The following is a 44,084-nucleotide window of genomic DNA, read 5'->3' as shown; positions in this document are numbered from 1 at the left end:
TGAATGCAGCGATTGAAGCGGCACGCGCTGGCGAACAAGGACGTGGCTTTGCGGTTGTTGCGGATGAAGTGAGAAGCCTTGCCAGCCGCACTGCGGAATCCACCAATGAAATCCAGACCATGATCGATGATCTGCAGAAAGAAGCGCAATTTGCGGTTGAAGCGATGGAGAACAGTCAACAGCTGACTTTCCAAGGCGCGGATGCCTCACAGAATGCCTCTTCAGCGCTGATGCAAATCAACGAGCAAATCGTCCTGATTTCAGACATCAATACTCAGGTGGCGACAGCGACGGAAGAACAATCTACCGTTGTTGCAGACATCAATCGCAACATCGAAGACATTAACGAAACTACCCAGCAAACCGCAGATACTGCTGAGAACATGGCGCGTGCCAGCGATGAATTGCGCGAACTTTCGCATACACTCGATGAACTGGTAAAACGCTTTAAACTTTAAGCGTTGCCAACAAAAAGCAAAAAACGCCGCAATTGCGGCGTTTTTTTGTGCGTGAAAACTTAGACTCTGAAAGCGCCAACCACACTGTCGAGTTGTCGGCTTCTTTGCGCCAGATTCAGGCACACACCTTCCACTTCTTCCAGGTTATCGTGCACTTGCTTACCGTTTTCCACGATACCGTGAATGTTGCGGTTAATGTCTTCCGAGACTGTCTTTTGCTGAGAAGACGCTGCTGCAACCTGACTGTTCTGGTCATTGATGGTCACAATCATGGTGGATACCGCATCCAGGTATTCGGAGGTTTGCTGGATTTGAGAAACGGTCTTCTGACTCGCTTCGCTGCTCTCATCCATAGCTACCACGGCATTCTTGGTGCCTGTTTCAAGACGCTCAATCATTTCGCGGATCTCTTCCGTACTTTGCTGGGTCTTGTTCGCCAGCACACGCACTTCATCGGCAACAACGGCAAAACCTCTGCCCTGCTCTCCCGCACGTGCCGCTTCAATCGCTGCATTCAATGCCAGCAGGTTGGTTTGTTCCGCGATACCACGGATCACGTCGATGATTGACGCAATGCTGTCGACATCATTGTTCAAGGTACCAATGGTCGATTGTGACTGCTCAATACGCTCACGAAGAGACGCCATCGCGCTCACAGTGCTCGCAAGGCTATCCTGCGCTGCGCCCACTTCCTGCGTGGCAGTATGAGTCGCTTCTGCTGCTTCCGAAGCGTTTTCGCTGATCTGGAAGCTGCTGGCACTCATTTCCTGCACCGCAGCAGCGATCATGTCGCTTTCACGTTGCTGACTTTCTGTTTGCGTCACGCTGCTTCGCATCGCCGTTTCAATCTGCTCTGTTTGAGCACGGACATCATGAGAAGCATCAACAACCTGCTTAATACTGGTTTGTATCTTGCTGACAAATTCGTTAAATGCGTTGCCAAGTTGTCCAATCTCATCCTGCGATTGCACCGACAGTCGCTGAGTCAGGTCGCCGTCTCCTGAGGCAATATTTCTCAGTGCTTCCAACATTTCATTGATAGGTTTCATCAGCATTCGCGACAGCACTACACCGCCAACCAGAGCCAGAATAAGCGCAGCGAGCGTGCCACCAACAATCAAACGCTCAGCACTGATCGTGGACGCAGCAATCTCGCCGGATACGCGTTTGCTTGCTGATTCAATCGCTTTTTCAAGGATTTTTATGTCATTACGAAGGCTTGCGAAGTCACTTGAAAGCGCTTGGTGCTGTTGGGCATAGCGCGCTTTTACTGTTGAAGGATCACTGATGAGCAACTCAAGCTCATCTAGCCAACGCTCTGTATTCTGCGTTAGCCGATTGAGCACTGCCTGTAAGGAACGATCAACAATGCCCAAATCAATCAAAGATTGGAATGACTGCATCCGCTTTACTGCTAGCGGAGCATTTTCAAAAAATTCAAACTGTTGCGATTTAACGGTTTCTGGCGATACGCCTCGCGCCAGTAAGCCTTCTAAGCTTCCCATTGATTGGTAAAGATCTCGATAAGCATCTTCGATGTCAGTGAATGTGGGTTGAAGCTGCCCATTAAGCTCTTCGTTGAGCGTAATTTGCCTTTCAAATGTCTGATAGGACGCCACTAGGACGCCGGTAAAAATGGTACTGACAAACGCAAGCGGTATAAATAGCTTGGTCTTGAACGAGAGTTGGCTAAACGCAAACATGGGGACCTCAAACTGCAAAAACGGTTGATAGATATTGTTGATAAAGCAAAAAGTAGGGCTGACAGAAAAGCTGTATTGAACACAACTCTGTCAAAAAGGGGAGCCAAAAGGCTTACGCTAAATCAGACAAGCACACGATCAATGTCCGCAATATTATGCGTTTTTTCAATTATTCAGAAACATTATCAAACACTTCTTTGACCTAATCGAAATAAAAGTACACTGACCTTTTAAAAAGTTCAAGGCTGGTTCAAAAAGGACTAACATCAAGTTGTTACAGGTGCATAGTAATATCAACACAAAGCTTATGTTACTGTTCACTAAGAATAAAAAAAGCGCCTCCTAAGAGACGCTCTTCAATTCAAGAATCAGAAATTATTTTTTCTTCTTCACCGCTTTCGCGTTTGGCAGGTCAGTAATCGTACCTTCAAACACTTCCGCAGCCAGACCAACAGACTCGTGCAGAGTCGGGTGAGCGTGAATGGTCAGTGCGATGTCTTCAGCATCACAACCCATCTCGATAGCCAGACCGATTTCGCCCAGCAGTTCGCCGCCGTTGGTACCAACAATCGCACCACCGATAACACGGTGAGTGTCTTTGTCGAAGATCATCTTCGTCATACCGTCTGAGCAGTCAGACGCGATTGCACGGCCAGATGCAGCCCATGGGAAGGTAGCAACTTCGTAGTTGATGCCTTGTGCTTTCGCTTCTTTCTCAGTCAGACCAACCCAAGCCACTTCTGGCTCAGTGTACGCAATAGATGGAATCACTTTCGGGTCGAAGTAGTGCTTCTTACCAGCGATAACTTCAGCTGCTACGTGACCTTCATGAACACCTTTGTGAGCCAGCATTGGCTGACCTACGATGTCACCGATCGCGTAGATGTGCGGTACGTTAGTACGCATTTGCTTATCAACGTTGATGAAGCCACGCTCATCAACTTCAACGCCAGATTTCTCAGCGTCCAGCAGTTTACCGTTAGGTACACGGCCGATAGCAACCAGTACTGCATCGTAACGAGTCGGCTCAGCCGGTGCTTTCTTGCCTTCCATCGTTACATAGATGCCGTCTTCCTTCGCTTCAACCGCAGTCACTTTGGTTTCCAGCATCAGGTTGAACTTCTTGCTGATGCGCTTGGTGAAGACTTTAACGATGTCTTTATCTGCTGCTGGGATAACTTGGTCGAACATCTCAACCACGTCGATTTGAGAACCCAGCGAGTGATAAACAGTACCCATCTCCAGACCGATGATACCGCCACCCATAACCAGCATTTTCTCTGGAACTTCTTTCAGTTCCAGTGCATCGGTAGAGTCCCAGATACGTGGGTCTTCATGCGGGATAAATGGCAGTTCGATTGGGCGAGAACCCGCAGCGATGATTGCGTTGTCAAAATTAACAGTGGTCGCGCCATCTGCACCTTCAACCACTATGGTGTTAGGACCGGTAAACTTACCGTAGCCATTAACCACGTTCACTTTACGCATCTTAGCCATGCCGCCAAGACCGCCAGTCAGTTGGTTAACAACTTTCTCTTTCCATACGCGGATCTTGCTGATGTCTGTAGTTGGTTCACCAAATACAACGCCGTGGTCAGCCATCGCTTTTGCTTCTTCGATAACTTTCGCTACGTGCAGCAGTGCTTTCGATGGGATACAACCCACGTTCAGACACACACCACCCAGCGTGCTGTATTTTTCTACCAGAACGGTGTCCAGACCCAGGTCTGCACAGCGAAACGCCGCTGAATAACCTGCAGGACCCGAACCCAGTACGACGACTTGGGCTTTGATTTCTTTACTCATTCTGACCTCGTTGTAGTCTTATATCCCTGACTAAGAGTTTTATTATCTTGGACCATTTGTTTCACTGCGCGGTACATCTAGCCTCGCATTTGGCCTGACAGTTTACAGCCCTGTTAAAAAGCTGAAAAATAAAAACCTATAGCCTGTGAGCTGTACATCAAATCAGCGTTCGCCATATGCAGACAAACGCTGATCGGGGGAGTATTGCCTTACAGTACCAGACGGCGAATGTCTGACAGACACTCGTTCAGGTAAGTAATGAAACGTGCACCGTCTGCACCGTCGATAACGCGGTGATCATAAGATAGAGACAATGGCAGCTGCAGGCGAGGCGCAAATTCTTTGCCGTTCCATACAGGTTTCATTTCTGACTTAGACACACCCAGGATTGCAACTTCAGGTGCGTTCACGATTGGCGTGAATGCAGTACCACCGATGCCACCCAGGCTGGAAATAGTGAAACAGCCACCTTGCATGTCAGCTGCGGTCAGCTTGCCAGCACGTGCTTTCTTCGATACTTCCATCAGCTCAGAAGACAGCTCATAGATACCTTTCTTGTTCACATCTTTGAAGACTGGGACAACAAGGCCGTTTGGCGTGTCTACTGCGATACCAACGTTAACGAATTTCTTCAAGATCAGACTCTCACCGTCTTCAGACAGCGAAGAGTTGAACGTTGGGAATGCTTCTAGCGCTTTCGCAACAGCTTTCATGATGAACACCAGTGGGGTGATCTTCATGCCAGTGTCTTTCTTCGCTTCGATAGCATTTTGTTCTTTACGGAATGCTTCCAGCTCAGTGATATCAGCATTGTCCCACTGAGTCACATGAGGGATCATTACCCAGTTACGGTGCAGGTTCGCGCCAGAAATCTTCTTGATGCGAGACAGAGGTTGAACCTCAGTTTCACCGAACTTGCTGAAATCAACTTTCGGCCAAGGCAGAAGACCCAATGCTGCGCCATCACCTTTACCAGAAGCAGAAGCCGCCACACCAGATTCCAGACGCTTAAGCGCATCTTTCACATAGTTCTGAACGTCTTCTTTCAGGATACGGCTCTTACGACCAGTACCTTTCACTTTCGCCAGGTTAACGCCAAACTCACGAGCCAGACGACGAACAACTGGAGACGCGTGTGCGTACTCATTGTTTTCCTGGAAGTCACCAGCTGCTGCTGGCGTAGAAGCTACTGCAGGTGCCGCCGCAGGAGCCGCTGCAGGAGCAGATGTCGCTGGCGCTGCCGCCGCTGGTGCAGGTGCTGCACCAGCCACTTCAAAGACCATGATCAGCGAGCCAGTAGACACTTTGTCGCCTGCTGCTACTTTGATTTCTTTCAGTACACCTGCGAATGGTGCAGGAACTTCCATAGAAGCCTTGTCACCTTCAACAGTGATCAGTGACTGCTCTTCTTCGATACTGTCACCGATTGCTACCATGATTTCGGTCACTTCGACTTCGTCACCACCGATATCTGGAACGTGAACTTCTTTCACGCCGCCAGCGACTGGTGCTGCCGCAGGAGCTTCTGCTGCTGGAGCCGCTGCAACTGGTGCTGCTGCGCCTGAACCTGCAGTTTCGAAAACCATGATCAGTGAACCGGTAGACACTTTGTCACCCGCTGCTACTTTGATTTCTTTCAGAACACCAGCGAAAGGAGCTGGTACTTCCATTGATGCTTTGTCGCCTTCAACAGTGATCAGAGATTGCTCTTCTTCAATGCTGTCGCCAACCGCTACCATGATTTCAGTGACTTCTACTTCGTCGCCACCGATATCCGGTACGTGAACTTCTTTCAGTTCAGCCGCTGCTGCTGGAGCAGGTACCGCTGCTGGAGCGGCTTCTGCTGCAGGAGCAGGTGCAGCTTCAGCTGCACCTTCGGCTTCGAAAATCATGATCAAAGAGCCGGTAGAAACTTTGTCGCCTTCTGCGATTTTGATTTCTTTAACCACACCGGCCTGTGATGCAGGTACTTCCATCGACGCCTTGTCACCTTCAACGGTGATCAGCGACTGATCTTCTTCAACTTTGTCACCAACGCTAACGAGGATCTCAGTAACTTCAACCTCATCGGCACCGATGTCTGGTACGTTAATTTCGATTGCCATTTGATATATGCCTCTTACGCGTACAGTGGGTTCACTTTCTGAGTGTCGATACCGAACTTCTCAATGGCTTCAACAACCACTGATTTCTCGATGTCACCACGCTTCGCCAGTTCAGTCAGCGCAGCAACGACTACGTAGCCAGCGTTAACTTCGAAGTGACGACGCAGGTTCTCACGGCTGTCTGAACGACCGAAGCCGTCAGTACCCAGCACGCGGTAAGACTCAGCAGGAATGAACGCACGAACTTGGTCCGCGTAGTTCTTCATGTAGTCAGTCGCAACGATAGCAGGCTCAGTACCCATCACTTGTGCAATGTATGGGACTTGCGCGTCTGCCATTGGGTTCAGCATGTTCTGACGATCACACGCCTGGCCATCACGTGCCAGTTCGTTGAAAGACGTCACGCTGAATACGTCAGATGCGATGCCGTAATCTTTGCTCAGGATGTCAGCCGCTGCACGTACTTCGTTCAGGATGGTACCTGAGCCCATCAGCTGAACTTTCGCTTTGTCACCCGCATAAGCTTCCAGCTTGTAGATACCCTTACGGATACCTTCTTCAGCGCCTTCTGGCATTGCTGGCTGCGCGTAGTTTTCGTTCATCAGCGTCAGGTAGTAGAACACGTTCTCTTGCTCTGGACCGTACATGCGACGGATACCGTCTTGCATGATCACTGCAACTTCGTAAGCGAAAGTTGGGTCGTAAGAAATACAGTTAGGAACCGTACCCGCCATGATGTGTGAGTGACCATCTTCGTGCTGAAGACCTTCACCGTTCAGCGTTGTACGACCTGCAGTTGCACCCAGCAGGAAGCCACGTGCTTGTTGGTCGCCAGCCATCCACGCCATGTCGCCAACACGTTGGAAGCCGAACATTGAGTAGTAGATGTAGAACGGGATCATTGGCAGATCGTTGGTGCTGTATGACGTTGCCGCAGCAACCCATGAAGACATTGCACCCAGTTCGTTGATACCTTCTTGCAGTACCTGACCTGACGTTGCTTCTTTGTAGTAAGAAACGATGTCGCGGTCTTGTGGGGTGTAGTTCTGGCCGTGCGGGTTGTAGATACCGATTTGACGGAACAGACCTTCCATACCAAAGGTACGCGCTTCGTCCGCAATAATTGGAACGATGTTCTTGCCCACGCCTTTGTCTTTCAGCAGCACGTTCAGTGCACGTACGAAAGCCATGGTGGTAGAAATGTCACGCTTTTGCTCTTCCAGCAGAGGTTGGAACGCGTCCAGCTGTGGCAGAGTCAATTCTTCAGTGAAGTTAGGCAGACGCTTAGGCGTGTAACCTTTCAGCGCTTGACGACGAGCGTGCAGGTACTGGTGCTCCGCTGAACCTTCTTCCAGTTTCAGGTAAGGCAGTGCAGCAACGTCTTCGTCAGACAGCAGATCTTGCAGACCCAGGCGGTCACGCAGGTGCAGAACATGGGTCATATCCATTTTCTTAACCTGGTGCGCAATGTTCTTACCTTCAGCCGCTTCACCCATGCCGTAACCTTTAACGGTCTTAGCCAGGATTACTGTTGGGCGGTCTGAAGTTTCTTGTGCGCTCTTGAATGCAGCGTACAGCTTCGACGGCTCGTGACCACCACGCTTCAGCGCGAAGATCTCTTCGTCAGTCATGTCAGCAACCAGTGCTGCAGTCTCTGGGTATTTGCCGAAGAAGTGTTTACGAACGTAAGCACCGTCTTTTGCTTTGAACGTCTGGTAGTCACCGTCAACGGTTTCATTCATCAGTTGCAGCAGTTTACCGGTGGTGTCTTTCGCCAGCAGTTTGTCCCAACCGCTACCCCAAACAACCTTAACCACGTTCCAGCCAGCACCTTTGAACAGACCTTCCAGTTCTTGGATGATCTTGCCGTTACCCATTACTGGGCCGTCCAGACGCTGCAGGTTACAGTTGATCAGGAAGCACAGGTTATCCAGCTTCTCACGAGCTGCGAAAGAAATCGCGCCGCGTGATTCTGGCTCATCCATCTCACCATCACCCAGGAATGCGTATACGCGCTGGTTGGTAGTGTCTTTCAGACCACGACCGTTCAGGTACTTCAGGAAACGAGCTTGGTAGATAGCAGAGATTGGACCCAGACCCATAGATACAGTTGGGAACTGCCAGAACTCAGGCATCAGTTTAGGGTGTGGGTAAGAAGAGATACCTTTACCGTCTACTTCCTGACGGAAGTTATCCAGTTGCTCTTCAGTCAGACGACCTTCAACGAATGCACGCGAGTAGATACCCGGTGAAATATGACCTTGGTAGTAAACCAGATCACCACCGTCCACCTCGTTAGGTGCGCGGAAGAAATGGTTGAAACAGGTCTCGTAGAATGCAGCTGAAGATTGGAAAGACGCCATGTGGCCGCCCAGTTCCAGATCTTTCTTAGATGCGCGCAACACGATCATGATCGCGTTCCAACGAATGATAGAACGAATACGACGTTCCAGGTTTACATCACCCGGGTATGCAGGCTCTTTGTCTGCTGGGATGGTATTCACATAGTTGGTGGTGATGCCAGTTGGCATATCAACACCGTCAAGGCGCGCCTTTTCCATAACTTGCTCAAGCAGGAACTGGGCACGTTCTACACCTTCTTCACGAACGACTGATTCAAGAGCTGCTAGCCACTCTTGGGTCTCTAGTGCGTCCACGTCATTTTTCATGACTTCAGACATGGCGATCTATCCTTTCGTTGATTGACTCGTACAAAACTAATGTTGTCGCAGCTGAAAAAACGGTTCCTGACAACTCCTCAAAGCTGTCGGGATCCGCTATTCCAACTCGTCCTTGCGTTGCTGTATCCGGCGGAGAGAGCGTTCAATTCGACTCTCCTCACGGCCCAGATCCAGCAGGGTTTCCTCGATAAAGGCCAAATGTGCATGCGATGCCTGGCGGGCTTTTTCCGGCTCACCAGCGGTAATCGCCTGAACAATATTGGCTCTGTGCTTGGTTACCTTCGCGACGACATCTTCACGTCGGTTCAGTAACTCAAAGTTTTGCAAAATGTTTTGCTCCAGCAATGGCGCCAGACTGCGCATGATATGCAGCAGGACCACGTTATGTGATGCCTCGGTAACGGCAATCAGGTATTTCATAACGGCGGCGGCTTCAGCTTTTAAATCACCAAGCTGCTGGGCTTCGCGAATGCTGTCGTGGCATGCACACACTCGCTTTAAATCTTCATCAGTTCCACGTAACGCAGCGAAATAGGAGGAGATACCTTCCAGCGCATGACGGGATTCCAGCAAATCAAGCTGGCTTTCAGGGTGGTCAGCCAAAAGACCAATCAAAGGCTCTGAGAAACGCTGCCACAAGCGCTCACTCACAAAGGTGCCACCACCTTGTTTTCTATTAAGGAGTTTTTTGGCTTCTAATCGCTGAATTGCTTCTCGGACGGAGGGGCGGGAAACATCAAATTGTTTCGCCAACTCGCGCTCTGGCGGCAGTTTTTGCCCGGGCGAGAGGGTTCCTTCCAGAATTAGGCTTTCAAGCTCTTTCTCAATAACGTCAGATAGTTTGGGTTGACGAATCCGTTGTATAGCCATCGTTTTATTATTTATTTGGCGCCGGAGTTCCTGCGCGTCCTATCCCATTTCCTGGCCTTGTAAATTGGTAAGACCAATTACCAAACACATAAAAAGTTACCAGAATGCGGCTTTAGTGTCCACCGTAAACTTGATTTAAGTCATAGAAGTTACAATTAGATGTCGCGCATTTATTAATCAATGGAGATGTAATGGTCAGACCAATTATTTTGGTCACGGTTGGAATTCTGTGCGCTCAGTCTCAAAGTCGTTTCAGGTGGTGTAGCAAATCGTCAACACACCTTTACGCACATTCCCCCCACTTTTTGACCTAGAGGAGCGCTTTAAACTTCTTCCAATGAAATGCCTGACCGGGGTCGGTTTTTCTTCCTGGTGCAATGTTCTCATGGCCAGAAATACGCTCAGGAGTAATTGCGGGATAGTGCTTCATGATGGCGCGAGATATATCCGCTAATGAAACGTACTGCGCTTCTGTGTATGGCAAGTCATCTGTCCCTTCAAGCTCAATACCAATCGAAAAATCATTGCACTGCTCACGGCCTTCAAATGATGACACCCCAGCATGCCAAGCTCGTTGATTGAAAGGAACAAATTGCACCACCCTGCCATCACGTTTTATCAGGCAATGGGCTGAGACCTGAACATTGCGGATTTCATCAAAGAAGGGATGCGCTGTAGAGGTGAGTTTTCCCTGAAAGAAATCTTCGATATAGCTCCCACCAAATTCACCCGGCGGCAAGCTGATGTTATGTACCACCAGCAGCGAAATGTCTTCCTCGACCGGGCGCTCGTTAAAGTGAGGTGAAGGAACATAACTGGCACTATCCAACAAATGATTGGTGATGGTTAACATTGAAAACTCGCCAAAAACAGCAAACAAGAAACAGGTCTTTGACTATTTTAACTCGTCATCCGCCAAAACAGGCACAACTTTCTAACGAATCGACATACAGAGAACTCACCTCTTACCTCGCAAATTTCCCCTGCCGACGGTAAACTTGCATCCATCACTCAGGGCCAACCTGTATTAAACCGAACTCACTGTGATGGAACCACCATGTCCGATCTTTCAAATACTTCACGCGTCCACGATAGCCAAAGCCGTATCGCCTATCTCAAAACACACCTTGAAGAAGATGTGGTTCGCTGCGTTACCGATACCTTGAAAGAAGACTTGGGCGGTGAGATTAATGCGGACAATGATATTACAGCCAGCTTGATTGCTGCCGACACCCAAGGTGAAGCCACCATCATCACCCGTGAGGCTGGTGTATTTTGCGGCCGAGCATTCGCTGATGAAGTTTTCCGCCAGCTTGGCAGCACAGTCATTATCGACTGGAAAGTGGAAGACGGTGATAAGGTCGAGCCGAATCAGGTGCTTTGCGAACTGAAAGGCCCAGCCCGCACTCTGCTTACGGGCGAACGCAACGCGATGAACTTTATCCAGACACTCTCTGGCTGCGCAACAGAAACTGCCCGCTATGTAGCGAAAATTGCTGGTACGCAAACCCGCCTACTGGACACCCGTAAAACCATTCCAGGGCTTCGCAACGCGCTGAAATATGCCGTTTTCTGCGGCGGCGGCTTTAATCACCGCATCGGTGTTTACGATGCCTACCTGATTAAAGAAAACCACATCATTGCGTGCGGCGGTATTCAAGGTGCGGTAGAAACGGCTAAGAAGTTAAACCCAGGCAAGCCAGTTGAAGTGGAAACTGAATCGTTAGATGAGCTGCAGCAGGCGATTGATGCAGGAGCAGACATCGTGATGCTTGATAACTTCACCACCGAAATGATGCGCCAAGCTGTGGAGCTCAACAAAGGGAAAGTCGCGCTGGAGGTTTCCGGCAATGTTACCCTTAAAACCATCCGCGAGTATGCAGAAACAGGTGTGGACTACATTTCAGTCGGAGCACTGACCAAACATATTCGCGCCATGGATTTATCCATGCGCCTTAAGTAATCTATTAATATCAATAGATTAATTGATAGAAGCAGGCATAACGCCTGCTTTTTTATTTCGCGCTTCACATTAAAGTAATTGATTAACAGGTCAATTACAGAAAAGACAATCCACCACTCGAAACCCGAATTTTATCTGCTGTTTTCCCCTCTCCATCCGCCGTATCTTGGAACCACTTTAAGCGCACAGTTGCGTATATAAATTCATCGGAGAGTAATGGACATGAAAAAGCAAAAGGGTTTTAGCTTAATTGAGCTTCTGATTGTGGTTGGGATTATTGGTGCACTGACGGCGATTGCTGTGCCAGCTTACTCAGAATATAAACGTCAATCAGATGTAGCAGCTGCCGTAGCCTCAGTAAAAACCTTACTAACAAAAGCAGAAGAGCATTTATCTGATAAAGGTTCGAACACCCTTCAGACTTTCATCACAGCCAGTGCCGCGGACGGAGGCCTCGGTCAGACTGGAGGAACTTATTCTGTTGGCGAACTTGGTAACATTACCTCACCTACGGATTCCAATACTTTAGTATTCACGATGGGCGCGAATGTTTCATTTCCTGGTAAGAAAATCACTTACACGCGCAGCGATGTGATTTGGAGTTGCTCAATGGAAGCAGACATTTCCGGTGTAGAAGTTAAAGGTTGTAACGCAACCGCTGCAACGCCGGGTAGTTAATGAAATCTAACCTTGCTGTCGCCCTGCGCCGAGATGAATTCCTTTCCTCGGCGCAAGAACAAGAAGTCACAGCAAAAATCAAAGCCGAAGGTGTGAGCACACCTTCGGCTTTGCTCGCTTTAAAAATCCTATCCAGTGAAGAGCTGGCGAAAGCCGTCTCTGAGGTTTTTGGTGAGCCTCTGCAGGACATCAAACACTATCCTTGGGAAGCCACCAACACGACACTGAACCAAAAAGATTTGGTGCTCTCTTCCCAATGCCTCCCTTTAGAAATTCGCAACCAGCAACTGCTTTTAGGGGTTAGCGACCCCACCCGCATTGATATTCAGGACGATTTCCAGTTTTCCACGGGCCATTCCGTTAATCCCGTACTCTTGGAACATGCCCAAATTGAAGGGGCGATTCGACGGCTTTATGGTAAGAATGTCACGGAGAGAATTCGAACCAACAGTGTGACAGACTCTGAGTTAGAGGCGCTGAGTAACAGCATGGATGACATTGCTGAGAACGAAGATCTGTTTTCTGACGATGCCCCCGTCAGCCGTTACATTCAACAAGTCCTGATGGATGCTGTCCGTAAACAAGCTTCTGATATCCATTTCGAACCTTTCGAGCAAAGCTACCAAATCCGTTTCCGTTTGGACGGTATTTTACAAACCCACAGCACGCCACCTGTGGGGATCTCGCGCCGTCTTTCGACACGGTTAAAAATCATCGCCAAGCTGAACATCGCTGAACGCCGTCTTCCACAAGACGGACGGATTAAGCTGAACCTTTCGGAAGAGAAATCCATCGATATGCGGGTCTCTACTCTGCCAACGCTTTGGGGCGAAAAGGTGGTACTGCGGATCTTGGATGGTGGCAGTGTCGCACTGGATATCGACTCCCTCGGTTATAACGCCCAGCAAAAACAAGATTATTTAAATGCGCTGAATCGCCCACAAGGGATGATCTTGATGACAGGTCCTACAGGGAGCGGAAAAACCGTTTCTTTGTATACCGGCCTGAAGTATCTCAATACCGCTGATCGAAATATCTCCACCGCAGAAGACCCGGTTGAAATCAACCTGCCCGGGATCAATCAGGTCAACATCAATAACGATATCGGGTTGGACTTTACCAAGGCATTGCGCGCCTTTCTCCGTCAGGATCCTGATGTGGTGATGGTCGGCGAGATACGTGATTTAGAAACCGCTGAAATTGGTATCAAAGCGGCACAAACCGGTCACCTGGTGCTATCGACTTTGCACACCAACTCTGCCGCAGAAAGTGTCACCCGTTTGGCAAACATGGGCGTTGCTGCCTACAACCTGGCCGCTTCACTCACCTTGATTATCGCCCAGCGCTTGGGCCGTCGTCTTTGTCCACATTGTAAAGTGCCGCATGATGATGATGACCATCACCTCACGGCATTGACTCAACACTATCCTTCGCTCAAACCTGAGCTTGTTTATCAAGCCTCACCGGAAGGGTGCGATCACTGCAACCATGGCTATTTGGGGCGTGTGGGTATTTATGAAGTCATGCCAGTTAGCAGAGATTTGGCAGAAGCCATCGGTAACGGCGCGTCAGCTTCCCGCATTGAAACCCTTGCCATGGGCAATGGCATGTTAACGCTGCAATTATCTGGAATCGAAAAACTCAATGAAGGCATCACCAGCCTTGCAGAACTGCAACGCGTGATCAGTCTGTAAAAGGAAATATCATGGCCACCAGTCCCAATAAACTTTTCTCTTATCAGTGGCGCGGCGTCACCTCCAAAGGCGCCAAAGTAAAAGGTCAAACGCTGGCATTTTCAGAGCAAGAAGCCAGACAAGCCCTTCAGGAACAACACATCCGCTTGGAGAAAATCAAAAAGCGTTCGCCGTCCTCCTGGGTTCGTCGCAGAAACTCGGCGACGGCGAAAGATATCACCCTGTTTTCGCGCCAAATGGCAACCATGCTGGAAGCGGGTGTGCCACTGGGAGAAACGCTGAGACTGCTAAAAGCCAGCGCGAAGAAAGCGGAAATGAAGCTGATCATCAGCCAGATTTACAGCCACATTGAAGCGGGCTCCTCACTGGCGCAATCGATGAAAGCGAGCTCACCTCTTTTTGACCAGTTTTACTGCGATTTGGTTGCCACCGGTGAACAAACCGGTCGATTGGAGCAAATCTTTGCGCGTATTTGTGTCTATCGTGAAAAGAGCGAGGAAACGAGGGCGAAGGTGGTGAAAGCCATGATCTATCCTTCGATAGTCTGCGTTATCGCGATAGCCGTGACCATCGGCATGCTGATCTTCGTCATCCCAACTTTCAAAGATGTGTTTTCTTCATTCGGGGCAGAACTACCTTGGTTTACCCAAAAGGTGTTAAACGTGTCAGATGGGATTCGGGACTACGGGCTTTATATGCTGGTTGCGCTCATTCTGGCTGTTGCAGCCTTTAAGGGCTGCGTGAATAAAAGCTACAGTTTCCGCCTTAAAGTCAGCAAGTTATCACTGCATATTCCTGTGATTGGGGATGTATTGACCAAAGCCACCATTTCTCGTTTTACCCGTACGTTGGCGACCACGTTTAGTGCGGGTATTCCTCTCCTCAATGGGTTATCTGCCGCAGGGAAAACCGCCAATAACAGCCACTTTAAAAAAGTCATTGAGGAAGTACATAAGCAAACGTCTGGTGGCCGCCCACTTCACCGCTCCATCAAGGAAACCGGAGAGTTCCCAGACATGATGATCCAGATGGTAATGATCGGGGAAGAGTCTGGTGCGCTCGATGACATGCTGAACAAGGTTGCCGGCATCTATGAAGCCGACGTGGATAACACGGTCGACAATCTCGGTAAGATTCTGGAGCCGATGATCATTGTCACTTTGGGCCTGCTTATCGGCTCACTGGTGGTAGCGATGTATCTTCCGATGTTCAACCTGATGAGTGTAATGGGCTAGGCTTCCGACCCTTCTCTGTTTTGTGCCGCTAACTGCTTCATTTCACATGGAGCGAAGCGGCACAAGTCGTTATCATACCCAGTGTCTGTTGACCTTTGATGATGGTCAACCACCAAAGGTCAACAGACCCTACCACCGTTTACACAGGATTGATTGATGGACTGGCTTTTTGACTCTCCGGGTCTTTATGTTTTTCTCGCCTCGCTGTTTGGCCTGATCGTGGGCAGTTTTCTCAATGTGGTGATTTACCGCTTTCCAAAAATGATGGAAAGCCAGTGGCGACAGGAGTGCCATGAGTGCTTTCCTGATGACATGCCAGCACCAAAAGACAGCGATGTCTTTAACCTGAGCTTGCCACGCTCTCACTGCCCATCTTGCCAAGCGCCAGTTCGCGCTATCGACAATATTCCTGTGTTGAGCTGGCTGATCCTTGGCGGTAAATGCCGCTCGTGCAAAACTAAAATCAGCGTTCGCTATCCTCTCATCGAAATCCTGACAGCAGTCCTCTCAGGTTTTGTGGCGTTCACCTTGACTGGGTATTGGTCATTAGCAGTCATTGGCGCGACTTTCACACTTGTCGCCCTTTGCTTTATCGACCTCGACACCATGCTGCTGCCAGATCAAATGACACTTCCTCTGATGTGGGCAGGTCTTTTGCTCGCGCTTGTTGGCGTTTCTCCGGTGTCGCTGCAAGATTCAGTTATCGGTGCAATGGCGGGTTATCTCTCCCTTTGGACTGTATTCCAACTGTTTAAGATCCTGACAGGCAAAGAAGGAATGGGATATGGTGATTTTAAACTCTTAGCGGCTCTTGGCGCTTGGCTTGGCTGGCAAGCGCTGCCGATGGTGGTGCTGATGGCCTCGTTTGTCGGTGCGATTGGCGGCATCATTATGATGCGTGTCAAAGGCACCGGAAAAGAAACACCTTTCTCATTTGGCCCGTATCTCGCGATTGCGGGGTGGATCAGTTTGCTATGGGGCAATAAGATCATCGACTGGTACTTAACTTCTTATCTGGGTTACTGATTCATGGCATACGTGGTAGGCGTTACAGGCGGCATTGGCAGTGGAAAAACCACGGTTGCCAACCTGTTCGCGGAAAAAGGCATTGAAGTGATTGATGCCGATGTGATTGCCAGACAAGTGGTCGAGCCTGGCTCTGAGGGATTAAAAGCTATTGCGGAAAAATTCGGTGCTTCCATGCTCAATGACGACGGCACGCTGAACCGCGGCGCGCTGCGCGAGCATGTTTTCTCTCATCCAGAAGACAAGGAATGGCTCAATGGTCTGTTGCATCCCAAAATCAGACAAGAGATGATTACCCAAACCGCTCAGGCCACGTCACCATATTGCCTGCTGGTCATTCCCCTTTTAGTGGAAAACGGTCTTCAATCGCTTTGCCAGCGTGTGCTGGTTGTCGATGTCAGCGAAGCCACGCAGGTGACCCGGACTACCCAACGGGACCAAGTGCCAGAAGAGCAGGTCAAAAATATTCTCGCCGCGCAGGCTACTCGTCAACAGCGACTCGAAGCCGCTGACGATATCATCTTTAATGAAAATGACAGCAAACCGCTGTCAGAACAGATTGAAACACTGCACCACCAGTATCTCGCTCTGGTGGCGCAATAAACGGGAAGCAAGATGAGCAGTGACACCCTTTACGAGCATCCCCTGACTGAGCAGGTTCGTGTATACCTGCGTCTTGAGTATCTTCTCGATCAAATCAACCAATCTTCCACACTGACTGATGACGGTCAGTGGCGCGTCTTTTTTCGCAGCCTGTTCGACTTGGTTGAGATTCTTGAGCAGGTACAGGTGAAGGGCGACCTTGCCAAGGATTTAGAAAAACAACGTGCCAAGCTCGAAACCTGGCTCGATGTGCCAAATGTCGATACTGAACAGTTAAAAGCGCTATTGCTTGAAAGCCGCCAGATCCAACAAGCATTGCTGCAGGGTTCGCGCCTTGGCCAGAAGCTTCGTGAAGATAAGTTTCTGTCATCTATCCGCCAGCGCTTTTCGATACCAGGTGGTACCTGCAGTTTTGATTTGCCGTCTCTGCACCACTGGCTGAATCTGCCGTTGGCACACAAGCAGTCTAATGCTGAGCAATGGAAGCAGACTCTGGCTCCGCTCGAAGACGCGCTAAGCTTCTGGCTGCGTCTGACCCGCGGTAGTGCTGGCCTTCAGCCTTGCACAGTGGTGAATGGGTTTTATCAGCAGGATGTGGAAGGTGCAAGCTTGCTGCGCATTCAGCTCTCTACCGAATACAATGCCTTCCCGCTGGTATCCGGTCACAAGTCGCGTTTTGCTATCCGTTTTATGCCATTTGATGAGAGTCAGCCTGTCCCAGACATGATGGCTTTATCTCTGGCAGTTTGTTAATTAATGAGGTTTTTGTGAGTCAAGAAAAGCCAACCATCGTCAATTGCCCACAATGTGGCATTCCTGTGGTTTGGGGCGATGTCAGCCCATTTCGTCCATTTTGTAGCAAGAAATGCCAACTGATTGATCTTGGCGAATGGGCCGATGAAGAGAAGCGTATTGCCGGTGCACCGGATATGTCTGACAGTGACGGCTGGTCAGAAGATAACTAAAGATCAGGTTTCTAGGGTCCTAGGTCCTAGGTCCTAGGAGCCCATTTTCCACACTGAAACATTCAACCCAGTATCTCGCGGATTTTATCCAGCACAGGATCATTCGCTTCGGGGAAGGTGTAGTTTGCTAGCTCGCTGATAGCCACCCACTCCCCTGGCTGCCCTTCTTTACCAAAAGGTTTACCTTCGAATTCTCTGACAAGAAAGAAATCGAAAGCCAACGCTTTATCAGGGTAGTCATGCGCCAGTGAAATAAACGGCTCAACAGTTTTGGCAGTAATCCCCACCTCTTCTTCAAGCTCTCGCTTCACTGCTTCTAGGGCTGATTCACCGTCTTCGACTTTACCACCGGCAAATTCCCAAAAGCCGCCTTTGTGTGCCTTAGCTGGACGCTGGGTGATGAAAATCGCATTGGCTTCAGGGTTCAAAATGATCCCTGCAGCGATATGAAGTCGTTTCTTTTCCATTTAATTATCTCACTTCCATAAAAAAGGCCGCTGAGCGGCCTTTTCTTTAAGCACCTCAGCTTAGTCAATCTTGCCGTGGCACTGCTTGAACTTCTTGCCGGAACCACAAGGGCAAGGCTCGTTACGACCTACTTTACGGCCATCACGAACCACAGTTTCTGACGAAGCGCTTTGTGATTCACCATCAGCCAATTGGTTTTCCGCTTCGGCATGGTTCATTTGCTGGCGACGTGCTGCAGCTTCTGCCTGCGCTCGGCGCTGCTCTTCCATACGATCCACTTCTTCTGGCTGCTGAACGCGTACTTTACTAAGAGTCATGATCACATCTGATTTCAGTGACTCAAGCAGGCCTTCAAACAGTTCAAACGATTCGCGCTTGTATTCCTGTTTCGGGTTCTTCTGCGCATAACCACGCAGGTGGATACCCTGACGCAGGTGGTCCATTGCCGCCAGATGCTCTTTCCAAAGCGTATCCAGCGTTTGCAGCATCACCGCTTTTTCAAAGTTACGCAGGGTTTCTGGACCTACTGCCGCTTCTTTCGATTTGTAGACATCAACGATGTTATTCAGGATCTGCTCACGCAGTTGCTCTTCATACAACTTGTCGTCGTTGTCCAACCACTGCTGCAGAGGAAGTTCAACGTCGAAGTCAGCTTTCAAGCGACCTTCAAGTCCTGCGATATCCCACATCTCTTCCAGAGATTGTGGCGGGATGTACTGATCAATCACCGCATTGACGATGTCTTCACGGTTTTGCTCAATCATTTCGCTGATGTCGGTATTTTCCATCAGCTCATCACGTAGCTCGTAAACCACCTTACGCTGGTCGTTAGCGACGTCATCGAATTCCAGCAGTTGCTTACGAATATCGAAGTTACGGCCTTCGACTTTGCGCTGGGCATTTTCAATCGCCTTGTTCACCCATGGGTGCTCAATCGCTTCGCCTTCTTCCATACCCAGCTTCTTCATCATGTTCGACACACGTTCAGAAGCAAAGATACGCATCAGTGAATCTTCCATCGACAGGTAGAAACGGCTTGAGCCTGGGTCACCCTGACGACCAGAACGACCACGTAGCTGGTTATCGATACGGCGTGATTCGTGACGCTCGGTACCAATGATGTGAAGGCCACCCGCTGCTTTCACTGCGTCATGACGCTCACGCCACTTCGCTTTGATGTCGTCAATTTGTTGCTCTGATGGGTTTTCCAGCTTAGCAACTTCAGTCTGCCAGCTACCACCCAACACGATATCAGTACCACGACCCGCCATGTTGGTGGCGATGGTCACTGCACCCGGCGCACCCGCTTCAGCAACGATGTCAGCTTCTGATGCGTGGAATTTTGCGTTCAGTACTGAGTGTTTAACACCCGCTTTCTTCAGTGCATTCGAAAGCAGCTCTGATTTTTCAATCGACACCGTACCCACCAGTGAAGGCTGGCCCTTCTCGCTGCGTTCTTTGATATCTTCGATGATCGCGTTGAATTTCTCGCGTTCAGTCATGTAAACCTGATCCGCCATATCATCACGGACCATTGGTTTGTTGGTTGGAATAACCACGGTATCCAGACCATAAATTGACTGGAATTCGAACGCTTCGGTATCTGCGGTACCTGTCATACCTGACAGACGATCGTAGAGACGGAAGAAGTTCTGGAAAGTGATCGATGCCAGCGTCTGGTTTTCATTCTGGATCTTCACGCCTTCTTTGGCTTCAACAGCCTGGTGTAGACCTTCAGACCAACGACGGCCAGGCATAGTACGGCCTGTGTGTTCGTCAACGATGATGACTTCATCGTCTTTCACGATGTAATCAACGTCTTTCTCAAACAGTACATGTGCACGCAATGCGGCATTGATGTGGTGAAGCAAAGTGATATTGGCTGGAGAGTACAGAGTGTCGTGCTCTTCCATCAGGCCATTTTTCTTCAGCAGCTCTTCAACAAACTCCTGACCGGTTTCTGTCAGGTGAGCTTGCTTGCCTTTTTCGTCAACAGTGAAGTGGCCGTCACCACGGTACTCTTCGCTGTCTTCTTTGTCCTGACGAACCAGCTGTGGGATCAGCGCGTTGATACGGGTGTACATATCAGAGCTGTCTTCTGCAGGGCCAGAAATAATAAGAGGAGTACGCGCTTCATCGATAAGGATGGAGTCAACTTCATCCACTACTGCAAAGTAGCGGGAGCGCTGAACGCGGTCTTCTGCACGGAATGCCATGTTGTCGCGAAGGTAATCGAAACCAAACTCGTTGTTCGTTCCGTAAAGAATGTCTGCAAGGTAGGCTTGCTTTTTCTCTTGCGGATGCATGTTCGGCACGTTCACGCCAACTGTCATATCCAGGAATTCAAACAGCGGACGGTTGGTTTCGGCATCACGCTTCGCCAGATAGTCATTCACTGTGACGATGTGAACGCCTTTGCCCGTCAGGGCGTGCAGATAAGCTGGCAGGGTAGCCGTAAGGGTTTTACCTTCACCGGTACGCATCTCTGCGATTTGGCCATTGTTCAGTACCATGCCGCCAATCATCTGAACGTCGAAGTGACGCATGCCGTAAACACGCTTAGACGCTTCACGCACGGTAGCAAAGGCTTCCGGCAGAATAGCGTCCAGTGATTCACCTTGCTCGATACGTTGGCGATATTCAGCAGTTTTGGCTTTCAGCTCTTCATCGCTGAGCGCTTCAAATTGCGGTTCAAGGTTATTGATTTCATTTACAACTTTGCGAAGGCGACGCAGTGTGCGGTCATTGCGGCTTCCGATTACTTTGGTAATTAGTTTCGATAACATGGCTTTGCCGTTTCTCTCATTTTGTCGCTTTAGCGTATTGGCCAAAGCCTGGATCCAGTGCGGCAGAGAACAATCAGCATATCCCTCTGCCAAAATTCTTTCGGAAGAATTAACGATGCGTTATAGCGTTGATCTGGTGCCTTTGGAGTCAGATTTCAAGGCCTGAGAATCAGTTAATCACGCTAAGGTACTTCAAGGCTGATTATAATAAGGCATATCTATCGCTCATCCCACCTGTAATGCGGGTTCATCGACTTTCGTTGACAAAAATTAGAACCCGTTCATTGACTAGAACCTTTTTAGTGCAGTTTATGTTCAGTTATGGTGCAAAGTTATTACTCCATATCAAGGTTTATGCAGCGATGACATGGAGAGAACAGCCAGGAATTGATACTCTTTAACTAAGCCAATTTGGGATAACAGACATCAATGCGAGACCATCGACCACAAGCAGCCCAAGAGCTGCTGGAAAACTCATTGACCGGACAGGTGCGTCAGCGAGCCATGGCACTTTCCCAGCTTAATGAGCAGGTTCAGGCTTTGCTTCCTGCCCAGTCGGCAAAACAATGCCGCGTGGCGAATTACCGTGATGGTATTTTGATTCTGGAATGCGGCTCTTCTTCATGGGCTACTAGGCTCAACTATGACAGACATACCCTGATGTCAGCGCTTCGACGAGACACTCTCCCGTCTCTAATGACGATTGAGATTAAGGTAAACCCTGCGCTGGCTGTTGACCTTGTCAGAAAGGAAGAGACTAAAGAAGCGGAGAAAAAGTGGCGTAAACTGAGTCCAATGGCTGCAGAATATCTCAAGGCTATTGCGGAAAGCGCGCCAGATAAGGTCAAAAAGCGGCTTGAAGCTATCGCAGCGATGTCGAACCGAGAAGACTAATCACCTTCCCGCAGCCATAAAAAAACCGAAGCCAAGGCTTCGGTTTTTTCGTTGTTCTTTTGCTTACGCCAGAACCATACCTGGTTGTGCGAATGTCACTGGGAGCGTCTGCTCATCTTCAAATGTCGCCCATTCCCATGCTTCCTGATCAGCCAGTACTGCACGCAGCAACTGGTTATTCAGTGCATGGCCTGACTTATAAGCGCGCATTTCACCAATGATGTTGTGGCCGCACATGTACAGGTCACCAATGGCATCCAATACTTTGTGTTTCACCAACTCATTGTCAAAACGTAGGCCTTCTTCGTTCAGGATGCGGTAATCATCAAGGACGATTGCACAATCAAAGCTACCACCCAGGCACAGGTTGCGCGACTGGAGGTACTCGATATCACGCATGAAGCCAAAAGTACGTGCGCGGCTGATGTCTTTGATGAAAGACTGAGAAGAGAAGTCCAACACCAGATTTTGTTGTTCAGCTTCAATTGCCGGGTGATTGAAATCGATGGCGAAGTCGAGGCGGAAGCCGTCATACGGCAGCAGCTCTGCCCACTTGTCGCCGTCTTCGATGCGAACAGGTTTCTTAATGCGTACAAAACGTTTTGGCGCATTAAGTGTTTCAATACCCGCAGATTGCAGCAGATAAATGAACGGGCTAGCGCTGCCGTCCATGATTGGAATCTCTGGTGCATCTACTTCGATAATCACGTTATCGATACCCATACCAGCCAGAGCAGCATTAAGGTGCTCAACGGTAGAGATACGTACGCCATCATCATTAACCAGTGCAGTACACAGCATGGTGTCGCGTACAGACGCTGGATCCGCCGGAAAATCTACCGGTGGGTTCAGGTCAGTACGGCGATAAATCACGCCTGTGTTCGCTGCAGCCGGGCGCAGGATCAAGGTGACCTTACGGCCAGAGTGCAAACCAACTCCGGTCGTCTGAACAATAGTTTTTAATGTTCTTTGTCTAATCATCTGCCATTCCCAACTGAATACTTGTTTTTGCGCCCCAAATCACCCATTACAGTGTCACACTAGGGCAAAACGGGCAGCATGATACCATGCTGCTGTATACAAACCAAGCACTGCCTATTGTTAATCCGCTTGTTTACGTAAAAACGCAGGGATATCTAGGTAGTCTTGTTCCTGTTTCGGCTTCGGTGCAACGTTAGAAGTCTGTGGTTGAACAGACGGTTCTGCAGGACGTCCACCTTGCACAGGCGTTGCCGCCTTTGGTGTTTCTTGCAAAGGTTGTGCCTTATTTTCTACCGGTGCTGGTTTTTGCTGTGTGCCTGGCACCAAAGTGATGTCCGGCTTACGCTCGTTACCAATACCTGTAGCGACCACAGTCACACGAAGTTCGTCACTCATTTCTGGATCCATGGACGAACCGATAACCACAGTGGCGTTATCTGAGGCGAACGCTTTAACAGTGTTGCCCACAGTTTCAAATTCATCCAGTCGCATATCAAAACCTGCCGTAATGTTCACCAGAACACCACGTGCGCCTGCCAGATCAATATCTTCCAGCAGTGGGCTTGAAATTGCCATTTCAGCCGCTTCTTCTGCACGGTCTTCACCGGTTGCTACGCCGCTACCCATCATGGCATGACCCATTTCAGACATCACAGTGCGGACGTCCGCAAAGTCGACGTTGATAAGGCCAGGACGGGTGATCAGCTCTGCGATGCCCTGTACTGCGTTACGCAATACATCATTTGCTTTCGCAAACGCATCCAGCAAGGTGATACCGCGCCCCAAAACTTTCAGCAACTTCTCGTTAGGGATAGTGATCAGAGAATCGACGTGCTTGGAAAGCTCTTCGATACCCTGTTCTGCAAACGCCATACGCTTCTTACCTTCGAAGCTGAATGGCTTGGTCACTACCGCTACGGTCAGAATGCCCAGCTCTTTCGCTACCTCAGCAATCACAGGAGCTGCACCGGTACCAGTACCACCGCCCATGCCTGCTGCGATAAATACCATATCGGCACCTTCGAGCTCAGCTTTAATCGCTTCGCGATCTTCCATTGCAGATTCACGGCCTACCTGTGGGTTTGCACCCGCACCTAGACCTTTTGTGATATCGCCACCAATTTGGATAACGGTGCTTACCGCTGTCTTGCGCAGAGCCTGTGCATCAGTATTGACAGTGATGAACTCCACCCCTTCAATTGACTCACGCACCATGTGCTCGACTGCATTACCACCGCCGCCGCCAACACCAACGACTTTAATTACTGCATCGTTGGACATTTCCATCATCGGTTCAAACATGTGTTCTCTCCGTCTTTCCTGTTCGCATCAGGTTTAAAATTCTTTCTTAAGCCAGCCACTAAGTTTACTGAACATGCCTGATACAGTTCTTTTAGGCTCCGGCTCGCTCGATTCGTTCAATAGGTTTTCTTTGCCGTAATGCAGTAACCCAACTGCAGTGGCGTGATAGGTTGCATTGACATAGTCAGTCAGCCCTGTCACACCATCAGGAAGCCCCACGCGTACCTGGTTCTGGAAGACGCGCTCAGCGCATTCCACCAGCCCATGCATTTGCGCAGCACCGCCCGTAAGGACGATACCTGCGGCCAATTGGTGTTTTACACCCTGTCCGCGCAGACGTTCCTGAACACGTTCCAACTCTTGCTGCACCAACCCCAGCAATTCGCTGCAACGCGGTTCAATGACTTCGGCCAGTGTTTGACGCTGCAGGCTCCGAGAAGGACGACCTCCAACGCTTGGCACATTGACCTTGGCATCTTTGTTCACCAACTCGCTTAACGCACACCCATGCTTCACTTTGATTTTCTCAGCGTCGCTAAGAGGTGTACCGAAGGCATAAGCAATATCGCTGGTGATGACATTTCCAGCGTAAGGAATCACGGCTGCATGACGCAAAGCGCCGCCAGTCCATACGGCAATGTCCATGGTTCCGCCGCCAATATCGACGACGCATACCCCCAACTCTCTCTCGTCGGCAGTGATGACTGCATGGCTTGCCGCCAGACCAGAGAAAATTAATTGGTCCACTTTCAGGCCACAACGTTCCACCGCTTTTTCGATATTTCGCGCAGTATCATTGTGGCAAGTGATAAGGTGTACGCTGGCTTCCATACGCACACCGGAAAGACCAACAGGATTCTTAATCCCTTCCTGATAGTCGATTTTGTATTCCTGCGGGATAACGTGCAGCACGCGCTGCTCGTCACTGATCTTCACCGACTTCGCCGTGTGAATCACCATGTCGACGTCATCCTGCGTGACCTCCTCATCGGAAATCGTTCCCATACCACGTTCGGTCTGGCAATGAATATGCTTTCCTGATAGCGACAGATAGACTGAACGAATCTTGCAATCAGACATCAGCTCTGCGTCGTTAACCGCACGCTCCACTGATTTAACAACAGACTCAAGATCGTTGACACCGCCTTTATCCATGCCTTGTGAAGGCGTAGAGCCCACACCCAGCACATTGATCGCACCGTCAGGCAAAATCTCACTGACCAGAACAGAAACCTTGGAGGTTCCGATATCCAATCCAACAATCAGCGGTCTGTCAGTTGTTTGTTTCATTCCACCTACTCTCAGGTATTCTCGTCACTGGCTTCTACTTCCGGAGCTTTCCAGCCCACCGCAGCACCAGTGTCATAGCGCAAGTCCACATATTGAATCGCTCTGTCGGTCGACTTGAAATCATCAAGCAGTGCGACAAAGCGTTTTAATCGCTCGTTGCGGGACTCACGTCCTAATTCAATGCGCACCCCATCACGGGTGACAATTCGCCACGAGCGGCGCTCATTGAGCGCCAAGGCAGCAATTTCTAATTTTGTTGGTGCCAGAATGCCACGCATTTCGCGCCACGCTTCCAGCACTTCTTTTTCGCTGCCATCTGGGCCATGGAGTGACACCAGGCCCAAATTTTTTACCGCAGCAGGATCCGCGCCAAACACGTCCCCGCCAACATCCAAAAGAAACGATCCATTCCAGACTGCCTGAGGCTGGTATTCAGTCACATTGACTTTGATCGTATCCGGCCATTGCTTTCGCACGGCGACATTCGCGACCCAAGGCAGTGCAGAAATTGCACTGTGGATGTCATCCACATCCTGAATCATAAAGCTGTTCAAACCACCGAGTTGTAGCACCGCATTGCGCACTTCCAATGGTGTTAAGTGTTCCAGCTCACCTTGTACAATAATCTGGGACAACGGCAATTGCTCTTCGTCCCCCATCCAGGTGATGACACGGAGCAATGACCAGAGGATAGCCAGAATGACAAATACTAAAAACACCAGCCCCCCCCAATGTTCTTTCAACATTGAAGGCTGAGCCGGTATGTCCTCTACGGTCACATTTGTCATATCAGGCTATTGCCTCTCTATCGTCAGGCAACCTGCGGCTTTGCCTAAGCAAAGCCGACCGATTATAACGGTCAGTTTGACAGGTCACCAACCCTTCTTGGCGTTGAAGTGATGAAGCTGAGATCAAATACATGCAAAACAACCAAAAATAGGTTAAAAGTTAGACATCACTCTGCCGAAGCTCAGTCATTCCGCATGTATTCAGGTTTATCCCTGCTCGCTCAACGCCTTTTTATCCAGCTTTAATTCGGCCAGTTTTCTAGCCACTTTACCAATATCACCTGCGCCTTGTGTCAGCACCAGGTCGCCTGGTTGAATCACTGCGGCCAACGCTGCAGGTAAAGCATCCACATCCGGTACAAAGATCGGATCGATTTTTCCTCGGCCACGAATAGTGCGACAAAGACTTCGGCCATCGGCACCCGCAATTGGCGCTTCACCAGCAGAATACACATCCAGCATCAGCAGTACGTCAACCTGTTCAAGCACATTGGCGAAATCGTCATACAAATCTCGGGTGCGGCTGTAACGGTGTGGCTGGAACACCATGACCAGACGGCTATCTTCCCAACCCGCACGCGCAGCTTGAATGGTGACATCCACTTCGCTGGGGTGGTGACCGTAATCATCCACCAGCAGTGCATGGCCGTCTTCCACCGGGAACAAACCCAGTTGGTCAAAGCGACGGCCAGTGCCTTCAAAGCTCGCCAGTGCACGCAAAATAGCGTCATCTTCCACGCCATCCTCCGTTGCCACTGCAACGGCAGCAGCCGCATTCAATGCATTGTGTCGGCCTGGAATATTCAGTTCGATATGAATCTCCGGTTTGCCAGCACGCAAAATGGTGAAAATACCTTTCTGGCCTTCCTGACGGTAATCTTTCAGGCGCACGTCAGCATCTTCCGAGAAACCATAAGTGATCACCTGACGTCCAATGCTTGGGATCAACTCACGCACCACAGAATCGTCAACACACATCACTGCCTGACCGTAGAAAGGCAACTTGTGCAGAAAATCGATAAAAGTCTGCTTCAGGTTGTCGAAATTGCCACCATAGGTATCCATATGATCCGCTTCGATGTTAGTGACAATCGCCACCATCGGCTGCAAGTGCAGGAATGAAGCATCACTTTCATCGGCTTCTGCAATCAGGTAGCGGCTACAGCCCAAACGCGCATTGGTACCAGCACTTTTTACCAGACCACCGTTCACAAACGTCGGATCCAGACCTGCTTCCTGATAAATCAGCGTGGTCAAGGCTGTAGTGGTGGTTTTACCGTGCGTACCTGCAACGGCAATACCATGGCGGTAACGCATCAACTCGGCCAACATCTCTGCACGGCGAACCACTGGGATACGTGCAGCCTTCGCGGCAACCAGCTCTGGGTTGTCGTGACGGATAGCCGTAGAAACCACAACAACGCTTGCGCCATCGACATTGGTCTCAGCATGACCAAAGAATACTTTGGCACCTTTGCTTTCCAAACGTTGGGTCACGGCATTTTCTGACAGATCAGAGCCTGTGATCTCATACCCTTCGTTGATCAACACTTCCGCAATACCGCACATACCGGCACCGCCAATACCCACAAAGTGAATGCGCTTCACACGGCGCATTTCCGGCACCATGGTTCGAATTTTTTCTAATTGATGACTATCAAATTTGCCCATCACTTTGTTCTCTACTTCGCTACGTCTTTGATGACACTGGCCACACGCTCAGCAGCATTGGTAATTGCTGCGGCTTTAGCAGCCTTCGACATCGCCATCAATGACGATGAATCTTTATCTTCCAGTGCCGCCGCCAAAGCGTCAGCACTCAAATCCGGTTGTTCTATCATTAGCGCCGCGCCACTCTCGACGAGGTGCTCAGCATTCAGTGCCTGCTGGCGATCTTTATGCTGGAAAGGCACGAAGATCGACGGTACACCTGCAGCAGACACTTCCGATACCGTCAAAGCACCAGAGCGGCAAATCAAGATATCTGCCCAATCGTAGGCTTCAGCGACATCATCAATAAACTCGGTGACTTCAGCATTCGTCACCCCCGCTTTTTGGAAGCGCTCTGCCGTGTCCGCCTGATTGCCTTTACCGGCCTGATGACGAATCACCACTTCTCGGTTCAGCTTTGCTATCGCTTCCGGCACTGTGTGGTTCAAGATTCGAGCCCCCTGGCTTCCTCCCATCACCAACACTTTCAGCGGTGTGCCATCTACATAAGCATTATGCTCTGGCAAGGCACAAACATCCTTTCTTACCGGATTGCCAACGACTTCTTTGTCAGCAAACGCTCCAGGAAAAGCCTGCAACACACGCTTGGCAATCTTTGCCAGCCACTGGTTGGTTAACCCTGCGACGGCATTTTGCTCGTGGAGAACAACGGGAATGCCGCTTAGCCATGCAGCCAAACCACCCGGTCCACTCACATAACCGCCCATGCCCAGCACAGCATTCGGTTTCCAGTTTTTGATATGGCGCTTTGCCTGAACAACAGCATTAAGTACCATCCAAGGGGCGAGAAGTTTACGCGCAAAGCCCGAACCACGCAGCCCTTTTACTTCAATAAAGTCGATCTCAATGCCATGTTTTGGCACCAAATCCGCTTCCATCCTGTCTGCCGTTCCCAGCCAGCGAATTTCCCAACCTTGCTCCTGCAACTCTTTGGCTACCGCAAGTCCAGGGAAAACGTGACCGCCGGTTCCACCAGCCATCACCAATAATCGTTTATGCTTTTGTTCGTTTTCGTTTTTCATGAGAGACAATTCGTTGGTGCGCCTGCGCCGTTTCCAAACGGTATTCGTGGTCAATGCGAAGAAGTAGCGCCACCGCCGTCGACATAATAAATAAACTGGAGCCGCCATAACTGACCAGCGGCAACGTCAAACCTTTTGTCGGCATAATACCTGCCGCAGCACCAACATTCACCAGTGCCTGAAACGCAAACCAGATACCAATACCAAATGCCAAAAAACCACCGAAAAGCTGGTTCGCTTCAAGGCAACGTTTCCCGATAAAGAGTGCGCGGAAAACCAATGCAAATACCATCAGCAAAACGACAGTGACGCCAATAAGACCGAGTTCTTCTGCCAGCACCGCTATAACAAAGTCAGTGTGCGCTTCCGGCAGGTATTCGAGTTTCTGGATAGAATTACCGAGCCCTTGTCCCCACCAGCTGCCACGGCCAAAGGCCATCAAAGATTGTGTAAGCTGGTAACCGCTACCAAACGGGTCTTGCCAAGGATCCAAGAAGGAGGTGACACGAGCGACACGGTACGGCTCAGCAATGATCAAAAGACCCACCAGTCCAAGACCGGTAAACAGCAAGACACCGAACTGCCATAGCTTGGCGCCAGCAATAAACAGCATGCCCACCGTGGTGACAAACATGACGACGACAGAGCCAAGGTCAGGCTGAAGCAGCAAAAGACCTGCAATCACCACCAGCACTGCCAGTGGCTTCAAAAAGCCGGTGACGCTTTCTCTGACTTCACCATGGCGACGAACAAGGTAGCCAGCAATAAACAGGAAGAGTGATAATTTAGCCACTTCTGCTGGCTGCAAGTTAAAAAAGCCCATTGGCAGCCAACGGGATGCACCGTTTACCGATTTACCGACGAGCAGAACCGCCAGCAAAAGCGCGAGCGAGATAAAAAGCAGAGGAATGCTGAGTTGCTGCCAACGCGACAAAGGTATCTGCATGGCCACGCCGGCAATGATAAGTGCACCTACCAGATAGACGCCCTGACGCATGGCAAAATAAAACGGCTCATCAACCAGACGGACAGAAACAGGAATGGAAGCAGAGGACACCATGATGAGACCGACCATCATCAGGCCGAATGACAGCCACACCAGTTGGCGGTCATACAATGCCGTTGGCGCTGGATTCGAGAACCAGCGCATCAGACGGTTGTCTTCCCACTTCGCACTCATCATTCCGTCACGCTCTCCTCAGCGCTTCGCTGTGCAATCTCTTGCGCGTATGCAGCAAAGGTATCGCCTCGCACCATAAAGTTGGTGAACTGATCGAAGCTAGCGCATGCTGGAGACAACAACACCATGTCGCCAGGTTTCGCGGTCGATGCCGCGATATCCATGGCTTCCTGCATGGTTTCAATCACCACGGGCGACTCAACCAGATTTGTAAAAGCATGACCATCTCGGCCATAGCAGTACAAAGTCACGTTCAGCTTGCCGAGGATAGGTTTTAGCGAAGAAAAATCTGCGCCTTTGCCATCACCACCGACCAAAAGGTGCAGACGCCCCGCTAGTTGCAGGCCATCAAGCGCCGCTTCAGTGCTCGCCGGATTGGTCGCTTTCGAGTCATTCACCCAAAGCACGCCGTTGTGTTCAATCACTTGCTGACAACGATGAGGCAAACCTCTGTATTCACGCATCGCCTGACATTGCGCTTCACGGCTCACACCTACAGCATCAGCCAGCGCCATCGCCGCCAGACAGTTAGCTACGTTGTGACGGCCCACCAGCGCGATATCGGACACCGCCATCACAGGCTCGCCTTTTGCTGTCAACCACTCTGCGCCGTCTTTCTCGGTGAGTGTGTACTCACCTGACGTGAAGCCGAAGCTGATAGCCGGCACATTACCGCCCTTCTTCTGCGTATTTTTGGTCTGGAGATCGTCTTGGTTCCAGACCGACAGTTTGGTTTGGTCGAAAATGCGCAATTTGGCATCGCGGTAGTCATCCATCCCTTCGTAGCGATCCATATGGTCTTCTGAAAGATTGAGGAACACTGCCGCTTCCAAATTCAGGGAGGAGGTCGTTTCAAGCTGGAAGCTCGACAGCTCCAGTACATAAAGATCGTGCTCATTGGCCAGCATATCCAAAGCTGCAAAGCCGATATTACCGCCAACACCGACATTAATGCCTGCCGCTTTTGCCATCTCACCAACCAGACTGGTCACGGTGCTTTTACCGTTTGAGCCGGTAATACCAATCACAGGCGCTTTTACATTACGTGCAAAGAGTTCAATGTCACCGACAATCTCAATGCCTTTCGCAGCCGCTTCTTTAAGCTCTGGCGTTGCCAGCGCAATGCCAGGGCTTGCCACAATCTGGTCGGCTGACAGTAGCCAATCCCTATTCCAGCCACCAGCATGCAATGCCACATTTTTCGGTAACTGCTCTGCGCCCGGCGGGTTAGCGCGGGTATCAATCACTTTCACGGTCGCGCCATCATCGTTTCTCACAAGATGATTAACGACAGAGAGCCCGGTCATACCGAGCCCAATCACCACAATGTTTTTCGCGGCGTCCGTCTTCATTTAGCGCACCTTCAATGTTGCCAGTCCTGCAAGAACCAGCATCAGTGTAATAATCCAGAATCGTACAATCACACGCGGCTCTGGCCAGCCTTTCAATTCGTAGTGGTGGTGGATAGGCGCCATGCGGAAAATACGTTGACCACGCAGTTTGTAAGAGCCCACTTGCAGGATCACTGACAAGGTTTCCATCACAAACACACCGCCCATGATCACCAACAGGAACTCCTGACGCACCAGCACGGCAATCGTGCCCAGGGCACCACCCAGAGCCAGTGAGCCCACATCCCCCATGAACACCTGGGCCGGATAAGTGTTAAACCACAAGAAGCCCAGACCTGCGCCGACAATCGCCGCACAGACAATCACCAATTCATCGGCATCTTTGATGTAAGGGATGTGCAGGTATTCAGCAAAGTTCACGTTACCCGTCGCCCAGGCAATAAAGGCAAAACCACTGGCCACCATGACGGTCGGCATAATGGCCAAGCCATCAAGACCATCAGTGAGGTTCACTGCGTTACTTGAGCCAACAATCACGAAATAGGTGAAGACGATGTAGAACAGGCCAAGCTGAGGCATCACGTCTTTGAAGAAAGGCACCACAAGTTGGGTGGCAGCGGTATCTTTACCGTGGATATAGAGCGCAAAGGCAACCACCAGCGCAATAGCGGATTGCCAAAAATACTTCCAGCGGGCAATCAGGCCGTCTGTGTTCTTGCGTACCACTTTACGGTAGTCATCGACAAAACCAACGGCACCGTAACCCAGAGTCACGAATAGCACCGCCCAAACATAAGGGTTGGAAAGGTCAGCCCACAGCAGCACAGTGACCGTAATCGCGGTCAAAATCATGATGCCGCCCATGGTCGGCGTACCACGTTTGCTGAAGTGAGATTCCGGACCTTCGTTACGTACTACCTGACCGATTTGCAGCATCTGCAAGCGAGCGATCAAGCGCGGTCCCATCCAGAGTGACAGCGTCAATGCAGTCAACACGCTGAGGATGGCACGGAATGTCAGGTAATCAAACAGCCGGAAAAACGGAATGTGTTGGGTTAGGATATCTGATAGCCAATCTAACATTTGGCTGCCTCCTCTATTGCTGCAACCACTTCAGACATCTTCATTCCGTTGGCCCCTTTGACCAAAACGGATACTTCGCGTTTTGTTTTCATCAGTTCTACTACATGCGCAATCAATGCGCTTTTATCTTCAAAGTGCTGCCCCCCGCAACGTTCGCTAATCGCGGCGCTGGCAGGTCCATAAGTAATCACGGTTTGGATAGAGGCTTTGCTGAGGTGCTCTGCAACTTCTCCATGCACCGATTCGGAATGTTCGCCCATCTCCCCCATATCAGCTAAGACGATGACTTTGTCTCCGTCGAAGCCATCCAGCAAATCCACTGCGGCTTTCATTGCTGCAAGGCTGGCATTGTAGCTGTCATCAATCAGGCGAAGACCTGGGCGCGGGAAGCTTATCGCACCGCGGCCTTTAGCAGGCGACACAGAAGCGAGACCTCGGACCACATCGTCCATCGTCACCTTACTATCGATTCTGGTCGCAGCAATGGCAGCAAGAGTCGCGTTCGCAACGTTGTGTTCACCGGGAAGGCTGAGTGTCACCGGATAGGTGCCTTGCGGTGAAACCAGATCGAAGGCATAACAGCCGTTGTCGACCTGATGAATATTCTCGGCACGATAGTCTGCAGGCTTGTCAGTCACTGTCATGGTAAGTACTTGCTTACTTTTCAGTATTTCATCCCAGAAAGCCCCACCATTGCTGTCCTGATTAACGATTGCCAAGTCACCGTCAGCAAGCCCCTGGAAGATTTCACCTTTGGCTTTTGCCACCCCATCAAGGGAACCAAAACCTTCCAAATGCGCTGCCGCCAGATTAGTGACCATCGCGAGATCCGGCTTAACCAAAGACGTGGTATATGCAATTTCACCTATATGGTTAGCGCCCAATTCCATCACCGCGTACTCATCGGAAGGTTGTAGGCGAAGCAAAGTCAGCGGTACACCTATGTCATTGTTGAAGTTGCCGGCGGTATAAAGCGTCTGACCTTTTGGAGACAAAATGGCAGCCAGCATTTCTTTGACTGTGGTTTTACCGCAACTACCTGTGAGCGCAATCGTCTTCACGTCACATTGAGATTTCACCCATGCGCCCATTTGCCCCAAAGCCAGCTTGGTGTCTTTCACAATCAGTTGTGGCAGTGCGACATCGACAGGTTTGGAAACCAAAAGCGCTGACGCGCCATTTTCATGCGCAGTTTCTACAAAATCATGGGCATCGAATCGCTCGCCCACCAGCGCGACAAACAAAGCACCATTGCCAAGCGTTCGCGTGTCGGTGGAAACGGCATCAATCACCACATCTTCGCCGACCAGATCAGCGTCTAAAACCGTCTGCAGTGATTTCAATGAAACTGGGATCATGCCTCTTCCTCCAACAAACGGCGTACGGTCTCACGATCGGAATAGTGAACAGTACCTGATGCCAGCACTTGATAGTCTTCGTGTCCTTTTCCTGCGACCAGAATCACGTCTTTTTCTGACGCATTTTCAAATGCATAGCTACACGCTTCCGCGCGGTCGTGAAGGATAATAGCCTGATCGGGATCGACCATGCCTTTAAGCATGTCAGCCACAATCGCTTCCGGAGATTCAGAGCGGGGATTGTCGTCGGTCAGAATAGCGACATCAGCCAATCTTTCAGCAATGTCTGCCATCATTGGGCGTTTACCTGTATCCCTGTCGCCACCACAACCGAAAATACACCAAAGCTTACCGTCGCAATGACGGCGAAGAGCCATCAGCGCTTTTTCAAGGGCATCGGGGGTGTGAGCGTAATCCACCACCAGCATAGGTTTGTCAGCACGATGAAAAACTTCCATGCGTCCAATCACCGCCTGCAACTTGCTGGCAGCTGCCATCAGAGCTTCTTTTTCGTAACCAAGTCCTAGAAGCGTGGTCAGGCTAACCAAAAGGTTCATGACGTTGAATTCGCCAACCAGCGGCGCAGTAAATTGACCAGCACCCCATGAAGAGTCAAAGCTGATGGTCACACCGCTTGTCGCGTAGTCGACAGATGTTAGCCAAAGCTTGCGTCCTTGATGCGCGTGGACATTGCTTTCAGAAAGTGAAACCGCCACCGCTTCCGGCATGTTGCTGACCCAGTTAGCACCGACCTGATCGTCAACGTTGATCACAGAAACTGGTGAGCCGTAGTGGGTAAACAGGCGAAGCTTGGCTTCTGCGTATGCTTCCATGGTGCCGTGGTAATCAAGGTGATCACGGCTGAGGTTAGTGAAGATAGCAGCATCAAAAGCCACGGCTTTCACACGATCCTGCACCAAACCATGAGAAGATACTTCCATCGCCACGTGAGTTGCACCCTGATGGTTAAACGCCGCCAGTTGCTGCTGAATATCCAACGCGCTGCCCGTGGTGTTCAAAGCTGGCTCTAATGCATCAAGGAAGCCGTTACCTGTGGTTCCCATCACTGCCGCTTTACCTTCAAGCAGATCAATCCACTGCGCAACCAACTGGCTCACCGTGGTTTTGCCATTGGTGCCTGTCACACCAATCACTTTCATCATTTTGCTTGGAGATTGGTAGAAACGGTCGGCGATTTCCGACAAGGTGGATTTCAAGTGAGGGAAGGCAACGACTGGCACACCATTTTGCAAGGTGACATCAAACTGACCGTTAGTATCACCATCATCGGCAATCACCGCTGCTGCGCCGGCTTCAATAGCCGCAGGAATAAAACGGCGCGCGTCCAGGGAATGCCCCTGAACAGCAATAAATACATCACCCGGTTGGATCTGGCGGTTATCCAGCGTCAAACCGGTAATAGGTGTCTCTGGGATGGCGTCATACCAAGGCGCCAATAATTCTTTAAAGCTCGTGTTCGGCATCAGTTCCGATTGTCCGTATTAGCAATCTGTAAAAATGGCTGCTGAGCGTCCGGTGCAATATTGAGGATCTGCAACGCGCTCTTCATCACGTCAGAAAACACGGGGGCCGCAACCTGACCACCGTAATATTTGTCGCCTTGGGGTTCATTGATCACCACCACCATGGCAATGCGCGGCTCGCTCAAAGGTGCGATCCCCGCCGTATAACCGATATATTCATCACCGTAGCCACCGGCCACCGCAACTTTCGCTGTACCTGTTTTTGCCCCAACACGATAACCGTCAACCGCTGCGCGGCGGGCACTTCCGCCTTCCTGCGTCACGGACTCCAACATGTCGAGAACTTTTCGGGTATTTTCTTGTGATGCGACCTGTTTACCCGGTACCACGGATTCTGTTTTCAAAATCGACAGCGGGCGATTCACACCTTCCGCACCAAGTACCGCATAAGCGCGGGCAAGCTGAGCCGGCGTGATAGAAAGGCCATAACCAAAGGAGAGCGTCGCGCGTTCGAAGTCAGACCAACGGCGACGATTCGGATAGAGCCCATAAGACTCACCGACCAGGTTCACACCAGTTGCGTCACCGATGCCAAAACTGCTGTAAAGGCCAAGCAATGCTTCGACTGGCATAGAAAGAGACAGTTTACTGACACCGATGTTACTGGATTTTTGGAGGATTTTACGGAGGTTTGCTTCACCGACTTTGGAAACATCGCGGACACGCGCGCCGCCGATGCTCATCACGCCGTTACCGGTATCAATGATGGTCGACTCATCCGCTACGCCATTTTCCAACGCAGCCAAAACCACCAGAGGCTTGATGGTGGAACCTGGCTCAAAAACGTCAGTGATGGCACGGTTGCGCATCTTGAAACTTTTCAGATCAGAGCGGTTATTGGGGTTGTACGACGGTGCATTCACCATCGCCAGCACTTCACCCGTGCGGACATCGACCATGACCAATGAACCTGAAGTCGCGCGGTAGTCCGCAACCGCTTGCTTAATAGCGCGATAAGAAATCGCCTGAAGGCGCTGATCGATACTGAGTTGAAGCGGCTTGCCTTCTTCCTTGGCCTCTTTGGAAATCACTTCCACTACCCGACCATAGCGGTCTTTGCGCACAGTACGGCGGCCAGGTTCACCACTCAGCCAACCATCATAGCCACGTTCGATCCCTTCAAGGCCACGACCATCAATGCCGGTTACGCCCACAAGGTGAGCACTGACTTCACCGGCCGGATAAAAACGACGGGACTCATCATTCATGCCAATTCCCGGTAAGCGAAGGCCGGAAACATAGTCAGCCACAGCAGGGCCAACCTGACGTTGCAGGTAGATAAAGCGTTTGGTTTTATTACGCTCGATGCGGTTTACCATCGCCTGACGGTCGATACCCAACACATCAGCCAGCGCGTACCAGCGGTCAATGTCTTTAAGGCCGCCGTTCTTAAACACAGTCACCGGATCCACATATACCGCTTCAACCGGGACACTGACGGCCAGCGACTCGCCGTTACGATCGGTAATAATGCCACGAGCGGAATGAAGGGCTTTGACACGGACAGAACGCATATCGCCTTCCTGAAGAAGGCGATCCGGCTCGATGACCTGAATGAATGCGGCGCGGGCAATCAACGCGACCATGGCAAGGGAAATACAGAAACAGACCGTGACAAAGCGCCACCGAATCAAATTCGGTGTTGGCTTTTTCGCTCGCTGATTGGTCGGTTTCGTTTTTCCCTTCACACTATTGGCTCACTATGACTTCACGTCGACTGTCTGGACGGATCATGTCCTGATCCTGCCGTGCCATCGCTTCGACACGGCTGTGTTCTGATAACGCATGCTCCTCAAGCAACTGGTTACGCCATTCGACTTCCAGTTGCTCGCGCTCCATCAAAAGTTGGTCATGATGGGCTATCGCAGCACGCGTTTGCTGAGTGGTGTAAACCACGCCCAATGCAGAAAGCAGTACCAGAACCAAAAGCACCATAGGAACCCGACCGATACTGGTCAGGTCCTGTAGAATTTGCCTTGTCAGTCCTGGATTTTCTGCCGACATCAGTCACCCAATTTTTCTGCCACACGCAGCACCGAGCTTCGGGAGCGAGTGTTGTCTGAGACTTCCACGTCAGACGGTTTCAATGCTTTGCCCACCAGCTTCATTTTTGCCTGACCCAGTGCACGGATTTGATCTTCGGTCAGTGGCACGCCATGTGGCACATCCGGCCCTTTGCTTTGCTTACGCATAAAGCGTTTCACCAAACGGTCTTCCAATGAGTGGAAGCTGATGATGGAAAGTCGACCACCCGGCGCCAGCACTTCAAGCGCACCTTGCATCGCCGTTTCAATCTCTTCCAGCTCACTGTTGATGTAAATGCGAATCGCCTGAAAACAGCGGGTCGCAGGGTGCTTTTTACGATCACGGGAAGGTGATACCGCAGCAATCAAGTTGGCCAGCTGCAAAGTGCGGGTCAACGGCTCTTTGGTTTCATCTTCGCGGTGCGCAACAATGGCACGGGCGATACGCTTGGCAAATCGCTCCTCGCCAAACTCTTTCAGCACCCAGGCAATGTCGTCGGCTTCCGCTTCGGCAAGCCATTGAGAAGCTGGAATACCTGAAGTCGGATCCATGCGCATGTCCAAAGGACCATCGCGCATAAAGCTAAAGCCACGCTCTGGATCGTCTAATTGCGGTGAAGACACCCCAAGATCCAGCAATACACCATCAATCTTGCCACTCAGACCACGTTCTTCGATGTATTGTTGGATGCCGGAAAATGGGCCATGAATAATGTTGAAGCGTGGGTCATCAATCGTGCCCGCTTCTTCAATCGCCTGTGGATCGCGGTCAATACTGTAAAGCTGACCACCGTCACCCAGACGACGTAAAATTTCTCGGGTATGTCCACCACGGCCAAACGTACCATCGACATAAATGCCGTCAGGTTTAAGTGCGAGACCTTCGATGGATTCGTGGAGGAGGACGGAAATGTGTGAAAACTGCTCTGACATAATCTTGATTACCTAAAGCGATAAGTTACTGAGCCTGTCGCTCAGCGCTTCCGCTGATTCGGCTTGATGTTGAATATCCTGGTCGATCTGTTGCTGCCACTTGTCGCTGTTCCAAATCTCAAACTTGTTGAGCTGTCCCACCAGCATGGCTTTACCATTCAAACCGGCGTAATCGCGCAGTGTAGGTGCAATCAGAATTCGCCCCTGTCCGTCCATCTCACACTCAAACGCATGACCAAGCAGCAATCGCTGTAAACGACGCTCGGCTGGATTGAGGCTGGATAAGCGGGATAGCTTGGCTTCGATGCGCTCCCATTCAGGCAAGGGGTAAAGCAGCAGGCATGGTAACTGATGATCAATGGTGCATACAAACACGCCATCGCACAACGCATCGAGTTCTTCCCGATAACGCTTTGGCAATGCGACGCGACCTTTCGCGTCGGGCGATATGGCGCTGACGCCCCTCAACATGTCACTGACTACCCTTTTTCACCAGAATAACCCACTTTATTCCACATTTTCCCACTAGGAAGTGTAAGTATCAGGCAAAAAGAAAGTCAAGCAAGCATCGAGCGCGACAAAGATCACGTAATCGCGAAGCGCATTCTATTTCAACAGCTTGAACACCTTGCTGAGCCGTGCATTTTTTAACCGCACGGCATTCCCCATTAGGGCCTGTTGACTTTTACTGAAGTCAAAACAAAAGAAGGCGAGCTAATGCTCGCCTTCTCTGGGGCAAGTTTATTGCTAAACTCGCCCATTTTATTTAGTGAGTCGGCCTATAAGCCGGGTTCTGTACCGTAAAAACGGTGGTAGCCATTCGTCTAGGCCTGCAATCGCTCACAGGCTCCAGCAACCTACCCGTCCCCAACGCGGGCCGCGCCAAAGGGGACCTATTTGGTCTTGCTCCGGGTGGAGTTTACCGTGCCACGAACTGTTGCCAGTCGCGCGGTGCGCTCTTACCGCACCCTTTCACCCTTACCTGTTCTCCGAAGAGTCATCGGCGGTTTGCTCTCTGTTGCACTGGTCGTAGGCTTGCGCCCCCCAGGCGTTACCTGGCACCCTGCCCTGTGGAGCCCGGACTTTCCTCCCCCTCGTCAGTCTCCCAAAGGACATCAACGAAGCAGCGGCTACCCGGCCAACTCAGGCGGCGGATTATATAGAGTTCACCGCCACGAATCCAGCGAAAACACAGGACTTCTTACTCTAGATTTTCTAAACCCCACTTATAGAGGGCATTTTTTTTCACGTTATACAGCTCAGCCGCAATCGCAGACGCTTTCTTCAGTGGCAGTTCCTTCGCCAGCAAAGTAACCGCTTTGGTTGCTTCCAATGGCAAATCCTCTTTCTCGGCGCGGTGACCTGCAATCAAAAGCACCATCTCACCGCGGATACGGTTACTGTCTTCATTCAGCCATTCAATCAACTCGCCCAGCGGCGCACCATGAATGGTTTCATAGGTTTTGGTCAGCTCCCGTGCCAGCACTACCTGACGTTCCGCACCCAATACCACCAGCATGTCGTCGAGCGTATCGAGAATACGGTGCGGTGATTCGTAAAAAATCAGGGTCCGTGGGTCTTCTGCAATGTCAGAAAACTTATCACGGCGGCCTTTGCTTTTTGGCGGCAGGAAGCCTTCGAAGCTGAAGCGATCAGAAGGTAAGCCAGATGCACTCAACGCGGTGATAACTGCACAAGGCCCCGGCAAAGGAACAACTTTGACACCCGCCTGACGACAACGGGTCACCAAATGGTAACCTGGATCGGATATCAACGGCGTGCCCGCATCAGACACCAGCGCAATATTTTGCCCACTGACCAATTTTTCAATCAGAAAATCTGCTTTCTGTTGCTCATTATGGTCATGCAGCGCGAAAGTTCGGGTGGTGATTCCAAAATGGGACAGTAGTTTACCAGTGTGGCGGGTATCCTCGGCAGCGATGATGTCGACCTGCTGCAAAATCTCCAAAGCACGCTGGGTGATATCTCCCAGGTTTCCGATCGGTGTCGGCACGATATATAAAGTTGAGACGTCAACCATGGTTGAAGTTTCATCAGTCATTTGTTTCACAACCCTTCGGCGATTAATATAGAGGGCAACAAGTTACGGACAGAAGATGTTCATGCGTAAAATAACCCATAAGTGCAAAAGTGTATCACGAGTTCTTCCACCAATCGCGCTGGCATTGGTGCTTTCAGCGTGTACCACCACACCACCTGTTGAGCAAGGTCCGCAATATGACATCACAGCGCCGGCGCTGGAGTCATCGACTTTCTATTTGCTGAAAGCAGAAACCGAAACCGGAGAAGCAAAAGCTGACTGGTATCTGTTGGCGTTAAAAGCACTGATTGCTGAAAAACAGTACGCACAAGCCGATGTTTTAGTCAGTCGTTTAGCAAAACTGCCACTGACCCCACTGCAACTTTCCGAATGGCAACTGAACCGTGCCTTGTTATCTCAGCAAAAAGGCGATCTGCAGACCGCTGTTGATAACCTGAACTTCCAGCCATCTTGGGGTATTCCAGCTATTCAATACCAGCGCTATTATCAATTGAAAGGTGAGCTTTACGAAGCACTGGGCAACATGCCAGGTGCTGTGCTCTCTTATGCCGAAGGCTCTCCTTACATTACGGACAACTACGATAAGCAGCAGAACTGGGAAAACGTTTGGACACTGCTGGTGAAAATGCCACCTTCAGAGCTGAGCTCTCTGTCTGCAACCACCAATCCAGTCCTGAATGGCTGGGTCGAGTTGGTGAACCTCCTGCGCCGTTACTCGGGCCGTCCTGCTCAGCAACAAGAAGCGCTGAACCAATGGCTGGCAGCCAATCCATCTCACCCGGCTAACCGCTACCTACCGAATGACCTTACTGCACTTCAATCGATGGAGATCCTCCGTCCTGATCGCATCGGCGTGATGCTGCCACTAAGCGACAAGTTCGCGGCACAAGGCGAAGCTATTCGTAATGGTTTGGTACAAGCGCTGCTGGATGATGATTCGGGCAATACTGCGCCTTCAGTGATGTTCTACGACACCAACGGACTGTCAACGACTGACATCGTCAACCAAATGCGTACTGATGGCATTCAGTTTGCTATCGGCCCTCTTCGCAAAGACAAAGTGGAAGAGTTTCTGACAGTGAGCCAGAACGCGATTCCAACGCTTGCTCTGAATATCCCTAGAGAGGAAGACGGCGCAGCAAACACCTGCTTCTTCACACTCTCACCAGAGCAGGAAGCTGAGCAAGCAGCATTGCATATTGAACAGAACAAGCACCAATACCCATTGGTGATTGCTCCAGATAATGGCTTTGGTCGACGTGTTAGCGAAGCTTTCTCTAAACAGTGGGAAGAGCAAACCGGCGAGCCTGCGGAAGTGGAGTTTTTCAAGAATCGTGCGGCGATGCAGAAAACCGTACAACGCGTATTTGGCTTAACAGAGAGCCAAGGGCGTATTCAGCAGATGCAACAGCTTCTGGGAATGGAAATGGAATCAGAGCAGCGCAGCCGCCGCGATGTTGATGCCGTTTACCTTGTCGCCAACGCAGGCGAACTCACGCTGCTTAAGCCGTTCATTGAAGTCGCCATCAACCCAGATGTTCAACCGCCGAAATTGTACTCAAGCTCACGCTCTAACAACCGTGTGAACGGCGTTGGCGAAATTGGGGAGCTTCGCGGTATCGAATTCAGTGACGTTCCACTTCTGGTTGAGCCCAACAATCCTACCGCTGCGCGCTTCAACCAACTCTGGCCAGGGCTGGATAATGGCATGACTCGCCTTTACGCACTGGGGATGGACGCGTATGCGTTGATTGAAGCACTTCCTCAGATGCAAGCATTGCCGGAATACCGCTTTGAAGGGTTGTCAGGTGAATTGTCACTGGGTGATTACTGCACCGTCAACCGTAGTGTTTCCTGGGCGATGTTTGGGGATCAGGGGATTGTTTCGGTTAAGTAAAAAGCAAACCGGCGATCACTACGAAACACAGGCCTGCCGCTTTCTCGAGCGGCAGGGCCTTAAGACCATCGAAAAGAATGCCCGCTTCAAGGGCGGCGAATTGGATCTCATCATGCGGGAGCAAAACTGCCTCGTTTTCGTTGAGGTCAAATACCGTAACCAAACCACCTATGGTGGCGCCGCAGCCAGTATTTCTCCACAAAAACAACAGCGCATGCTCAAGGCGGCCTATTTGTGGCTGGCGAAAAATGGCCTGTCCGCGACACATACCGAGTTTAGATTTGATGCCGTGACTTTTGAAGGCAACGTAAACTCGGTAAACTGGATGAAAAATATCGTATTTGAAGGGTAATCAATGCTAGATAGCATCAAAGAGAGTTTCACCGAGAGTATCCAGACACAGATCGCTGCAGCAGAAGCCTTGCCAGAGCAGATTTCCAAAGCCGCGATGGTGATGGTGCAGTGTCTGCTTAACGGCAACAAAATCCTGTGTTGTGGTAACGGTGGCTCCGCAGCAAATGCTCAGCATTTCGCTTCCTGTCTGCTTAACCGCTTTGAAACAGAGCGCCCTAGCTTGCCTGCATTGGCTTTGACAGCGGATACCGTCACCCTGACAGCGGTCGCGAACGATTACCACCACGATGAAGTCTTCTCCAAGCAAGTGCGTGCTTTCGGGCAAGGCGGAGACGTGCTATTGGCGCTGTCAACCAGCGGTAACAGCAAAGACATCATCAAGGCAATGGAAGCCGCGGTTACCCGTGACATGACCATTGTTGCGCTTACCGGCAAAGATGGCGGTGAAATGGCAGGCCTCTTGGGTGAGCAGGATGTGGAAATCCGCATTCCTTCCCAGCGTACTTCCCGCGTACAGGAAGTTCACCTGATCACCTTGCACACACTTTGCGATCTTATCGATCAATACCTGTTCCCGACACACGGAGAATAACCATGAAAAAGGCGCTTTTACTTGCAGCAGTTCTGGGGTTAAGTGCCTGTTCCGCGATTTACGAGCAGGATACCCGTACCGCGAAGACGGAATGGCAAGACACACAACTAGGAATGGAAGTCGCCGGGATCGTTAATAAAGCTCCTTTTAAAGGCGATACCCGTGTTAACGCCGTTTCCTACGATGGCAAACTGTTATTGATTGGTCAGGCGAAAACCGAAGACCTCAAAAACGGTATCCTTGCTAAAGTCCGAGAACTGGAAGGCGTAGAGACCGTCTACGACCAAATACGCATCAAGGCGCCTTTGTCTGTGGGTGATGTTTCCAAAGACACTTGGATCACCACCAAGGTGAAATCAGCTCTTATTGGCAGCAAGAAGCTCCGTAACGTGAACATCAAAGTGATCACAGAAGACAGCGAGGTCTTTTTGCTAGGCTATGTCACTCGTGAGCAAGCGAATGAAGCCACTGAAATTGCCCGTAACTTGAGTGGTGTTAAGCAGGTTATAAAAGGCTTTCAGTATTACGAGCCAAGTTCGATCAGCGAGTAACTTTTAGGGGCTGTTGACCTTTGGTGATGATTTTTGCAGCAGTTTGTTGGGATTTTATTCAAGGCAGAGGCTTCGACGTGTAGCTAGCCTACATGAGAAGCCGAT

The 44,084-nt window shown here is 50.5% G+C and carries 38 protein-coding genes and 1 other RNA gene; 14 read left to right on the top strand and 25 right to left on the bottom strand.

What is annotated here, in order from left to right; translation table 11 throughout:
- Positions 1–458 (top strand): methyl-accepting chemotaxis protein (locus RN22_RS13480; protein ID WP_046305036.1); only part of this gene is annotated, 458 nt, incomplete at its 5' end.
- Between the two features lie 59 nt (positions 459–517).
- Here the strand turns inward: RN22_RS13480 and RN22_RS13475 are convergent.
- From RN22_RS13475 to ampD, 6 genes are all read right to left on the bottom strand, one after another.
- Positions 518–2,161 carry a methyl-accepting chemotaxis protein gene (locus RN22_RS13475; RefSeq protein ID WP_046305034.1) on the bottom strand — a complete coding sequence of 548 codons (1,644 nt, stop codon included), beginning with the start codon at positions 2,159–2,161 and terminating at the stop codon, positions 518–520.
- Positions 2,162–2,536: 375 nt separating this feature from the next.
- On the bottom strand, positions 2,537–3,967 hold the full coding sequence (gene lpdA, locus RN22_RS13470) for a dihydrolipoyl dehydrogenase (protein WP_002537408.1): 1,431 nt from the start codon (positions 3,965–3,967) through the stop codon (positions 2,537–2,539).
- 209 nt (positions 3,968–4,176) lie between these two features.
- Positions 4,177–6,072 (bottom strand): pyruvate dehydrogenase complex dihydrolipoyllysine-residue acetyltransferase, encoded by a 1,896-nt coding sequence (aceF, locus tag RN22_RS13465; RefSeq protein ID WP_046305032.1) that lies wholly within the window; start codon positions 6,070–6,072, stop codon positions 4,177–4,179.
- A gap of 14 nt (positions 6,073–6,086) precedes the next feature.
- Positions 6,087–8,753 (bottom strand): pyruvate dehydrogenase (acetyl-transferring), homodimeric type, encoded by a 2,667-nt coding sequence (gene aceE, locus RN22_RS13460; RefSeq protein ID WP_046305030.1) that lies wholly within the window; start codon positions 8,751–8,753, stop codon positions 6,087–6,089.
- Between the two features lie 96 nt (positions 8,754–8,849).
- Complete coding sequence (pdhR, locus tag RN22_RS13455) at positions 8,850–9,623, bottom strand: pyruvate dehydrogenase complex transcriptional repressor PdhR (RefSeq protein ID WP_002537403.1); 774 nt, start codon at positions 9,621–9,623, stop codon at positions 8,850–8,852.
- 310 nt (positions 9,624–9,933) lie between these two features.
- Positions 9,934–10,476: a 1,6-anhydro-N-acetylmuramyl-L-alanine amidase AmpD gene (ampD, locus tag RN22_RS13450; protein WP_039849752.1), complete on the bottom strand. Its 543-nt coding sequence runs from the start codon at positions 10,474–10,476 to the stop codon at positions 9,934–9,936.
- A gap of 204 nt (positions 10,477–10,680) precedes the next feature.
- Here ampD and nadC point away from each other — a divergent pair, with 204 nt between their 5' ends.
- From nadC to yacG, 8 genes are all read left to right on the top strand, one after another.
- A complete protein-coding gene (nadC, locus tag RN22_RS13445; protein ID WP_046305027.1) occupies positions 10,681–11,586 on the top strand; it encodes a carboxylating nicotinate-nucleotide diphosphorylase in 906 nt (301 codons plus the stop codon).
- A 222-nt stretch (positions 11,587–11,808) separates the two neighbouring features.
- A complete protein-coding gene (locus RN22_RS13440; protein WP_046305041.1) occupies positions 11,809–12,264 on the top strand; it encodes a type IV pilin protein in 456 nt (151 codons plus the stop codon).
- Positions 12,264–13,958: a type IV-A pilus assembly ATPase PilB gene (gene pilB / locus RN22_RS13435; protein ID WP_082111410.1), complete on the top strand. Its 1,695-nt coding sequence runs from the start codon at positions 12,264–12,266 to the stop codon at positions 13,956–13,958. Before RN22_RS13440 ends, pilB begins: the two co-directional genes overlap by 1 nt.
- An 11-nt stretch (positions 13,959–13,969) precedes the next feature.
- On the top strand, positions 13,970–15,193 hold the full coding sequence (locus RN22_RS13430; RefSeq protein WP_046305025.1) for a type II secretion system F family protein: 1,224 nt from the start codon (positions 13,970–13,972) through the stop codon (positions 15,191–15,193).
- A gap of 156 nt (positions 15,194–15,349) precedes the next feature.
- Entirely contained in the window at positions 15,350–16,219 is an 870-nt protein-coding gene (locus RN22_RS13425) for an A24 family peptidase (RefSeq protein WP_046305023.1), read from the top strand.
- Positions 16,220–16,222: 3 nt separating this feature from the next.
- Complete coding sequence (gene coaE, locus RN22_RS13420; RefSeq protein WP_046305021.1) at positions 16,223–16,822, top strand: dephospho-CoA kinase; 600 nt, start codon at positions 16,223–16,225, stop codon at positions 16,820–16,822.
- Positions 16,823–16,834: 12 nt separating this feature from the next.
- A complete protein-coding gene (gene zapD / locus RN22_RS13415) occupies positions 16,835–17,575 on the top strand; it encodes a cell division protein ZapD (protein ID WP_046305019.1) in 741 nt (246 codons plus the stop codon).
- A 14-nt stretch (positions 17,576–17,589) separates the two neighbouring features.
- Positions 17,590–17,787 carry a DNA gyrase inhibitor YacG gene (gene yacG / locus RN22_RS13410; protein WP_002537389.1) on the top strand — a complete coding sequence of 66 codons (198 nt, stop codon included), beginning with the start codon at positions 17,590–17,592 and terminating at the stop codon, positions 17,785–17,787.
- A 62-nt stretch (positions 17,788–17,849) separates the two neighbouring features.
- On the opposite strand, the gene mutT is transcribed toward yacG, so the two are convergent.
- On the bottom strand, positions 17,850–18,254 hold the full coding sequence (mutT, locus tag RN22_RS13405; protein ID WP_046305017.1) for an 8-oxo-dGTP diphosphatase MutT: 405 nt from the start codon (positions 18,252–18,254) through the stop codon (positions 17,850–17,852).
- 60 nt (positions 18,255–18,314) lie between these two features.
- On the bottom strand, positions 18,315–21,041 hold the full coding sequence (gene secA, locus RN22_RS13400; protein WP_046305015.1) for a preprotein translocase subunit SecA: 2,727 nt from the start codon (positions 21,039–21,041) through the stop codon (positions 18,315–18,317).
- 429 nt (positions 21,042–21,470) lie between these two features.
- Between secA and RN22_RS13395 the strand changes: the two genes are divergently transcribed.
- Positions 21,471–21,935, top strand: coding sequence for a DUF721 domain-containing protein (locus RN22_RS13395; protein ID WP_046305013.1), 465 nt, complete (start codon positions 21,471–21,473; stop codon positions 21,933–21,935).
- Between the two features lie 63 nt (positions 21,936–21,998).
- Here the strand turns inward: RN22_RS13395 and lpxC are convergent, their stop codons facing one another.
- The 17 genes from lpxC to rsmI all read right to left on the bottom strand — a co-directional run bounded on the left by lpxC (position 21,999) and on the right by rsmI (position 40,585).
- Positions 21,999–22,916: a UDP-3-O-acyl-N-acetylglucosamine deacetylase gene (gene lpxC, locus RN22_RS13390; protein WP_039849731.1), complete on the bottom strand. Its 918-nt coding sequence runs from the start codon at positions 22,914–22,916 to the stop codon at positions 21,999–22,001.
- A 120-nt stretch (positions 22,917–23,036) separates the two neighbouring features.
- Positions 23,037–24,218, bottom strand: coding sequence for a cell division protein FtsZ (ftsZ, locus tag RN22_RS13385; protein WP_002537380.1), 1,182 nt, complete (start codon positions 24,216–24,218; stop codon positions 23,037–23,039).
- 33 nt (positions 24,219–24,251) lie between these two features.
- Positions 24,252–25,508 carry a cell division protein FtsA gene (ftsA, locus tag RN22_RS13380; protein WP_002537378.1) on the bottom strand — a complete coding sequence of 419 codons (1,257 nt, stop codon included), beginning with the start codon at positions 25,506–25,508 and terminating at the stop codon, positions 24,252–24,254.
- 11 nt (positions 25,509–25,519) lie between these two features.
- Complete coding sequence (locus RN22_RS13375) at positions 25,520–26,296, bottom strand: cell division protein FtsQ/DivIB (RefSeq protein WP_046305009.1); 777 nt, start codon at positions 26,294–26,296, stop codon at positions 25,520–25,522.
- Positions 26,297–26,503: 207 nt separating this feature from the next.
- Positions 26,504–27,967: a UDP-N-acetylmuramate--L-alanine ligase gene (gene murC / locus RN22_RS13370; RefSeq protein ID WP_046305007.1), complete on the bottom strand. Its 1,464-nt coding sequence runs from the start codon at positions 27,965–27,967 to the stop codon at positions 26,504–26,506.
- 11 nt (positions 27,968–27,978) lie between these two features.
- Positions 27,979–29,049: an undecaprenyldiphospho-muramoylpentapeptide beta-N-acetylglucosaminyltransferase gene (gene murG / locus RN22_RS13365; protein ID WP_046305004.1), complete on the bottom strand. Its 1,071-nt coding sequence runs from the start codon at positions 29,047–29,049 to the stop codon at positions 27,979–27,981.
- Positions 29,021–30,232 (bottom strand): cell division protein FtsW, encoded by a 1,212-nt coding sequence (gene ftsW / locus RN22_RS13360; RefSeq protein ID WP_002537371.1) that lies wholly within the window; start codon positions 30,230–30,232, stop codon positions 29,021–29,023. The genes murG and ftsW overlap by 29 nt, the downstream gene beginning before the upstream one ends.
- Positions 30,229–31,581 carry a UDP-N-acetylmuramoyl-L-alanine--D-glutamate ligase gene (gene murD / locus RN22_RS13355; protein ID WP_046305002.1) on the bottom strand — a complete coding sequence of 451 codons (1,353 nt, stop codon included), beginning with the start codon at positions 31,579–31,581 and terminating at the stop codon, positions 30,229–30,231. Before murD ends, ftsW begins: the two co-directional genes overlap by 4 nt.
- The gene (gene mraY, locus RN22_RS13350) at positions 31,582–32,664 is read right to left on the bottom strand and encodes a phospho-N-acetylmuramoyl-pentapeptide-transferase (protein WP_002537368.1); all 1,083 of its coding nucleotides are present in this window, start codon (positions 32,662–32,664) and stop codon (positions 31,582–31,584) included.
- Complete coding sequence (gene murF / locus RN22_RS13345) at positions 32,658–34,022, bottom strand: UDP-N-acetylmuramoyl-tripeptide--D-alanyl-D-alanine ligase (RefSeq protein WP_046304999.1); 1,365 nt, start codon at positions 34,020–34,022, stop codon at positions 32,658–32,660. The genes mraY and murF overlap by 7 nt, the downstream gene beginning before the upstream one ends.
- Complete coding sequence (gene murE, locus RN22_RS13340; protein ID WP_046304998.1) at positions 34,019–35,506, bottom strand: UDP-N-acetylmuramoyl-L-alanyl-D-glutamate--2,6-diaminopimelate ligase; 1,488 nt, start codon at positions 35,504–35,506, stop codon at positions 34,019–34,021. The genes murF and murE overlap by 4 nt, the downstream gene beginning before the upstream one ends.
- Positions 35,506–37,254 carry a penicillin-binding transpeptidase domain-containing protein gene (locus RN22_RS13335; protein WP_046304996.1) on the bottom strand — a complete coding sequence of 583 codons (1,749 nt, stop codon included), beginning with the start codon at positions 37,252–37,254 and terminating at the stop codon, positions 35,506–35,508. Before RN22_RS13335 ends, murE begins: the two co-directional genes overlap by 1 nt.
- Before the next feature lies 1 nt (position 37,255).
- Positions 37,256–37,570 carry a cell division protein FtsL gene (ftsL, locus tag RN22_RS13330; protein ID WP_046304994.1) on the bottom strand — a complete coding sequence of 105 codons (315 nt, stop codon included), beginning with the start codon at positions 37,568–37,570 and terminating at the stop codon, positions 37,256–37,258.
- Positions 37,570–38,523 (bottom strand): 16S rRNA (cytosine(1402)-N(4))-methyltransferase RsmH, encoded by a 954-nt coding sequence (gene rsmH / locus RN22_RS13325; protein ID WP_002537359.1) that lies wholly within the window; start codon positions 38,521–38,523, stop codon positions 37,570–37,572. The genes ftsL and rsmH overlap by 1 nt, the downstream gene beginning before the upstream one ends.
- Before the next feature lie 12 nt (positions 38,524–38,535).
- On the bottom strand, positions 38,536–38,994 hold the full coding sequence (mraZ, locus tag RN22_RS13320) for a division/cell wall cluster transcriptional repressor MraZ (protein ID WP_002537357.1): 459 nt from the start codon (positions 38,992–38,994) through the stop codon (positions 38,536–38,538).
- 295 nt (positions 38,995–39,289) lie between these two features.
- An RNA gene (gene rnpB / locus RN22_RS24510) (RNase P RNA component class A) lies at positions 39,290–39,669 on the bottom strand.
- Between the two features lie 55 nt (positions 39,670–39,724).
- Positions 39,725–40,585, bottom strand: coding sequence for a 16S rRNA (cytidine(1402)-2'-O)-methyltransferase (gene rsmI, locus RN22_RS13315; RefSeq protein WP_046304991.1), 861 nt, complete (start codon positions 40,583–40,585; stop codon positions 39,725–39,727).
- A 55-nt stretch (positions 40,586–40,640) separates the two neighbouring features.
- Here rsmI and RN22_RS13310 point away from each other — a divergent pair, with 55 nt between their 5' ends.
- Genes RN22_RS13310 through RN22_RS13295 form a run of 4 tightly spaced genes read left to right on the top strand, consistent with a single transcriptional unit; the run spans position 40,641 to position 43,979 of the window.
- Positions 40,641–42,482: a penicillin-binding protein activator gene (locus tag RN22_RS13310; RefSeq protein ID WP_046304988.1), complete on the top strand. Its 1,842-nt coding sequence runs from the start codon at positions 40,641–40,643 to the stop codon at positions 42,480–42,482.
- Entirely contained in the window at positions 42,466–42,834 is a 369-nt protein-coding gene (locus RN22_RS13305; RefSeq protein WP_046304986.1) for a YraN family protein, read from the top strand. The genes RN22_RS13310 and RN22_RS13305 overlap by 17 nt, the downstream gene beginning before the upstream one ends.
- Positions 42,835–42,837: 3 nt before the next feature.
- Positions 42,838–43,428 (top strand): phosphoheptose isomerase, encoded by a 591-nt coding sequence (locus tag RN22_RS13300; RefSeq protein ID WP_002537348.1) that lies wholly within the window; start codon positions 42,838–42,840, stop codon positions 43,426–43,428.
- 2 nt (positions 43,429–43,430) lie between these two features.
- Positions 43,431–43,979, top strand: coding sequence for a BON domain-containing protein (locus tag RN22_RS13295; RefSeq protein WP_046304984.1), 549 nt, complete (start codon positions 43,431–43,433; stop codon positions 43,977–43,979).
- Positions 43,980–44,084: the final 105 nt, after the last annotated feature.

This window comes from Grimontia sp. AD028 (assembly GCF_000973155.1).
Lineage (GTDB): Bacteria > Pseudomonadota > Gammaproteobacteria > Enterobacterales > Vibrionaceae > Enterovibrio > Enterovibrio indicus.
Note: the sequence above shows the minus strand (reverse complement) of the source record. Positions and strands in the feature narration are given on the sequence as shown.

Excerpts from the sequence above, each read along its gene's own strand:
- RN22_RS13475 (WP_046305034.1), bottom strand. The coding sequence starts at position 2,161 with ATGTTTGCGTTTAGCCAACTCTCGTTCAAGACCAAGCTATTTATACCG.
- lpdA (WP_002537408.1), bottom strand. The coding sequence starts at position 3,967 with ATGAGTAAAGAAATCAAAGCCCAAGTCGTCGTACTGGGTTCGGGTCCT.
- aceF (WP_046305032.1), bottom strand. The coding sequence starts at position 6,072 with ATGGCAATCGAAATTAACGTACCAGACATCGGTGCCGATGAGGTTGAA.
- aceE (WP_046305030.1), bottom strand. The coding sequence starts at position 8,753 with ATGTCTGAAGTCATGAAAAATGACGTGGACGCACTAGAGACCCAAGAG.
- pdhR (WP_002537403.1), bottom strand. The coding sequence starts at position 9,623 with ATGGCTATACAACGGATTCGTCAACCCAAACTATCTGACGTTATTGAG.
- ampD (WP_039849752.1), bottom strand. The coding sequence starts at position 10,476 with ATGTTAACCATCACCAATCATTTGTTGGATAGTGCCAGTTATGTTCCT.
- nadC (WP_046305027.1), top strand. The coding sequence starts at position 10,681 with ATGTCCGATCTTTCAAATACTTCACGCGTCCACGATAGCCAAAGCCGT.
- RN22_RS13440 (WP_046305041.1), top strand. The coding sequence starts at position 11,809 with ATGAAAAAGCAAAAGGGTTTTAGCTTAATTGAGCTTCTGATTGTGGTT.
- pilB (WP_082111410.1), top strand. The coding sequence starts at position 12,264 with ATGAAATCTAACCTTGCTGTCGCCCTGCGCCGAGATGAATTCCTTTCC.
- RN22_RS13430 (WP_046305025.1), top strand. The coding sequence starts at position 13,970 with ATGGCCACCAGTCCCAATAAACTTTTCTCTTATCAGTGGCGCGGCGTC.
- RN22_RS13425 (WP_046305023.1), top strand. The coding sequence starts at position 15,350 with ATGGACTGGCTTTTTGACTCTCCGGGTCTTTATGTTTTTCTCGCCTCG.
- coaE (WP_046305021.1), top strand. The coding sequence starts at position 16,223 with ATGGCATACGTGGTAGGCGTTACAGGCGGCATTGGCAGTGGAAAAACC.
- zapD (WP_046305019.1), top strand. The coding sequence starts at position 16,835 with ATGAGCAGTGACACCCTTTACGAGCATCCCCTGACTGAGCAGGTTCGT.
- mutT (WP_046305017.1), bottom strand. The coding sequence starts at position 18,254 with ATGGAAAAGAAACGACTTCATATCGCTGCAGGGATCATTTTGAACCCT.
- secA (WP_046305015.1), bottom strand. The coding sequence starts at position 21,041 with ATGTTATCGAAACTAATTACCAAAGTAATCGGAAGCCGCAATGACCGC.
- RN22_RS13395 (WP_046305013.1), top strand. The coding sequence starts at position 21,471 with ATGCGAGACCATCGACCACAAGCAGCCCAAGAGCTGCTGGAAAACTCA.
- lpxC (WP_039849731.1), bottom strand. The coding sequence starts at position 22,916 with ATGATTAGACAAAGAACATTAAAAACTATTGTTCAGACGACCGGAGTT.
- ftsZ (WP_002537380.1), bottom strand. The coding sequence starts at position 24,218 with ATGTTTGAACCGATGATGGAAATGTCCAACGATGCAGTAATTAAAGTC.
- ftsA (WP_002537378.1), bottom strand. The coding sequence starts at position 25,508 with ATGAAACAAACAACTGACAGACCGCTGATTGTTGGATTGGATATCGGA.
- RN22_RS13375 (WP_046305009.1), bottom strand. The coding sequence starts at position 26,296 with ATGACAAATGTGACCGTAGAGGACATACCGGCTCAGCCTTCAATGTTG.
- murC (WP_046305007.1), bottom strand. The coding sequence starts at position 27,967 with ATGGGCAAATTTGATAGTCATCAATTAGAAAAAATTCGAACCATGGTG.
- murG (WP_046305004.1), bottom strand. The coding sequence starts at position 29,049 with ATGAAAAACGAAAACGAACAAAAGCATAAACGATTATTGGTGATGGCT.
- ftsW (WP_002537371.1), bottom strand. The coding sequence starts at position 30,232 with ATGATGAGTGCGAAGTGGGAAGACAACCGTCTGATGCGCTGGTTCTCG.
- murD (WP_046305002.1), bottom strand. The coding sequence starts at position 31,581 with ATGAAGACGGACGCCGCGAAAAACATTGTGGTGATTGGGCTCGGTATG.
- mraY (WP_002537368.1), bottom strand. The coding sequence starts at position 32,664 with ATGTTAGATTGGCTATCAGATATCCTAACCCAACACATTCCGTTTTTC.
- murF (WP_046304999.1), bottom strand. The coding sequence starts at position 34,022 with ATGATCCCAGTTTCATTGAAATCACTGCAGACGGTTTTAGACGCTGAT.
- murE (WP_046304998.1), bottom strand. The coding sequence starts at position 35,506 with ATGCCGAACACGAGCTTTAAAGAATTATTGGCGCCTTGGTATGACGCC.
- ftsL (WP_046304994.1), bottom strand. The coding sequence starts at position 37,570 with ATGTCGGCAGAAAATCCAGGACTGACAAGGCAAATTCTACAGGACCTG.
- rsmH (WP_002537359.1), bottom strand. The coding sequence starts at position 38,523 with ATGTCAGAGCAGTTTTCACACATTTCCGTCCTCCTCCACGAATCCATC.
- mraZ (WP_002537357.1), bottom strand. The coding sequence starts at position 38,994 with ATGTTGAGGGGCGTCAGCGCCATATCGCCCGACGCGAAAGGTCGCGTC.
- rsmI (WP_046304991.1), bottom strand. The coding sequence starts at position 40,585 with ATGACTGATGAAACTTCAACCATGGTTGACGTCTCAACTTTATATATC.
- RN22_RS13310 (WP_046304988.1), top strand. The coding sequence starts at position 40,641 with ATGTTCATGCGTAAAATAACCCATAAGTGCAAAAGTGTATCACGAGTT.
- RN22_RS13300 (WP_002537348.1), top strand. The coding sequence starts at position 42,838 with ATGCTAGATAGCATCAAAGAGAGTTTCACCGAGAGTATCCAGACACAG.
- RN22_RS13295 (WP_046304984.1), top strand. The coding sequence starts at position 43,431 with ATGAAAAAGGCGCTTTTACTTGCAGCAGTTCTGGGGTTAAGTGCCTGT.